Origin of the sequence: Microcoleus sp. T3_A4 (assembly GCF_036700465.1) — a bacterium.
In the GTDB taxonomy this organism is placed as follows: Bacteria; Cyanobacteriota; Cyanobacteriia; order Cyanobacteriales; family Microcoleaceae; genus Microcoleus.
Genome location: NZ_JAUBOY010000028.1, coordinates 1 through 57,671 on the forward strand (window position 1 = coordinate 1; position 57,671 = coordinate 57,671).

The following is a 57,671-nucleotide window of genomic DNA, read 5'->3' on the forward strand; positions in this document are numbered from 1 at the left end:
TTGTTGGCGTCGGAGTTGGTGTCGGCGTCGGCGTACCAATTGTTGGCGTCGGAGTTGGTGTCGGCGTCGGCGTACCAATTGTTGGCGTCGGAGTTGGTGTCGGCGTCGGCGTACCAATTGTTGGCGTCGGAGTTGGTGTCGGCGTCGGCGTACCAATTGTTGGCGTCGGAGTTGGTGTCGGCGTCGGCGTACCAATTGTTGGCGTCGGAGTTGGTGTCGGCGTCGGCGTACCAGTTGTTGGCGTCGGAGTTGGTGTCGGCGTCGGCGTACCAGTTGTTGGCGTCGGAGTCGGTGTCGGCGTCGGCGGCGGTGGCGCTACATCGTTATCCGAGATCGCCACTGTCACCCCTGGCACCACAACTAGATTATACTTAGCGTCAGTGCTACTCACACTGTGAGTGATATTGCCGCTGTGCGCGCCTTCCACAACCGTATCATCAACAGCTTTTACCGTAACGGGTTGAGCGACATTCCAATTATCCGCAGTGAAAGTGATAGGCGCGAGCGCTTCAATCTGATTACCTGTTGTGAGAGTAATAGTAACAGGGGCGTAAGGCTGCGATGTTAATTTGAACTCATAACTGCCATTGGCACCCCCTTCAGTAGCAGTTGTGTTCGTAGGTGTAATGCTGACACCTGCTGTTTCGTTGTCGGTAATCGCTACATTGACATCCGGAATTGTTGTGCCGCTATACTTAGTGTCGGTACTGGTAACAGTGTGAGCGATCGTGCCGCTGTGCGTGCCTTCGGCTTTGCTATCGTCGGTAGCGGTGACTGTGACTGTTTTGGCAGCATTCCAATTCGTGCTGTCAAAGGTAACAGGCGCGATCGCATTTATTTCACTTCCGGCATTAAAGTTAATGGTAACAGGGGCGATCGGCTGAGACGTTAACTCGATCGCATAACTGCCCGCCGCGCCGCCTTCAGTAGCAGTTGTTGCCGTGGGAGTAATAGAAATACCAGCGGTATCATTGTCCTTATTGGTAATGCTAATATCCGCTACATCTTTGTTGCTGTAATTCGCATCTGTACTAACAGTAGCCGCCGTGACTATTTTGTAGTCAATATCGCCGTCAACAATGCTATCGTTAACCCCTGTTACTGTCACTGGCTGCGGTGTATTCCAGTTAGCAGGAGTGAAAGTTAAACTATTAGTCGAAACTGTTCCTTCGGCAATATTGTCACTGATCAAACCGATAGTCACATCAGCAGTCGGCTGAGTATTTAGAACCACAGTAAAGTTAGCCTTGGTGCCATCTTCACCAGTAGTTAATCCCGCCGTCGGATTCACCGTAATTCCCGGAGTTTCATTGTCACTGTTGGTGACGGCGACATCATCAGGATCGAGGTTTTTGTAATTAACATCGGTACTCACAGCAACAGCCGTGACTATTTTGTAAGCTTGAGGGCCATCAGCTACCAAATCGTCAACACCACTCACCGTTATTGTTTGTTCACCGTAGTTAGCGGGAGTAAAAGTTAAGCTATTAGGAGAAACTGTTCCCTCTGCTGGATTGGAACTACTCAAATCGATGGTAACGTCAGCAGTTGGTGCAGCGTTTAATTTGACAGTAAACTCTGCCTTTCCCCCAGCTTCGGTTGTTGATATTGCTTTTGGACTGACAGTGATGCCGGCAGTATCATCATTAGTAATAGTTGTGGTAGCGGTAGCCGTCGCAATAGTCGGTGCGCCACCCGGTGAAACTGAATTTGATAAAGTAATGGCAACAGTTTCATCCGGTTCTATATTGCCATCTCCCAACACATCCAAAGTAATAGTCTTGGATGTTTCTCCCGCAGCAAAACTGATTTTGCCAGTAGCAGCAGTTGCGCCAGAAGTGCCGCCGATATTGTTGTAATCAGTGTCGTTTGTCGCAGTTCCAGTAATGGCATAATCTACGGTACTCCAAAGTTCCGTGCTACCGCTGCGAGTAATAGTAAATGTCGCAGGAGTTTTGCCAGTATTGCCTTCGGTAATGGTAGGATTGTCGGCGACAATTGAGTAAGAACTATTCCTGTCCAATATAGCCACTTTCACTTGACTCGTACCGCCGGGAACACCGCCTGTAATCGCACCAAAATTGAGAACTAACTGTTCGTTACTGTCAACGATATTGTCAGCTTTAATAGTGACACCAATATTTTGGGTGAGAGTAGTAGTGCCTGCTGAGAAAGTAAGGGATGTGGTTGAAAGAGTGTAGTCTGCACCTTGAGTAGCAGTGCTGCTGGTATCGATGACAATGGGTACATTTAAATCACTTAAGGGAGTGCCACCGCTGATAGTAACCGGGACATCAATTATTGTGTCGGTTGTGCCTTCATTGACGTTGTAAGTGTTGCCTATTTTGGGAGGAACGAAGGATACTGTAGTGGGTGTATTCAGCAGCACCGAAATGTTACCTGAACCGTTGTTCGCTACTGCCAAATCGGGGAGAGTGTCAGCATTAAAGTTGCCTGAAATAAGGGAAATTGGACTTGTCCCTGCAGCAAAGTTAATGGGTGAACTAAAACCGCCATTGCCGTTGCCTACTAAAATTGCAGCGCCGCTGGTTCCTGTAACTGCTAAGTCAAGTCTGCCATCTCCGCTAAAGTCTTTCACCACAATGCCGTTAAGCCCTGCCCCTGCGTTAACAGTAGTGGCCGGGCCAAAGCCACCAGTGCCATTTCCCAATAGAATTGACACACTGTTAGAACCGCCGTTAGCTGTGGCTAAGTCGAGGAAATTGTCTCCGTTAAAGTCCCCAGTGGCGATCGAATTTGGAGTTGGTACAGCCCCAACATTAGGAGCTGCACTAAATCCACCCGTACCATTTCCTAACAGAATTGAGACATTATTAGAGAAGCTGTTGCCAACCGCTAAGTCGGGGAAACTGTCAGCGTTAAAGTTGCCTACAACAATGGAACCAGGAATGGCACCAACATTGAAATTAGTGGCAGCCCCAAAGCTGCCAGCACCATTTCCCAACAAAATTGAGACGCTACCAGAAGCACCTTGAGGGTTAGCGTTTACCACTGCTAAATCGAGGAAAGTGTCGGCGTTAAAGTTCGCGACAGCTATTGAAAGGGGAGTATTACCCACATTGAAATCATTACCTACATAGAAGCCACCAGTACCATTTGCTAACAGAATTGAGATATTACTACTATTTACTACTGCTAAGTCGGGGAAATTATCATTGTTAAACAGTCCCGATGTGACGTAACCCGGACTTGAACCTACGGCAAAATTGGTAGCTGTGCCAAAACCCCCTGTGCCATTCCCTAACAAAATTGAAACGTTGTCGTCATTCTGGTTGCTTATTACCAAGTCGGGGAAAGTATCAGCGTTGAAATCTCCTACATTAATACGTCCGGGACCTGACCCTGCGCCAAAATTTGTAGCTGCACCAAAACTATTCAAAACATACTCGTAAGCTGCTAATACTTTGGCTTCAAATACTAGCGGCGTTTCTATTTTCCCGGTTCTGACTTCCAGTTCCCAGTCCCCACCCTTTGCTACACTTCCCGTGAGGTTTTGGGAAGCCGCAACCGACGCCCCGGTTAACTCACTCAAGCGTTTGACAAATGCTTTACCTGTCTTGCCTGCTGCTACACAGCACCCGTACAGCAGGATATTAGGTCGAGTGTCGCCGATTGAGTAGGTTCGTTGCGAAAACCACTGCTGTAGAGAATCCCGATCGCACTCTATATCATCTAAACTAAAGCGAACGTCGCCGAGTTGCAAGCTACCCGGAGCACCGTGAGAAACAATGTGAATGCTGTCAATATTGGTACGAAGAGCTAAAATTTGAGTAATTTGGTCGATCGCATCCCGGTTCCCATCCAAAACGACTACTTCCGTACCCGGTTTTACCCCAGCGACTAAACTTTGATAATTTTCTACTTGAGTGTCGATAAAGGCGATCGCATTTGGTGAAACTTGATTATTTAAATTTGGCATACTGCACCTACTAATAGCTAAAAAAAAGACAATGATTCCCCTGTTTCGCGAATTACATCGGAAACACTTTCTCAAGGTTGTAGTAACAATAACTGTTTTTTGAGAAAATCTATATAAAGTTTTCTTTATAAACCCCTATTTAATTAAAGTTTTGATAAAGTTGGGGAATTTTATTAAAAAATATTGCGGATGAGCGATATCGAGGTGGAGAATATGACACAAAAACCGTTCAATAGCAAGTGTGATTAGACTGAAATATTAAGAGCGGGATTTTTGATACAGATGTGCGATGGGATTCCGCCGTTAGTTTCAACCCCTGGCGGATTTTCGGGCAAGGGTGGGGGCGGGTTTACGAGATAATTGGTTTTAGGCAATTATTTTTGGTAAAACCCGCCCCTAAAACTTATTTCCTACCATCTTTAGGGGCGATTCCCTACGGGATAGCTTCGCTTCACGTACTTACTTTAAAGTCCGATAGAATAAGTGCTTGAACCCACATCTTTCTTAAAGCAATCCGAAATTAACCGCACTAATATTGCTAGCAGAAACACTACTGAGAGAAGCTAAAATCTCCCCTGTTTGGGCAAACCGAATTAAAGTTGAACCGCTATCTTCGGCAATTGCCAATTGCGAGAAACTCAACCCGTTACCCAATACTAACAAGTCTTGACCGACTTCAAAGTCATCAATTGTATCAATACCAGAATTGGTAGAGAGTAAGAATTTATCATTGCCTACATCCCCTACTAAGGTATCCTGGCCCAAATCGCCGCTGAGGAAATCGTTACCCTGACCTCCTAGCAGAATATCATTGCCTTGACCGCCGTAGAGAGTATCGTCGGCTTTTTCACCAATTAGGATATCTTCACCTCGATTGCCAGAAAGGAAGTCACTGCTGACACCACCAGTCAAAGTATCAAAACCTTTTCCGCCATAAAGCGTATCGTCCCCAATTCCACCATCTGTTAAGTCGTTCCCCTGATTGCCATTCATCCAATCATTCCCATCAAGGCTAAACAACAGGTCATTCCCTTTTTTACCGCGCAATATATCATCGCTAGCGCTGCCCATGAGGGTATCATCGCCATCGGTGCTTTCGGTAGTATTTTCCCCATCTTTAACGAATTCAATACCGCTTTCTGGGAATGGTTCATCGGGTGTAGATGGTGTGCTAGACTCATCAGTATCTAAGGTATTGCGGACTGTGGGATTGTTAGCTGTTGCCGACTGAATTTTGGTATTTAGAGATGCACCAGTATTTTCGGAAATCGCCGACTGAATCGTTTTATTTCCGGCTGCGACTTGCAGTAAATCTTGGGCTACTTCTCCTTGTGCGACTTTTTGTATGCGGGCGATTTCTGTCGCGGCATCTGAGGGCGAGGAATTGCTGGAGGCGATCGCACCAATTCGCTGATTTCCCTCGGCAATAATAGAGGCAACATCCGAAGCAATACTAGATACTTGCGGTACTTGCAGTTGGCTTGTCGCCGACTCAATAATGGCCTGCAATTGCGTTGAATTGCTTAAATCGACAGTGCCAGATTTAATTTGATTGGCAACGGCGGAAATTACGCGATCGGCAATCTCATTTTTCGCGGTATTTGAAGCACCGCTAATTAAATCAGTTATCAAAACAATGGTGTTTTGTAGCTGAGCGTGTGCTGCATAAACCGCCAAACCGTTCGGGTCGTTTTGAGTAATTGCCTGTAGCGGATCGTAGCTAGTCAAGTCAATTCCTGACGACACTCCCAGTGCAGATTTTACTTGAATTTGCGCCTGATTAGGGTCAGTACCTTGCTCGATTAACTCGGTCAATAGGGTAGTTAACGGAGTGACGACAGTAGCATCTGGTGTGGCAAATAGGGGCGTTTGCTGTGGCAAATAAGTAGAGGTATTGATGCCATCTATCAGTACAATTTTGCCTTCATCCGGTTCAAGGTCGCCGCTATTATTTTTGTCGAATTGGTCAAGAGAGACATCTAAGTCAAAGCTGCCCTCTGCGTTAGTAATTGAAAACGGTTCGTTTTCATCTTGGATTCCATTAAAGTTGGCATCGAAGAAGACTGTCGCCCCGGCCATGTAACCGTTAATTGCTTTGCCCCTAGTGCTAGAACTCGGCCCTAAACTAAACTTAGCTAACTCAAATGTGGCAAAGCTCTTATCGTAGACTTTTTTGTAATCTAATCCGCAGGGATAAGGTAGGTTGAATTCAGGGGTGATGGTTTTGCGACCGAACGGCGTCCAAACTTTTACTGCTGGAATAGTTTTCTTACAGATTTTCACTGAAATTGACTTAACTTCAGCACCCAAAAAAGCATTGACTTTTCCTGTTACATCAAACAGTTGCGAGGGTTTGCTGATGCGGGAAGTAATTTCCGATGTTCGGATTTTGCCGTCACCGCCTTTTTTGGGCTGAAATTCTCCAATATCTATCAAATCGATGCCGACTTTTCCTTGAATTCCACCTTTGACATAACCGGAGACAATTTTCGCGTCTATCCCAGCACCCACCGCAATACTAGCGTCAAGTGTGAGTTCGTCAACATCTCGTCCTGTGCCGTCAGCATTTTCGCGATCGCTTACATAGAATCCATCCAAAACTTTGCCAGCAGAACCCGCAGCAAAATTCGAGTTTTTCCACTGGTTTAATCCGTAGGTGTCGTACCCAAATCCTAGATGAGCTGAAGCACTAAACTTGCCTTCAAGTAAACCATTGATGGGCCCCCATATCGGAAAATCTTTCCGAAGATTAAAGTTAAATCCCAGTTTGGGCATCTGATAGGTGAATACCGGAACATCCGGTTTACCTATCAGCAATTGAATCGCGGTTTGCGGTTTGGTCAAGAGTGGCACATCAAAGCCATCAATGTCTTGTAAAGCATTTAAAAATTCCTTGACCTTGCCATTTGTTTTGGAGTTAATTTGTTGCTTAGCGGTTTGCTGTACAGCAGTTTTTGCCACTGGGGAAGCATTCTGAAGATTAGCACTTTGAGCGGTAACATCTATATTCCCCAGAGTGTAGGAACCCAAGTCGATTTTATCGGGAGAGTTTGCTATTTGGTTTGCCAAATTAACAACTTTATCAACCTTGGCAACCGCATCTAAAAAGCGAGTATCGATATCGCGACCAGAGATTTTTGCTGCCAGTTCTAGTACGCTAACTTTGCCATCCTTATTTTTATCAAACGGCCCCGCTATCCCTAGTTTAGACAGTAACTTGGTGTCGGCATTCAGCAAGTTGATAACTGGTCGAAATGGTTTAATGACATCGGAAATTTTACCAATCACTGGTTTGGCAAAGTTGTTTACAAATGTCCCCAAATCTAGTTGCATATTGTTAAATGCAACTGCGGGCTTTTGCGGCCCGGTTAATTGACCGTTAGCGTAATTTAGGATCGGCCAATTAACTGCTAAGTCGAAGTTATAGGAGGGGAAGGCAGCATTGCCGTTGATGCTGGTCTTTGCGGTGAGACCGAGATTGGCATTGCTCTTTAAGTTGGCATTGAATAAGTCTTTGAACTGATAGTTACCTTGCAGTTCTGGCAGGGTGAGGCGAGAGCCATCATTGGGCCCACCAAGATTGTCTAAGTCCTTCAGCTTGACTTCGAGGTTGGCATCGACTTTAGTCGGTTTTTTGGGATCGTTGGCGAGGTCTACTTGGAAAAAGCCTAAGTTGCCTTTTGCCTTGAATTGGTCATTTAGGCCGAAGTCAATGTTGGCGGTTAACTTGGTTTTGTCAGTATCTATGTAACAGCCGAAATCTTTACTAACACCAACTCCTAGGGACAAGTTGTAGTTGTATTTTGATTTGGCTTTCCCATCTACATCTAAGCTTAATGCCGGTACTCCTAAGTTTTTAGAGAGATTGATGTCGGGAAACTGATATTGTTTGCCAAGGGTAATTAGCAACGTGTTTTCATCAGGTGTCGAATTCCCAGTTAGAGCGACTGTGAAATCTGGCCCAAGTGCTGTGCGGATGCTACTTTCTAACTGACTGATACTTTGATTTGCCCCATTTTTAACTGCATCGACTAGCTTAGTCTTGAAGTTGCTAATAAAATCTGGGGAAATGTTCTTCAGTGGGCCGACAATGGGTAGGTTAACTGCCTGTAATTGGTTGTCAAGAATTTTCTGAAGTTTATCCAATCCAGCTTCTACGCCGCACCAATTCTTCTGTGTGTCGATCGTACCAGCAGTTGGCGGTGGTGTCGGTGTCGGCGTCGGAGTGCCAGTTGTCGGCGTTGGCGTCGGAGTGACTGGTGTCGGTGTCGGTGTGACGGGTGTCGGTGTCGGTGTCGGAGTGACGGGTGTCGGTGTCGGAGTGACGGGTGTCGGTGTCGGTGTCGGAGTGACGGGTGTCGGTGTCGGAGTGACGGGTGTCGGCGTTGGTGTCGGAGTGACGGGTGTCGGTGTCGGAGTGACGGGTGTCGGTGTCGGAGTGACGGGTGTCGGTGTCGGAGTGACGGGTGTCGGCGTTGGCGGTGCTACATCGTTATCAGTAATCGCCACTGTCACGCCCGGAATCGGGATCGCACTATACTTACTATCAGCACTAGCAGCCGTATGAGAAATACTGCCTGTGTGCGGCCCTTCCACAACCGCATCGTCTGTAGCCGTGACTGTGACTGGTTGCGCCACATTCCAGTTAGTCGTGTCGAAGGTAATCGGTGCGATCGCATTTATTTGATCGCCATTGGCAAAACTAATCGTCACAGGGGCGATCGGCTGCGACATTAATTTGATGCCATAACTGCCATTCGCACCGCCTTCTGTAGCAGTTGTTTCCGTAGGAGTAATAGAAACACCAGCCGTATCATTGTCCTTATTGGTAATGCTAACATCCGCTACATCTCGGTTGCTGTAATTGGCATCGGTACTAACAGCAGCCCCCGTAACAATTTTGTAGTCAATATCGCCGTCAACAATGCTATCGTTAACCCCTGTTACTGTCACTGGCTGCGGTGTATTCCAGTTAGCAGGAGTGAAAGTTAAACTATTAGTCGAAACTGTTCCTTCGGCAATATTGTCACTGATCAAACCGATAGTCACATCAGCAGTCGGCTGAGTATTTAGAACCACAGTAAAGTTAGCCTTTGTGCCATCTTCACCAGTAGTTAATCCCGCCGTCGGATTTACCGTAATTCCCGGAGTTTCATTGTCACTGTTGATGACGGTGATATCATCAGGATCGACGTTATTGTAATTAGGATCGGTGCTGACAGCAGCAGCCGTGACAATTTTGTAAGGTAGAGGGCCATCAGCTACTAAATCGTCAACACCACTCACTGTTATTGGTTGCGGTTGATCGTAGTTAGCAGAAGTGAAAGTTAATCTATTAGTTGAAACAGTTCCTTCTGCAACATTGTCACTGCTCAAATCGATCGCAACATCAGCAGTGGGTTGAGAGTTGAGTTTGACAGTGAAGGTACCAGTGCCACCGACTTCACTTGTAGTTAATGCTGTTGGGTTAATAGTAAAGCCAGCTTTGTCATCATTAGTAATAGTTGTGGTAGCGGTAGCAGTGGTAATTGTCGGTGTTACGCCTGGGCCTGTGGGACTTGAAATGGTGACGGCTATGGTTTCGTCGGGTTCAACTAGGGTGTCGCCTAATACATCGAGAGTAATGCTTTTGGATGTTTCATCGGCGGCAAAATTAATTGTGCCAGTAGCAGCAGTTGCCCCTGAAGTGCCGCCAATATTGTTGTAATCGCTGACGTTTGTAGCTGTTCCTCCTATTGCATAATTGACGCTACTTGCCCCGCCTGTGTTGCCGCTGCGAGTCGCAGTGAAAGTCAGAGGTTTTGTGCCGCTATTACCTTCAGAAATGCTTGCAATATCGGCGGCTACAGCGTAAGAAACACTACCGTTAGCAGCAATAGTTAATGTTGTTTGTTTTGTTGTACCTGCAATGCCTCCGGTGATTGGGCCAAAGTTGAGGATTGCGGTTTCGGCGTTTTCAGGGAGATTGTCGGGTTTTATCGTGACTGCAATATTCTGGGTGAGTGCGGCACCTGTTGCACCTGCGGGGAAAGTAACAGTAGTAGGCGAAAAGGTGTAGTCTGAATTTTGGATGGCTGTGCTGCTGGGGTCGATGACAATTGGTACTGTTAAAGCAGCGTCAGGAGTGCCGCTGATAGTAACGGGAATATTGACTACTGTATCTGCGGTTCCTTCTATTGCGCTGTAAGTTGCAGCCCCAAAATTTACCGCCGGGGATGTATTCAGCAGAATTGAGGTGTTTTGACCGCCAAAGTTCGCCGTAGCTAAATCAGATAAGCCATCTTTGTTAAAATCGCCGACAACAATACCTTGGGGATTGGTTCCCACAATAAAATTAGTGGCAGTCCCAAAGCTGCCATTGCCACTTCCAAACAAGACGGAGACATCGTTCGATGTATTGTTGGCTGTGGCTAAATCGACTTTTCCATCTGCATTGAAGTCACCACTAGCAATAGCAAGGGGTTGTGTTCCAACGCCAAAGTTGTTAGATCCACTAAAGCTTCCTGTGCCATCTCCTAACAGTATTGATACGTTGTTTGAGTCGCCTTCGTTACTCGTTGCTAAGTCAGGATTATTGTCTCCGTTAAAGTCTCCTAAAGCAATGTAATTAGGGCTATTTCCAACGGTAAAGTTAGTGGCGGCGCCGAAACTGCCATCGCCATTCCCTAACAGGATGGATACGCTGTTAGAACCAAAGTTCGCTGTCGCTAAGTCAGACTTGCCATCCTTGTTAAAGTCGCCGACAAGCACAAAATAGGGATTTGACCCCACGCTCAAAGTAGTAGCTGCGCCAAAAGTACCATTACCATTTCCCCGCAAGATGGAGACGGTGCCATCATAGCTTTGATTGGCTGTAGCTACATCTGAATTGCCGTCCCCGTTGAAGTCTCCCACAGCTACGCTATTGGGACTTGACCCCACACCAAAGTAGGTGGCTGCACCAAAAGTGCCATCGCCATTCCCTAACAGGAGAGAAACGTTGTTAGCATAAGAAGAATTGGCCGTAACCAGGTCAGAATTACCGTCGTTGTTAAAGTCGCCTACAGCGACAGAGAAGGTAGTGAGCGCGGTCGGCGGGCTGGTGTTAAGATTAATGGCAGCGCCAAATTTGCCAGTGCCATCTCCCAGTGCGATCGAGACGTTGCGATCAGGTCCTGTGCTGGCAAAGGCTAGGTCAAGGTTGCCGTCTTTGTTAAAATCGCCACTGGCAACTTTACGGAGACTGTAGGTTATGGGAAAATTAGTCGCAGCACCAAAAGTAGACAGAACGTACTCGTAACCCGCTAACACCTCGGCTTCAAATACCAGCGGTGTTTCAATTTTCCCGGTTCTGACTTCCAGTTCCCAGTCGCCGCCCTTTGCTACACTTCCGGTGAGGTTTTGGGAAGCGGCAACTCTTGCCCCCGTTAACTCACTCAAGCGTTTGACAAATGCTTTACCTGTCTCGCCTGCTGCTACGGAACACCCGTATAGGAGGATATTAGGTCGATTTTTGCTCCTTGAGTCGGTTTGTGGCGAAAACCATTGCTGTAGATCCTGCCGATCGCACTCTATATCATCTAAACTAAAGCGAACGTCGCCGAGTTGCAAGCTACCCGGAGCACCGTGAGAAACGATGTGAATGCTGTCAATATTGGTACGAAGAGCTAAAATTTGAGTAATTTGGTCGATCGCATCCCGATTCCCATCCAAAACGATTACTTCCGTACCCGGTTTTACCCCGGCAATCAAACTTTGATAATCTTCAACTTGAGTGTCGATAAAGGCGATCGCGCTTGATGAAACTTGATTATTTAAATTTGGCATAATACACCTACTAATAGCTAAAAAAAGATAAAGATTCCCCTGTTTCGCGACTTGCGTCCGAAACTATTCCTGAAGGTTGTAGTAACAATAACTGTTTTTTGAGAAAATCTATATAAAGTTTTCTTTATAAACCCCTATTTAATTAAATTTTTGATAAAGTTGGGGAATTTTATTAAGTAATATTGCGGAGGAGCTAAGGCGAGGTGGATAGGGTAACACAAAAAGCATTCAATCGCAAGTGTAATGATAATGAAATATTAAGAGGGGGATTTTTGATATATGTGCGATCGGAGCGGCTTTACTGTATTATGGGTTTTAGGCAATTATTGTTGGTAAAACCCGCCGCTACGAGTTATCCGTGACAATCTTTAGGGGCGATTCCCTACGGGATAGCTTCGCTTCACGTACTTACCTCAAACTCCCATCTATCCCCGCTAAAATTTGCTCAGCTTGCCCGCACAAAGCAGCGTGACAGTAACCGTTACTCGCCAACAATCCCCCCCACTGACTCACATCTCCCCGGTTATATTGCAAAGTAGAACCGTCAAAACGAGTAAATTGGCCGCCCGCTTCCGTCAAAATTAATTCCGGTGCCGCTAAATCCCAATCTTTCGGTGCAGACTTTCCCGAAAGCGCAATATAAACATCAGCCTTTTGTTCGACAATTGTCGCAATTTTACAGCCGATACTGCCGACAGCTATTTGATTTTGACAAGGCAGTTTTTGTAACAATTGATTAAAGCGATCGCCCCGGTGACTGCGACTGGTTACTATAGATAAATCTGCCACTATATTTCGCGCCGAAACCTGCAATTTTACCGCAGAACCGTTCCGACTTTCCATAAAAGCGCCCGCCTCGCGGATTGCGTAATAAATCTTTTGCTGTTGGGGCCAAGCCACAACTGCTAATACCGGTCTTCCCTCGAACGCTAAAGCAATGTGAACTGCAAATTCACCTGTCCTGTCAATAAAATCTCGCGTTCCGTCCAACGGGTCAATAATCCAAACCCAACTTTGAGGTAAGGGAACTTGACCGTTTTTTTCTAAATAAGATTTGTAAGTTTCTTCGGTGAGATACCCAAATTCTGCATTCCCTAAAGCCGACTGCAATTCGTCGAGAATGTAAGAATTGACAGCGACATCGGCGGCGGTGACGGGGCCATCTTTTTTTTCTTGGATGTCGAGGTTAGGAGTGTTGGAATCCTGCCGATAATAGGATTGTAGGATATCTGATGCACTCCAGGCGATCGATCGGGCAATTTCGCTGATTTCTTCGAGAGTTTTCATGAATTTCTTGTTTATGAACCGCAGATGAACGCCGATTAACGCAGATTTTTGTAGGGCGGTGTCCCCGTGCCCGCCCCTGGAAACCATACATTAGCAATTACCAATTAATATGAGGATATTTCCATTCATAATAATTAGGAAACACAAAATTAGTAAACGAAACCGAAATACTAACCTCCAATGATTTTACATGATGCCACCAACCGACAGGAATAAAGATAGCTTCTCCCGGTTCCAAAATTACTTCAATAATTTTCGCATCTCTGTAAAGCGGGTATTTGTCATAATCGGGATTTTCGCCGTCCACTTTGCTGAAAACACCGACGTGATTATAAAGCAGAGGTGTTTGTTGCGGAGAAATCAATTTAATTAGTTTGCGACCCGACACTTGAGCTAAAATTAAATTAACTGGGTCATGGTGGAGTGGTGTAATCGTGCCTTTCGGGCCGAACCAAAAGAAAACTCTGCCTTTTGTATCCGTTGGATTTAGGTATTCTGGAAAAATTTCAATGTCGTTGAATAGGGGTTTAAATTCCTCTCTTTCCAGAGTTTGGTTGTTAGCAACCATGTAGTAGTCGTTGCTAGGCCCGCCCTTGACCACCATCTCTACATATTTGCGGAACAAAACAATTTTTTTGTGGTTTTCTATCTTAATTTCGTAATTCGGGTCAGAGTTCCGGTTGGCTTGAATTTGTACCTCTGCATCGCCATATTTTTCTTGCAAATACTCCGGCGTCCACAACTGCAATGCTTTCCAGTTGTGCATGATATTGGTAATAATTACTGGAGTATTTTTGGCGTAGTAATTTTCAAGAAAATACTCTCTGGAAAGGCTGCTTTTACGTTCGATTGTGCCAAATTTGGAAGACAATGCGGCTAATTGATTGCTAATCCTAAGATGCGATTCTAATTTATGCAATAACTGGACGTACTGACTACCTGCTTGAAAATAGGGATGAGATGATATTTCCCTAACTTCTGCGGTGGCTGTTTCTGCATCTATGCCGGTATTTATTAGTGCTTGAATAATTTCTGCGTCGGGTTGATTTAATAATTTGTTAGCCGCCACCCACTGTTTCATATTGTCGGGGATTTCTTGTTTGCTTGGGGTGAGTAGATTGGGCAAGTTTTGTGTCAGCCATTCTAGGTTAACTTGCTGTTGTTCTGTTAGGGTAATCCGCAAAGGGGGAAGGGTGATAGTTAGAGGTTGGGTGTCAGGCATGATTCGGGTATGTTGTTTTGGGAGTGTTTTGTGTGACTTTAACTTGTCTTACTAATATAGCAATTTGGTTAAGGAACCGCGAAGGCGCAAAGGGCGCGAAGGAAGAGAAGAGAGAAGTTCACAAATTTTGTCGAGGTTGCTGTCAGGATTTTAACTTAACAGGTGTTGCTAGTTCAACTTTTCTAGCTGGGAGGGGTTTTCCCCGGATACTTTGGTTAATTTTTAATTAAAATTAACCCTTATTCATCCAGCCGCGGGTTCCGAAGTTTTTGCAGGAATGGGAAGCGATTTTAGCTGCTGCAGTGAGAGTATCTGTAAAGTTGTTATTTTGCAAAATGTAGTGACAGAAAGCGCCGTGAAAGATGTCGCCTGCGCCTAAAGTGTCTGTGGCTTGAATTTGAGGTACTTGTATAGTGCCGTAACTGCCATTGCTGAGGTATAAAATTGATTTTTCGCCGCGCGTGATGGCAATATGGGAAATTCCGGCTGCTGACAGGTAAGCAAAGACTTGTTCGGAATTGTCGCAGTTGGGCGGATGAAAATTCTCGGAACATACAGCCCATTCAACGAAAGGCAATATTTCCTCTAATCCGGGTTTCCAACTGCCGCCGTCGAGGACAATGGGAATGTTTTTCGAGTGGGCAAGTTGAGCAATTTCTTTGCTGGCTGCGATTTGATGTCCGTCAAGCAGTACCATACTAACTGATGTTAAAATATCCTGGTTAATTGTTTGACTGTCAACTTGCGATTTCGTAGCATTGATGGAAATTACCGATCGATCGCCCGTTGCTTCAGTTACAATAATCGAGGAAACTGGCGGCGAGTGTGATCGCCCGGGCTCCAAATCAATTATCCTGACATTATACTCCGCTAAGTCTGCACGAATTAATTGGGCGATCGCATGAGTGCCCAAAACCCCAGCCCATATCGCCGCATTCCCCAAATAGCTAAAAGTGACCGCAGCATTCGCCGCCGGCCCGCCCGCAGCAATGGTACAATCAGAAGCAACAACTTTCTGATTTTCACCCGGAGGCTTCTGGGCCAAATAAACTAAATCTAAAGTCGCCAATCCCAAAAACAATCCCGTTTTCATATCTTCTTAAATGTGTGGCATGGGCGTCCCGCCCGTGCTTTATCTGCGATTAAAAACTTCAAAATATCAAAATGCAAGCAAATCCCAATACAGGAACACTTTACCTCGTAGGAACCCCGATCGGCAACCTCGAAGACATGACCTTTCGCGCCATCCGAATCTTGCAAACAGTAGACTTCATCGCCGCCGAAGATACCCGCCATACAGGCAAACTTTTGCACCATTTTCAAATCAAAACTCCCCAAATCAGCTATCACGAACACAACCAACACCAGCGACTCCCCGAATTAATCGACAAACTGCTATTAGGGAAGAGTATTGCCCTCGTTACCGATGCTGGAATGCCGGGAATTTCTGACCCGGGTTCCGAGTTAGTCAAAGCTTGCGCCGATGCTAATATTAACATTATTCCGATTCCCGGCCCGACCGCCTGCATAGTTGGTATAACTGCATCGGGATTACCCACTGAGAGATTTGTATTTGAAGGTTTCTTACCCGTGAAAGGTCAAGAACGCCAACAAAGTTTAGAAGCTTTGCAAATAGAATCCCGCACTATAATATTATACGAATCTCCCCACCGATTGCGGCAAACTTTACAAGATTTAGCAAATAGTTTGGGAAGCGACAGACAGATTGTGCTGGCGAGGGAATTGACGAAAATGCACGAAGAGTTTTGGCGTGGTAGTATAGAAAGTGCGATCGCACTTTACACCAATCGCGAACCCCAGGGAGAATTTACCCTCGTAATTGCCGGCATCCAAACAGCAGCCCCAATATTTTCCGAAGACGCCATTAAAGCAGAATTGCAAACATTAATTGCACAAGGCATAAGTCGTTCCCAAGCCAGCCGTCAACTAGCGCAACAAACATCCCTCCCCCGTCGCCAAATCTACCAACTCGCCCTCACAATAGGCGACAATGAATCAGTAGAACAACCCGTCGATGACTTGTGAATAACTCTCTTCTCTTCTCCTCTGCGGTCTCTGCGGCCTCTGCGGTTAAATAAAAAAAGCTAGATACTCACACTCAGAATTATATGGTACGCGGAAACTACGATCGACAAAAGCCGTATTTACGAAACCCCCACATTAACAAACCAATCGCCGAAATTTATGCAGACTTAGACGCCTTTACCTGGGAAATATTTGAAGACCAACCCCACCGCTTCGATACCGTCAGTTTCTACGTCTTGCTTCCCCCGCTGTTTTACGAAGGACGTTTCATCAAAGGAATTTATTTCAGCGAAGCAGTCGAACTCATCAACAAACTATTTCCCCAACTTTCCTCAGTATTTTTATCCTTCGCCTATTCCCCCGGAATCTCCTATTCCTGGGCCCCCATAGCTGACGCCTACTCTAGTTTATACAAAAACTCGCAGCGGGATAAATGGTTTCGCGAAACTTATCCAGAGCGCGCTCACAAACCAATCATACCACTGCAAGACACCGACTTCATCAACGAATACTTAATTTCCCCGCGCAACGTCCCCGCCAAAGACATAGACTTGCTAGCCGTCGCCCGAATTTCCGAAGAAAAAAATTTGCCAATCATAGCCAAAGCCTTAAAAGTTTACCGCCAAAAATATCCGCAAAAACCGATTAAATTAACAGTCGTCACCGGCCACGAATTTGATGCTAGCAACCTGAAAACTCTCGACCAGTACGCCTTACAAGAATGGCAACAAGTGGAGGAAATTTTAGGCAATCCCTCCGACTACATTAACTTAGTGCCGAGAGTAGACTACTACAGCGAAATCCCCACATATTATTCGCGAGCCCAAGCATTCGTCCTCGGTTCCCTCCTCGAAGGAAAAAACCGGGGCATTACCGAAGCCATGAGTTGCAATGTACCAGTAATTTGTTTTGAAGAATTCAACCAATACGCCAGAGGAAACTCGCCAGTTTTCCCCAAAGGTGCGGGTCTTTACGCCAAATTTGACCCAGAATCTCTCGCAGATACTATATATACAGTATTGGAAAATCAAACAGAATTCAAACCGCGATATCAGTATTTAAAGCATTGCGGGCGCAAGAACTTTTTCAATACTTGTATAGACAGTTTTCCTTATTATCAGCACAACATTCCCGACTACAAGCCCGGAGATGCGATTAACAATTTGTGGCTGGATTTAGCAGTTCAACAAAATTATCAAGTTAGTTTGAATAGCTTTTTGTACGGAGGTTCTCCCTTGTCTCATATTCGCGGGATAAATGCGATTCAGCACAATCTTAGTCAGTTAACAAAATTTAAATGACAGATAATTCGGAATGATTAAACCACAGAGGACACAGAGGACACAGAGGAGGAGAAGAGAGAGATGAATAATTCTGATGTCAACGGATTTGAGATTAGTCTTCCTAGCGAGGACTTTCGCTAAAAGCCCCGTGGAATTTATTCCCTAGCGACTGGTAGATTGTCGGTTTCAGTTGATACCAATGCCCTATTCCCTATGCCCGACTTTCCAATATGTTCAAAAATCTTACTGGCTAAAACTCTAGCCAAATTTACAGGAACAGCATTGCCGACCATTTTGTATCCATCAGCAATATACTTGTACTTAAAAATAAACTCATCCGGGAAAGTCTGAACTCTCGCACACTCTCGCACAGAAAGCCGACGGTAAGGCTGAGGCGAATTGGGGTCAAAAATGCGTTTGTCTTTGCCAACCAGAATCATTTTACTAGCTTGAGGGTGGAGAGGCGCGTGTCTGCCGCTTGCCTGAATTGTAAAAGAAGGTTCTGACCAACTTCGGACTCGATTCCGCGACATATAAATGCTGGAAAACCCCAAATCCGCACATTCGTGATTTGGGACAGAATCGTGATAATTATCTAATTTAGCCTTAACTGACATAGGAGCGATCGCCTGCAAATCAAAAATCGCATCTTTCAGCGTCAAAACATCGGTTCCAGGTTCGGGAAACTCAAAACCCAAACCCAGAGTTTCCCGATAGCCAACAACAATCACCCTTTGCCTATCTTGCGGAACCCCAAAATTTCTAGCATTCAACAACTTGTACGAAACCCGATAGCCGATGTCCTCAAACTGCGATAATATATAAGTAAAAGCATCCTTGTTTCTGGGAGCTAAGATTCCGCTAACATTCTCAGCTAAAAAAAACAAAGGCTGCTTGTCTCGCACAATTCTGATATACTCCCAGAAAAGTTGACCCCGACTGTCATCAATCCCTCGTTTCGCCCCTGCTTCACTCCAACTTTGACAAGGAGGCCCGCCGATTATCCCAATACAGTTGGGAATTTCATCAGAATTAATTTTTCTGAGATCTCTGCGATCTAAAATGGTTTCAGGATGATTGAAATTATACGTATCCCAAATAGACTTATCATATTCATTCGCCCAAACCGGATTAAACCCAGCTAAGCGGAAACCCAAATCCAACCCGCCACAACCAGAAAACAGAGAAATAATATCCAAAGCCACCTTTTTTCACCCGCAATAAATACACTAAATCAATTATAAACCTCTCTTTTCTTAGATATATCTCTCTTTCTTCTCTCACTCTGCGCCCTCTGCGCCCTCTGCGGTTAATAAAAAAAATCTAATTCACACACAAACAGAATTTATCATCCTCAATGAATGCAGAATCCATCCTCCAATCTTACCAACATTTCGGCGTCCATCTCGGCTTAGAAAGAATTCACCAACTTCTCCAAAAACTAGACAACCCCCACCAACAAATACCCATTATCCACATTGCTGGCACCAATGGCAAAGGTTCCGTTTGCGCTTATCTCTCTTCCGTACTAACCGAAGCAGGCTATCGAGTCGGGCGCTACACATCGCCGCACTTAATCGATTGGACAGAAAGAATTTGCATCAACCAAAAACCGATTTCCCCAACAGAATTGCAACAGTGTCTAGAACGAGTTGTCGCCGCCACCCAAAACAATACCGAAACTCCAACTCAATTTGAAATAATCACCGCAGCAGCTTGGCTGTATTTCGCAGAACAAAAAACAGACATCGCAGTCATAGAAACTGGATTGGGCGGTAGATTAGACGCGACTAACGTTTGCGAAACACCTCTCGCTAGCGTCATCACTTCTATCAGTCTCGAACACTGGCAAATACTCGGCCCCACCGTCGCAGATATTGCTGGGGAAAAAGCGGGAATTCTTAAAGCAAAATGTCCGGCAGTTATCGGAGAATTGCCAGAATCCGCTAGAATAGTAGTAGAAAAACGCATTCAAGAATTAGACTGTCCGGCAACTTGGGTAAAACCAGCAATAGATTTAGGACAAGGATTCGCAGAATATCAGTTTAATCAAAATGCGGATAAAATAAAATATCAATTGCCACTGCTGGGAAAAATTCAACTAATGAATTCAGCAATTGCGATCGCAACTTTGCAAACTCTCCAAAACCAAGGATGGCAAATTTCCCCAACCGCCATCGAAAACGGTATCGCCAAAACCCAATGGCCCGGAAGACTCCAGCAGACAACTTGGAAAAACCACAACCTATTAATTGACGGCGCGCACAACCCCGCCGCAGCGATCGCCCTGCGTGAATATGTCGATAATCTTAAAAGTTCCCAACCGATTAACTGGGTAATCGGCATTCTTGCGACTAAAGACTGCGACGATATTTTGAAAGCATTACTCAAAAAGGGCGATCGACTTTACTTAGTACCCGTACCCGATCAAAACTCATCATCCCCCGCAGAATTAGCCGCCCTAGCTCAAATTATCTGCCCCGAATTAACTCTCTGTCAAGCCTTCCCCGACTTAACAACAGCCTTAGATGCTGCTGTTACAGGTGACAACCTAACAATCCTTTGCGGTTCTCTTTATCTCGTCGGCTATTTTCTGCAACAACAATCCCAAGCTTAAACGAATCACAATTGTGTTTCTTCCTCCGTAAAGATAGGAGGCCACAATTCCGAAACGGGCAATTCCCAACCGGGAAAAAGTTCTGCTACTGTTAAGATATCGCCATTTCCTAAAACAGTCGGTTCACCTGTAGAGCGATAAATAGTTACTGTTTCTTCATCAGGATCTATCAGAATTCCGACGATCGCACCCAATTCTATAAACTTCAAAACCTTGGTTTCTATAAGCTTAATGCGATCGCTCTGAGATTTAATCTCAACCACCAAATCCGGGACAAGTTCTCCAAAATAACGCGGACTTTGGCGCAAGCGGGCGGCCCGCACAAAAGAAACATCCGGTGCTTTGACATTCGTATCCGGCATGATGAAACCGCCTGCGGAGTCAAAGACTCTCCCCAAGCGACGGGGATAAACCCAGTTACCCAGCAAGCGAATCAAAATACTGCTGATTTCACTGGATACGATGTCTGATGGGCCCACAATTGAAAGTCTCCCGTCTTCTAATTCAATTTTGTAATCTAAACCCGCTTCGGAAAAAAGGGTTTGAACTTGGTTTAAATCTTTGAGTGTCATCGCTGGCATAAGAATTTTCTCCTATTCCGATCTGAGCTTTGATTTTAACACGAGTCAAATTTCTGAATATTTGAGGAATTCAGGCTATATTCCTACAAATCATCAATCACGCTGCATTGAGAAAGGCGATCGCACGGGATAAATAAACCCGGTTTCTGGGATGAGCGATCGTTCTTATCAACAAACATTTATCTCTAAAATAGTCGAGATTAACTTATCCAGACTTCTCCTCCGACTCCGCCTTGTGAAGAGGCGGTAATTTCATCATTCGATAATAATTTAAAAGGTTATATAGGGGCTTATATATGGCGGCACAGATTCCCATTATTTAATAATACGTCAACTGACCAAAAAAAGCAAGGGGCGAGAGCAAAAAAAATCCCGCCCCTGCTTAAATTCAAAACTACCTTTGATCCCAAGCCTTAGCCGCATCAGCCACAGCTTGGTCTACCGACTTTTCCTCCAACATTGCCGCCTGCAAATTGTCATAAATCGCCTTTTGCAGCTTCTTAACATCCTTCAAAGGCGGAATCAATAGCTCAGCGGAACTCAACCCAGAAGCACTAACAACCCGAGCTCGATCGGCTGCAGGAGCATCAGCCGGAACGTTCTTAAAATAATCGTCCTTTAAAGCCTCAACCGTAGAAGGCAAAACATTAGCAGCCTTAGCAAAAGCCAACTGATTTTGAGAATTAGTTACGTACAAAGCAAACTTGACAGCATCATCAGGGCGCTTGCTGTCGCGAGGCACAACCAAATTCATCACCGCCACAGTCTTCTTGCCGGTTTCCCCTGTAATTTGAGGCGCAGCAGCCGAAACAGCACCAATACTCGGAGCATTCTCAGCAATCGCCTTCAAAAACTGAGGCCCGGAAGCTAACAAAGTAGTTTCCCCAGCTTGATAAAGCTCGATCGCCCTACGATGTCCCTGCACCAAAACATCCTGCGGCAAAAGTCCGTTCTTGTACAAATCCACCCAATACTGAAAAACAGCTTTGCCCTTAGCAGTATTAAAAGCCGCCTTGCCTTTAGCGTCAACCAAAGGCACACCCATTTGCACGAAAGATTGCAAAACTTCCGCCGAATCTTCCGGCACAAAAGTCACAAAAAAAGCAAACTTACCAGTCTTCTCCTTCACCTGCTTCGCAACCTGTGCCAACTCGGCATAAGTAGCAGGAGGCTTAGCAATTCCCGCCTTCTTCAACAACTCCGTATTGTAAATTGTCACCCCAGTCGTGAGATACCAAGGAATGCCAAAAGTCTTGCCGTCGAGTACACTAGCTTTCCAGATATTTGGGAGATAGAGCTCACGAACTTGCTGCGGAATTCGAGAATCCAAATCCAGCCAAGCATTGCGTCCAGCCAACAGCGAAGCAAAATCGGGATTCAGGTTCACCACATCCGGCGCAGTTTTCGCAGAAACAGCCCCCAAAATCTTGCTTTCCATAGCCGACCAAGGAACGTCCACCCAGCGCACCTTCACCCCCGGATTTTGGGCTTCAAAACCGGCGATCGTCTTGTTGAAATACTCAGTAAACTGAGGTTGAAGCTGCATAGTCCAGAACTCGATTTCCTGCGTATTATTTGCCTGGGAATTCACAGCCGGCTTGCTGCAACTCACCACCGCAGCCAGCAGCAGTCCCACCAGCCCAAAAACAGCAAACAGTTGCCAAGATTTACGTTTCATAGAATAAAATTTGAGAGTTATGGGAACCGTTAGACAAAAAAGCGTGAAGCGAAGCTATCTTCCCGCAGGGGTTCCCGTTCCCCGTAGGGTAGGCTAGGGAATCGCCCGAATCAAGCGCGATGAGTCAGTAACAAAGTTTTGTACCTGGGCACGGCGAGCGAGATAGTCGGTTTTTCTGCAGAATCGGCAGGTTTTCGGTCGATCGAGCTGGAATTTATTGACATTCGCAGCAGAATAGCTATTGTCAAGTAAATTGGATAGCATAAAATCGGAACTAGCGATCGCGCAACACAGACGGAGCTGCGTAGCTACGGCGGGATACCGAGATTACAGCACTCTGGCGGCAGTTGGAAACCAACCCTCCGACACCGGGCGCGCTGAATCAGGCTGGCCAACTACAAAAGAAAAAAATAGCAATTATCGGCGACCCAATCACATGGTTAACTTTTTCAAAGGTCTACTTTCCCAACGCCAGCCAGGAATCGGGCTCGAAATAGCCCCAGACCGCATCAACATCATTCAGCTCGAAAAGAAAGCTCAGGCATTAAAATTAGGCATCCTAGCCTCAATAGAAGTTCCAGAAGACTATATACAAGAAGGACAAATAGTCGATCCGCCGGGAATGGCAGAACTAATACGTACCGTCCTCGCCGAAAACAAAATCAAAGCCAAGCGAGTAGCCACAGCCATTCCTGGCCGTGAAGCCGTCATCCGCCTCATCCCAGTTCCAGCAGAGCTCAACGAAGAAGAACTGCGGGATTACATGAATGCAGAAGCAGGACTGTACTTGCCGTTTCCCAGAGAAGACGCCGACGTAGACTATCAAAAAATAGGCCTATTTGTAGATGACGACGGAGTAGAAAAAGTGCAAGTCGTGTTAGTAGCAACCCGGAGAGAAGTTACCGATACATACATCGAAACCTTCAAAGAAGCCGGACTGATTATAGACGTACTAGAAGTAACCAGTTTTGCCCTAATCCGCACCCTCAAAGACCAATTGCAACAATTTTCCTCCCAAGAAGCCGCAGTTCTCACCGCCATAGAATTTGACAGCACCGAGTTAGCTATAGTAGTGGACGGCATACCTCAGTTCAACCGTACCATCCCGATCGGCACCTACCAAATCCAGACCGCCCTCAACCAAGCCATGAACCTACCGCCAACCAGAGACACCAGCGAACTGCAAGGCATGACCCTGCCCGTCACAGATACCATGGGCGCATCGGGAGACGCCAATCCCGGCACAAATGCGATGATTAAAGTATTGGGAGAACTAGCAGACGAACTGCGTCGCTCAGTAGACTTTTACCTCAACCAGAGCGAAGAACTCGAAGTAGCGCAACTACTGCTAGCAGGGCCGGGAGCTGCGATCGGCAAACTAGACGAATTTTTTATGCAAAGATTAAGCTTGCCCGCATCTCAAGTCGATCCCATCGAAACCCTAGGACTCGAAATCAGCCAAGAAATTACCCCAGAACAGCGAGCAGGTTTAGGAGTCGCCCTAGGTTTAGGACTAAGGGAGGTTATGTGACCTAACAGTTTTAGATGAGAGAAAAACCGATTTGAGAATTTTAGGTAAAAACCCCTGCCAAAAGAAGAAGGCAGAAAGCAGAAGGTAAAATATTGGAGGTAGAAGGTAGAAGGTAAAAGGTAGAATATATCTGAGGTAGAAGCAGCCCCTTCCTTCAGTAGAAGGCAAAAAGTTGTTTCTTTCTTCCCTAAATAAATCCTTCACTTGTACCAGCAATCTTGGGTTCTGTCAAAAATCTAAAATTTCAAATTTAAATCTATAGCAACAGCCAAGACTGTTAGGATCTTCTTAATTGCTGAAACATAAGCGGTAGAGCACTTTTTCCTTCTAACTTCTACCTTCTACCTCGTGCCTTCTTCCTTCTTCCTTCTGCTATAAAATCGAGTGAAGCCATGTACAGCCTAGATATTAATTTTCTCAACGACCGTCCCGACTACAAACCCGTTGCAGCAGCCAAAAGCTCCGCTAAAAAAAGTTCCGGTGGAGCCAAAGACCAACTGCCCATATATGGAGCGCTGCTGTTTGCCTTGGGGCTCAACGCCGCAGTCATGGGGGCCTGGTGGTGGGCGACTAACGAAAATAACAAGTTGGCCGAAGATCAAAAAAACATCGACCAAGAACTGGCAACGTTAAACACTCAAGCCAACACCATCAAAGCCATCAACGCCGAAACCGACCAAGTTACCGCCGAATACAAAGCATTAGCTGGAGTATTCGAGCAAATTAAACCTTGGTCGGCGATGCTGCAAGACCTCAGTGCCCGTACTCCGGCGGGAGTGCAAATTGGCAAAATCGAGCAAATCGATCCGAGTCCCTCCCCCGTTGCAGCAGCACCCCCACCCCCCGCAGCAACTCCCGCTGCCTCCCCAGGGGCAAGTCCGTCTCCAGCAGCCAGCCCCACCCCGGCAGCACCTCCCCCCCCCGTCGTCCCGCAGCAGGCATCAAAAGTACAAATTTCAGGGATAGCCAGTACCTTTGCTCAAGTTAACGACTTTATGCTGCTAGTTCAGCGCTCTCCTTTCTTCCTTAACACCGATACCAAACTGATAGCGGCCACATTAAAAAATAACCCCGCACAATTACAAGTGCGTAACCAAAACGCAGCACCACCAGAACTTCCCAAACTGCGACCAGTGGTGGAATATAAAATTGAAACCACGCTCAGCCCGACGGGGGCCTCCGAGTTGCTCCCCGAGCTCCGCAGCAAGCAAGCAGACGGGCTAGCAATACGGATAGAAACACTTCAAGAAAAAGGAGTGCTAGAACCACAAAAACCAGAGGTGAAAAAACCATGACATCAGCAGAGTTTATTCAGAGCGGAAAAGCAGAAGAAACAGGGGGTCAGGAAATATTCGGCATTAAGCTGACACCCCAAGTCCAAGCAATCGGCATCGCGGTTCTCGGCCTCGTCATTGCCGGCGGCCTCGGCTACCAGTTCGTACTGCCCGAATTCCAAAAAAAGGGCGACTTCGAGCAAAAACTTAGCGAAAGCAAGCAAACGCAAGTGCAATTGCAAACTCAAATTCAAAAAAAGGCAGAAGCAGAAGCAAAGCAAGAAGAAGCAAAACAGCGCCGGGCCAACGTGACGGCAATGTTTGCCAGCGACGCCAGCGCCAACACGCTTTTGCTTGACATGACCCAACTGGTTAATAGAATCAACGCCGGCGTGCAAGGAGATGACCTCAAGGCTAAAATTACCAAGTTTGAGCCGGATATGCCCCCAGCGGCAGCAACCGCCGCGCCGGGAGCTCCAGACCCTGATATTCTGGCCGATACCTCCTTCGGGCCGTCCCTGGCTGGCAAGCTCAGACGCAAAAAATTCAAGGTAGAGTTTGAAGGCACTTTTGCTCAAACCCGCAATTTTATGCGTAACTTGGAATTGATGCAGTCGCTGTTGGTAGTTAGGAATTTGAAATCTGAATTGCTAGCATCAAATCAGCCAATTGAAGTTGACTTTTTGAAAGGGAAAATAGTTCCTGTGGAGCAGCCACCAACTAAAATTAAAACTGCTTTTGACTTGCACGCGCTGCTGCCGTTAAAGCAAGAAGAAAAACCGCCAACTCCGGCTCCGAGTCCTGCTGCTAAGTAGCGGTAGTTGGGCGGATAGATATTAGCTATTGTTCCCAAATGGCTCTTTCACAAGAAGTCAGAAGGCAGAAGTTTGAAATGGGAAGATTGAAGGTAGAAGTCAAAAAAGTATGAAGGTCAGAAAAAGATTTTTTAGATGGCAATCAAAAATTGGCTCTAAAATCTAATTTCTTCTAATACCAGTTTCAAAAAGTAATGGAACTGTATAGCAATCCTTGCAGGAGTCGTAATTTTTTTCCCCTACCCCAACCCTCCCATTTGTAAGAGGGGGAGTAAGAAATCCACAAATGATGCGAGGATTGCTGTAGGATAGCTTCTAACCCTTATGTCATCTGTTATTCCCAATCGAAAATTAAAAATCGAAAAGGGCATAACTTCTTCCTTTAAAAAGGCTCGAAGCGAGAATATTTTAGTCAGTTTAGCAGCTAGCGACAAAAGACTGCGAACAACAAATAACAAAGTGTAGTGGAGGAGAGAACGTGAAACAGCATCTACGGTTAAGTGGAGGACTCTTATGCAGTGTTGCAGGAGTTCTGATCGCCCAAGCGCCCGTCTTGGCATTGCCGACTCAGGTCACAGGAGTGCAAGTAAGTCAAGGTAATAATGGCGTAAATATTGTTCTGGCGACAGAAAAGGGCGATCGCCCGCAAGTTTTCGCCATCAATAACGGCAATACTTACCAAGCCACAATTATCAACACCCAGCTCCGCTTGCCACAAGGCAACAGCTTCCGTCAAGATAACCCCGCTCCGGGAATTTCTTCAGTAGAAATCAGCCAGGTAGAGGCTAACAGCATCCGCGTTGTGGTAGCCGGCACCAACGGAGTTCCCAACGGACAAATTGTGCCGGGACAAGGCCAAAGCATCGTCCTTAGCGTTGCCGGACAGGGTGGTACAGCACAGTCTGCCCAAACTCCACCCCCGCCGCCTCCGGGACTGCCACTGAGCCAAACAGCTCCCTCCCCGGCTCCCCAAGTCCGCACCTCGCAAAACCCAGGCGTGCTGCTGCCAAATCCCGAAGTTACTGTTACCAGGAACGATCGCCCGCCCCTCCCTAGCGAAATACAATCCCAGACAAATCAGGCTGCGCCTTTCCAACCGCGGGCAGTTGCTCCGCCCTTGGGAGATATCGCAGTGTCTAACATCGCCCCCGGCGCGGGAAATATTGAACTGAGTTCGGGAGAACGCATCCCCCGCTTGGTATTGCGGGATGCCCCAGTCCGCGACGTTTTGGCTCTGCTGGCTCGCGCTGCTGGCTTGAACATTGCTTTTACAGGCGGTGCGGCCCCTGGTCAACCGGGCCAGCCCGCAGTGCCTGGTCAGCCGGGAGCCACCGGCTCAGATGAAGGGCCGAAGATTTCTTTGGACATCGAAAATGAGTCGGTGCAAGATGTCTTTAATTACGTGCTGCGGCTCAGCGGGTTGCAAGCTAACCGCCAAGGGCGGACGATTTTTGTAGGGACTAGCTTGCCGATCGACTCGCGCAATATTATCATTCGGACTTTGCGGCTCAATCAAGTTCGGTCTACGGATGCGGCTAACTTTTTGAGCGCTCAAGGGGCGGAAACTCAACTGCCGATTACTCGGGTGACGATTCAAAGCGTGGGCCAGGGAAATGCGGCGCGGGATGTGGAAATTAGGGAACCTGACATTAAGGCGATCGGCGCTAGGGAAGGCACGGGGCCGCTGTTGCTGAGGGGACTGTCGGTGCTGGCGGATTCTCGGCTCAATTCCATCACTTTGGTGGGAGACCCGCGCAAAGTTGACATGGCTGTGGCTTTCTTGACACAGCTAGATTTGCGCCGCCGTCAAGTCGCTGTCAACGTCAAGGTGATCGATATCAACTTGTTGGGAAATAACGACACTAGGAGCAGTTTCTCTTTCGGAATTAATAACAATTTCTTTGTCAATGACAATGGGGCGGCAAGTCTCAATTTTGGCGGCATCAATCCGCCCAATACAACGCAGCTCGATCAGAGCTTGACCGGTAGGCCGATCATCGGCAACCCTTTAGCAGACCTGGAGCCTTTCTACGATGCGAACGGCCGGCGTATCGTGCCGTTTACAGGTCAAGGTCTCGAAGGCCCCGCCAAAGGTGTGTTCCTCCAGCCGACAGCCCCAGTTACTAATGACCCTACGCGAGTTGGAATTACTGATTACGAGCCGGGATCGAGGACAGGCTCAGGAATTGCAGAGTTCGCCCTGTTCCCGGCGTTCCAGTATCCGAGGAGGTTCCTGTCGGCTTTGCGGGCAACTATTCAGAGCCAGAATGCCAAAATCCTGACCGATCCGACTCTGGTGGTTCAAGAAGGAGAAACGGCGAATGTGAATATTACTGATGAAGTGATTACTAACATCACGTCCGACACCGAGACTACCGGAAATACAAGTACCACAACGGTGACGGCAGTCAAAGATAGGGCGGGTTTGCAGTTGGGGGTGGCGATTGATCGAATTGACGACAACGGTTTTGTCTCTCTGCGGGTGAACCCGATTATCAGGACACCCGGCACTACTCAAAACCTTTCGACTGGCCCGAGCACCAATACTATCACTCTGCTGGGCGAGCGTTCGTTGCAATCCGGGCTAATTCGCCTGCGGGACGGTCAGACTTTGATTGTTTCGGGGATTATCCGAGACGAAGAACGGACTACAGCGAACAAGATTCCGATTTTGGGAGATTTGCCGATTATCGGTTCGCTGTTCAGGAGAACCAATAAGACCAACCAGCGGGCGGAGTTGATTGTATTGCTGACTCCGCAGATTTTGGATGATAGCGATCGATCGAACTTTGGCTACCAAAACAACATCAGTCCCGACGCCCGCCAACTGTTGCAGCGCAGTCAGCCCGTCCAGCCGAGACAGTAGGAACGAAGGAAAAATGCCTTGCTGTCAACTTTCCACGCTCTTTCCCCTGAGTCCGACAGTCCGACAGTCCGACAGTCCGACAGGGGTTGAAACCCCTGCCTCAAAGCTAAAGTCCTCTAAAAGAGGACTAAAGAACTGATTAGTCCTCTGCAAGACGACTATAAATCACTCTTTCAGTCGTCTTCAGACGACTTCAGCTATGAGACAGGGACTTCAGCCCCTGGCGGGTTTCGGGAGAATGAAACAGCCCTGGCCCACGGGGAAAAGAAAGGGGAAAGAAAGAAGGAAGAAGGAAAAAACTTTTCCTTTAGCCCTTGACAAATTACATTTTATTCCTTCTATTTCTATTTTTTTGTGATCGGAAATCCACCGAGGCGAGAAATCTTGTCTCCAAGGTGGTATTTTTTTACCTAAATTTTGGGATTAATTACAAAAATTAGCAAGTTCCATATAAATTAAAGGTTCCACCGATCCATAACGGTCGGCAAGACTTTAGAATAATGCAGTGAAAATTAGATGCTGTGGGGTTTTCAGCAGTTAGAAACAAAAATTCCTTCTCTGACCAATTACCCTAGGGTAATTGGTATTCAGCAGGAGTTGTGATTCGGGGAAGCGGACGGGAGCAATCGGGAACCACCCAAACCTCCCAATCCACACCTCAATCCAGTTGATAACTCACAGCTAATAGTTGAACTAACTCTGTTTAACGTAATTTTGCAAATCGAGAAGGACTTCGCAATGAACAAAGGTGAATTGGTTGATGCAGTGGCGGAAAAGGCTAGCGTGACGAAAAAACAGGCAGATGCTGTTTTGAGTGCGGCCCTGGAAGCAATCATGGAAGCTGTCTCCGATGGCGACAAGGTGACGCTGGTCGGTTTTGGCTCGTTTGAGTCGCGGGAACGCAAGGCCCGTGAAGGTCGCAATCCCAAAACTGGTGACAAGATGGAAATCCCGGCAACCAGAGTTCCTGCATTTTCCGCAGGGAAGTTGTTTAAGGACAGAGTTGCACCGCCGAAAAACGCAGAATAGCTGGCGAACTGAGTCTTGATTAGACCTTTACACGGTGGGAATTTAGCTTGGGCAGCCGCACTGGCAGGCTGCCCTGCCTCTGCTATTGTCGATTTTTCTGCGAGTATCAGTCCTTTGGGCCCTCCTGAGTCGGCCTTGAATGCGATTCAAGCTCACTTGAGCAGTCTGACGGCTTACCCAGACCCGGATTATGGAGAGCTCAGGACTGCTTTGGGTGAGGCTTTGAATGTTGACCGGGATTGGATTTTGCCAGGGAATGGTTCGGCGGAATTGTTGACTTGGGCGGCTTGGGATTTGTCGAAGCTGGAGGCGACTTATTTGGTGACTCCGGCTTTTGGCGATTACTCGCGGGCTCTTTCGGCTTTCGGCGCGCAGGTGCTGAAATCTCCTTTGGATCTTAAATCTTGCACCATTGTCAAGAACGGCCAAGATGCCCATTCCACAAGAGATGAATTTTCTTGTGGAACAGGCATGATGCCTGTTCCTAAACAACTAATTGAGAATGGTGCCACATCTGAGTTGGATCTGAAATCGTTGGACGTTGGGGCAGGAAGCCGGTTAGTAACGGATGATTTGTCGGTTTCTAACCGTTCCCTTGTATCCCCTTCTTTTCGTATCCCAGTTCCTCTTGGTCTCGATGCCGCCTCTCGACGAGGTTTGCTACTGAACAACCCGCACAATCCTACGGGTTTGCTGTTTGCTAGGGAGGCGATTTTGCCTTATGTGAAGCAGTTAGGTATGGTGGTGGTGGATGAGGCCTTTATGGACTTTCTACCGCCTTCTGAGCAGGAAACTTTGATCGATGCTGTTGAGGAGTTTCCGAATTTGGTGATTTTACGATCGCTCACTAAATTCTATTCTCTGCCGGGACTGCGGTTGGGCTGCGCGATCGCCCATCCCGATATTCTGCGCCGGTGGCAGTTGCAGCGCGATCCTTGGCCTGTGAATGCTTTGGCTGCTGCTGCTGCTGCTGCTGTGGTGCGAGATACTGTTTTTGAGCGGCAAACCTGGGATTGGCTGCCTGTTGCTCGCCGAGAGCTATTTGAGGGTTTGGCTAATTTACCGGGTTTGCAACCTTTTGCAGGGGCGGCTAATTTCTTGTTGGTTGAGTCGTCGATGTCGGTTTCTTTGATTCAAAAAAGTCTCTTGGAACGACACCGCATTTTGATTCGGGATTGTTTGAGTTTTCCTGAGTTGGGCGATCGGTTTTTTCGGGTAGCTGTGCGCTCCAGGGCGGACAATCTGCGGCTGATTGCTGGACTTACGGATGTTATTCGTTAGTTGACGGTTAACGGTTAACGGTTGACGGTTGACGGTTGACTGTTAACAACCCATAAAAGTTGACAAACCGATTTTATTGATCGTTTGAGCGGACATCCCCAAGAAACCCGGTTTCTATGATATAGCAATCCTTGCAGGAGTCGTAAATTTTTTACCCCACCCCAACCCTCCCCTTATCAAGGGGAGGGAGTAAGAAATTCACAAATGATTTAGGATGGCTAAAAATCTTGGGTTTTGCAGCGAAGTATCTAGGAAGAAACCGGGTTTCTGACCCCGCGCGCAGATCCTCCTAAACTACTAACTAATGACTAAGCTGTCGCGCATTTAAATTGCATATTCAAGGCGGGCGGGACGCCCACCCCACAAAACTTTGATTGTTTTTTGACAGACAATTTAAAAGCAGAACAGCTTACTAACTAATGACTACTGACTACTGACTACTGACTACTGACTACTGACTTCTTTATTTATGCTTGACTATGATTTAGTGATTATTGGTGGAACTCCGGCCGGACGTTATGCTGCTTTGACTGCAACTAATTTCCCGGCCCGCGTTGCTTTGGTGGAACCGCTAAGTAATTCCCAAGATTTGCCGACTGGGGGGAAAGATTCGATCGACCTTGGTTTGAGATACAGCCAAACTTTGAGGGAGGCTGCTCGTTTTGCTCAGCAGATCAGCCGCCAGCAGTTGGGGGTGCGCTGGGAAGTCGCCAATTCCTCCATGCCGATCAAATTGGGGTTTGACGGGGTTCTCAAGTGGGCCGAGGGTGTTGTTTCTAATTTGTCAGAAATTGATTCTCTCGGCCTTTTGGCTGCTCGGGGGGTCGATGTTATTTTTGGCAACGGCGAGTTTGTTGCGAAACCGGATTTGGCTTTTGTTGTCGGCGAGCGAAAATTGCGATCGCTTTGTTATTTGCTAGCTTGTCCAACTCTGCCGGCGATTCCCAATATTGAAGGACTTTCGTCTGCTGGCTTTTTTACTTCGGAAACTGTTGGGGAATTAGCAAAACTTCCCCAGTTGCCTAAAAGTTTGGCTGTAATTGGCGCAGATCCCAGCGGTGTCGAAGTGGCTCAGACTTTTGCTCGGCTGGGGGTTGCTGTCACTTTGGTAGTGAAAAGTTCGCACATTTTGGCTAAAGAAGACCGAGAGGCTGCTGGGTTGGTTCAAGCTGCAATGGAAGCTGAAGGAGTGCGGATTCTGACTGCTACTGAGGTGACTCAAGCGAGGGTGATTGATGGTAAAAAGTGGATTCAAGCTGGGCCAAGGGCGATCGAAGCTGAGGAGATTTTTCTGGCCGCCGGTAGAGGACACAATTTTTCCTCATTAAATCTCGAAGAGGCTAAGGTTAAATTCAGCGATCGGGGCGTGATTTTAAATGAAAAGCTGCAAACAACTAATCATCGCATTTACGCGATCGGCGATGTTGCTGGGGGTTATCCGTTCCCTCACATCGCTAATTACGAAGCTGCCGTTGCTGTGAAAAATGCTTTGTTTTTGCCAATGTTTCAAATAGATTATCGCGGGATTCCTTGGGCGATTTTTTCTGACCCGCAATTGGCGAGGGTTGGCTTGACTGAAGCGCAAGCAAGGCGCCGTTTTGGAGATGATCTAATTGTTTGTAGGGAATATTTCAAGAATGTTGAAAGAGCTCAAATGTCGGGGGATACCACTGGTTTTTGTAAGATTGTCGGGCGTCGCAACGGGGAGATGTTGGGAGCGAGTATTGTCGGGCCGCAAGCTGCTGAGTTGATTCACACGATCGCTTTGGCTGTGCGTCACGGGATGAAGGTTGAGGCGATCGCCCAACTTCCTTATATTTGGTCGAGTTTTTCGGCAATTAACGGTCAAACTGCTGCTGTTTGGGAGTCGCAGCGTTTGGGCAGCAATACTTTTTCGCGCAATTTATGGGAGAATTTGTTTCACTGGCGCAGGTATTGGAACTAAAAAAATCACAGGGGTAATGGGTAATTCGTAATTGTAAGTATGTGAGTGGTCAAATATAATTAACTTGGGCTAGTTCCATAGTCTACTTCTGAACTTCGGCATTTAATGCCTGATTCACTTATTAGAGTGGGGCAGCTTGTTGTGGCATCTGGACAAATAATTCGGCTGGCGATTCCTGGAATCCCAAGTTATCCCAAATCTGACGTCAAAACTCAATTTATTCTGGGGGAGACTTAATCATGCTCCGCCATAATTGTACTAATGACATTAAATTATAACCTAAACTAGACTTGAAATTTAATAGGCGATCGCAGACAAGCAAGCATCGGTGTCAAAAATACTCTGAAGTAGCTGATTAGCCTCTTAAATTCCTCTTCTATCAACTGCTGTTCTTCAATCAGCCTTAGCCTCTTTCATTTTCTACTTAGTTTTAACTCAAGTATCAACAGCTCGCTCTTCCATGAAAACTTCAACTATTTTTTTAAACTCGTGTTTTCATAATTTGAGCCACAAAGTATATTAAGAAAAATGTAATTCACTGAATACCAGAGTAGAGCGAGCGAAAATAGTAGATAGTAACTCTCAGAAGCTTCAGACTTTACAGAAGCAGTAGGAATACGTAGATATGGTTAGCATAAAAAATCTTTTTCTAGGATATCACATTAACGAACAAATATACGCAGGCACTCGAACTCTAGTGTATCGCGGCCTTCGGTGTTCAAATGGGCAACCCGTAGTGATCAAACTGCTGCGAAATGACTTTCCTCGCTTCAACGAGCTGGTTCACTTCCGCAACCAGTACGTCATTGCTAAAAACTTAGAGATCCCCGGCAGTGTCAAGGCATACAGCCTGGAGACTTACCATAACCACTATGCTCTGGTGATGGAAGACTTTGGCGGAATTTCTTTATGTAGCTACCTCGCTAGTCTAGCAGAAGCTAGCCAGGAACCCCTAAAAGGCTTGCCCGTTAGCGAGTTTCTGCCTATTGCGATTCAAATCGCCAACTCCCTCGACGGACTTTATCGCCACCACGTCATCCATAAAGACCTCAAACCTGCCAACATTCTGATTAACCCCACCAGCAAACAAGTCAAGCTGATTGACTTCAGCATCGCTTCCCTACTACCGCGCGAAACCCAAGAAATTCAAAATCCCAACGTGCTCGAAGGCACCTTACCTTACATATCTCCCGAACAAACTGGGCGAATGAACCGAGGTATTGATTACCGCACAGATTTCTACTCGCTGGGAGTCACATTCTACGAATTACTAACAGGAAAGTTACCATTCCAAACAGACGATCCAATGGATTTGGTACACTGCCACCTCGCCAAACAGCCCCTCCCAGCATCAAGTGTAAACCATAGCGTTCCATTGGTGCTGTCTGAGATTGTCGGCAAACTGATGGCAAAGAATGCTGAAGCTCGCTATCAAAGCGCCCTAGGACTCAAGTTTGATTTGGAAACGTGTTTATTCCAGTGGAAAGAAACAGGGAGGCTAACTAACTTTAAAATAGGGGAGCGAGATTTGTGCGATCGCTTCATCATCCCAGAAAAATTATACGGTAGAGAAACCGAAGTATTCTCCCTGCTATCGGCCTTCGAGCGCGTGAGTGCCGGCAGCACCGAAATGATTCTCGTTGCGGGTTTCTCCGGCATTGGTAAAACCGCTGTTGTCAACGAAGTTCACAAACCAATTGTGAGACAGCGTGGCTACTTCATCAAAGGCAAATTCGACCAATTTGCGCGCAGCCAGCCATTCTCAGCTTTTGTACAAGCTTTTCGCGATTTAATGGGACAATTGCTCTCGGAAAGCGATGCTAAAGTTGAGGAGTGGAAGACTCAAATCCTGGCAGCATTGGGCGAGAATGCTCAGGTAATCGTTGAGGTAATTCCCGAACTAGAGCGGATTATTGGCTCGCCACCCCCGGCACCAGAACTCGTCGCCAGTGCTGCCCAAAATCGCTTCAATCGGTTATTCGAGAACTTCATCTCTATCTTTGCCACTAAAGAACATCCCCTCGTTATTTTCTTAGACGACTTGCAATGGGTAGACTCAGCCTCATTGAAGTTAATTCAACTCCTGATGAGCGATCGCTCACGGCGCTATCTCTTTTTAATTGGAGCGTATCGAGATAACGAAGTTTTTCCTGCACACCCTTTGATGGTGACATTAGCCGACATTCAAACAACCGGAGCTACGGTAAACACCATTACTCTAGATCCGCTTGAGCGCTTCCATTTGAATTGTCTGATTGCCGAGACCTTAGCTTGTTCTACAGCGTTGGCTCAGCCTTTGACAGAACTCGTTTATCAGAAAACCAAAGGCAATCCATTTTTTAGCACACAATTCCTCAAATCTTTGCATGAAGATGGGATAATTGAATTTAATTTTGCAGCTCGGTATTGGCAGTGCGATATTGCTAGAGTCCGAACCTTGGCTCTAACGGATGATGTACTAGAATTCATGGCACTTCAGTTGCGAAAGCTGCCAGCCCGGACACAGGAAGTTTTAAAGTTAGCTGCTTGTATTGGCAATCAGTTCGATTTGGCTACATTAGCAATTGTTGATGAAAATTCACCAACAGAAACAGCAACAGCTTTGTGGAAAGCATTGCAAGAAGGGTTGATTTTACCAGTTAGCGATGTTTATAAATTTTATCAAGAATGTGGTAACAGTTTATCAAAATCAATCACTGGAGAAGAATCCGAGCAATCACCAGTTAACAATGACCAATTAGTTAAATACAAATTTTTCCACGATCGCGTCCAACAAGCAGCCTATTCCCTCATTCCTGAAGATCAAAAGCGCTCTACTCACTTAAAAATCGGTCAACTGCTGTTAAAGAATACGCCCGAAGCCGATAGAGAAGAAAGAATGTTTGATATTGTCAACCACTTGAATGTGGGAGTAAATCTAATTACCCACGAGCTAGATAGGGAGCAATTAGCACGGTTAAATCTGGTTGCCGGAAAGAAAGCTAAAGCTGCTACTGCCTATTCTGCTGCGGTTGAATATTTAAATATTGGCACAGAATTACTGGCTGTAAATAGTTGGGAGAATCAATACGAACTAACATTAGCGCTGCATATCGAAGCAGCAGAAGCGGCATATCTAAGCGGTGACTTTGACCGGATGGAGACATTAGCATCACTCGTGGAAAGCTGCGCCAAAACGCTACTGGACAAAGTGAAAGTATATGAAGTACGAATAGAAGCTTATATGGCGCAAAATAAGCTACAGGAAGCCCTGAATACAGGGTTGCCAGTCTTACAGCAGTTGGGGGTAGAGTTTCCCTCCGAGCCAAATTTCTCTGATATTGGACAGGCACTAGGAGAAACCGCGTCAATTTTGAGCGGAAAGGGAACTGAGGACTTAATCGATCTCCCTCTGATGACAGATCCTCAACAACTAGCAACTATAACGATTCTGTCAAGCCTATTTTCTCCTGCCTACGTAGCGCTGCCGCCACTCGCGCCTTTGGTAATTTGCAAACAGGTCAACTTATCTGTCCAATATGGCAATGCTTCTTTGTCTCCCTATGCTTTTGCCATATATAGTTTTCTTCTCTGTGGCATGGGAGATATTGAGCGGGGCTATCAATTAGGCGAACTTGCTTTACGTCTCGTGTCAAAATTAAATGCCACAGAAATTCAAGCGAAGACATCCGCAATGGTGCATTCTGGTATTCAACCTTGGAAAGAACACCTCAGAAACACCTTAGAACCTTTGCTGTCAGATTATTTTTGTGGGCTGGAAACTGGAGAGTTAGAATTTGCTGGCTATGCTATCTATGAATACAGTTATTATTCGTATTTTATTGGCAAGCAACTAACGCAACTCGAACGAGAGATAGCAAGCTACGCAGATGCCGTTAGTAAAATTCACCAGGAAGCAGCACTTTCTTATCTGAAAATTTGTTGGCAAGCCGTTTTGAACTTGATAGGAAGAGCGCAAGACCCATGCCATTTAAAGGGAGAAGCCTACGACGAAGAGACAATGTTGCAACTGTATCATCGAACCAATAACTACCTGGGAATTCATTACTTATACTTGCACAAACTTGTGCTTTGTTATTTGTTTGAAAATTACCCAGAGGCTTTGAAAAATATGGCTCAAATAGAAAGTTATTTGAGCGCAGCTTCAGGGCAGATAACTGTTGCCATCTTCTATTTCTACGATTCTCTAGTGAGGTTGGCGGTGTATTCTGATACTCCAGAGTCTGAGCAACAGGAAGTTCTTGACAGAGTACAAGCTAATCAAGAAAAAATCCAGAAATGGGCGCATCATGCCCCCATGAATCATCTCCATAAATTCTATCTAGTAGAGGCAGAACGGCATCGGGTTTTAAACCAAAAAATAGAAGCGCTTGAGATGTACGACAAGGCGATCGCCCTCGCCAAAGAAAACGAATACCTCAACGAGGAAGCTCTAGCTCACGAACTCGCTGCTAAATTCTATTTAGAATGGGGTAAAGAAAAACTGGCAAAACCTTATTTAATTGATGCTTACTATGCTTACGCTCGTTGGGGAGCAAAAGTAAAGATTGACCATTTAGAACAGCGTTATCCCCAATTGCTTGCTGTGATCCTGCAACAGGAGCGAACTCGGCAGAATCCGACCGAAACAACTCACACATCCAGCAGTGAATCATCCGTATCTAACACGAATAGAACAATTATCGGTAGCACTAGCAGTTGGGGCTTAGTAGATTTGCCGACAGTAATCAAAGCTTCTCAAGCTCTATCGAGCGAAATTAAACTCGATCAATTGCTCACTACCCTCATGCAAGTGGTGGTAAAGAATGCCGGAGCACAAACCGGAGCATTAATTTTGAATGAAGAGGGAAACTGGAGGATAAACGTCCACTGCACCAACCGTCAAGACTGCCTTCTGCAATCAATGCCGGTTGAGGAGAGCGAAGTAATTCCTCTGACCCTGATCAACTACGTCAAACGTACAAAGGAAACCCTGATTTTTGATGATGCTAGCAATCAACCAAGATTTGCATCTGACCCCTACATAATCCACCACCAACCTCAAAGCCTGCTGTGCACTCCGATCAGCGAGCGAGGGAAAATGATGGGGATTTTGTATTTGGAAAATAATTTAGCAACAGGGGCATTCACGAGCGATCGCGTCGCCATCCTCAACATCCTGTGCTCGCAAGCAGCAATTTCCTTACAAAACGCCCGACTGTATCAACAATCCCAGGAATATGCCCAAAAACTAGAGCTTTATCTCAGCGATCTCAAACAGATGCAGTTGCAATTGGTACAGGGTGAGAAAATGTCGGCTCTGGGAAATTTAGTCGCAGGTGTAGCCCACGAAATTAACAATCCCGTAGGCTTTATCGCCGGCAACTTGCAACCTGCTCAAGAATACGTGGGGGATTTATTCAATTTGATTGATTTGTATCAAGAAAAATTTCCCAATCCGGGAGTGGAAATTGAAGCAGAAATTGAGGATATGGACTTAGAGTATTTGCGAGAAGATTTGCCCAAATTGATTGGCTCAATGCAGGAAGGAGTCGAGCGCATCCGCAATATCAGTACGAGTCTGAGAACGTTTTCCAGAGCAGATAGCGATCGACCAGTTGCTTTCAATATTCACGATGGACTTGAAAGCACTCTGCTAATTCTCAAGCACCGTTTAAAAGCCAGCGAGTTCCGCCCTGCCATTGAAGTTGTGAGAGAGTATGGTAACTTACCCCTAGTGAAATGCTTTCCCGGACAGTTAAACCAGGTATTTATGAATGTGCTGGCTAATGCCATTGACGCTCTGGAGGAGTCCAATAAGGGGCGGAGTTTTAGTGAAATTAAAGCCCTACCTAATCAAATTACGGTTCAAACTGCTCTGAGCGAATCCAACAATCAGGTTTTGATACGCATTAAGGATAATGGAGTGGGGATGTCGGCAGAAGTCCAGGAAAACATCTTTAACCACTTATTCACCACCAAGTCTGTAGGTCAAGGAACAGGATTAGGATTGTCGATAGCCCATCAAATTGTTGTGGAAAAACATGGAGGTACATTAGTGGTGAATTCTTCTTTGAACCAGGGTTCGGAGTTTGTGATTTCTATTCCGGCGTGAGCATTTCGTAGTAGGTCTTTAGCGCAATTAGTGCTGCCTCGCAATTACAAGACACGTTATTAGAAGAAACAGGAAACTGGGCACGGGGAACGAGCAACAGGCTAGGGGTTTTCGTGCTAGGAGCTAGCGACTCGGGACTAGGGAAACAAAGAATCTAGACTAATTCCCCCATCCTCCGCCCGCACCTTATTCGTGATTGAGACAGCGGTTTGCAACCGCCTGCTTTACCAACTCTCTTCCCTTTTTTTGTGCCCGGTTTTGAGTTAAGAATTCCCTTGAGATTTTCAGCCTCTACCTTACCGAAATGAAAGCAGCTATTATGCTACTCAGATTGTGGAGTTAAATTTCATAATATAATCAGGTGCGCGCACCCTAGGTTAATAAGGTGCGCGCTTGACGCTGAGATGTACGAAGAGGGTGGGATTTGAACCCACGTTAGAGTTGCTTTTAAAATAGATTTCGAGGCAATTTTAGAAATACTTTTGTCTTGACCGATCGCCCGCTTGATGGGGTGGAGTTAAAGCAAAAAGTGGTATATACCGAAGTGGTTTATATACCACTCATATATACCACTGCCTATAAAACTGCACATTGGGCTAAAGAAGCGGATAGCATCAAAGCCTTGTGGAGTAAGGAATGTACGGAGAGGGTGGGATTTGAACCCACGTTAGAGTTACCCCTAAAGTAGATTTCGAGTCTACCGCATTCAACCGCTCTGCCACCTCTCCAATTGATTTGAGATGTGAGCTAAAAGTATTTTACCGCACAGTGTGCCAGATTGTAAATCTTTATAAAAAAGAAGTTTGATTTTCTTCAGATTCCAGAGTGGTCTTAAATCCCCCTGCTGGAGTCCACTGGAGGGCTCCGTCGCGGCCTGTCCAGAATATCTGGGCTTTGCTTTGGCGCAGTTGGGCTGCGGTTTCTGGGTCTATTTCGTTAGCAGAGGCGATCGCCACTTGTGGCCCCACTGCGCTTAATAACTCAGCCGTCAGGGCTTTTCCTGACCACCACAGCACTTGAGCCGGCTTCAAGGTTCCCGTTGCTGCCAATTTTTTTTGCACTTCCGGTGTCATTTCACCGACGAGCAACCAAGTTCGATTTCCCACCAGGAATTCTACCACCGGAATCTCCGCATTCACGAACTGCAACCGCGTCGAACCCAGATCAACTGTACTGTTAGTTTCTAAAGGAAAGTAAACGCCTTGGCGAGATTGCACAGCCGTCATAAATTCCTGATTGTTGCCACGGTGAATTTGTTTGGGAGCGTTGTTATCATAAAATGTTTTAATTGGCAAGCGTTCTAGTAATTTTCCCCAACCACCGCTCAAACCTAAATGACCGTGAGAGGCGATCGCAAAATTAACAGAATTAACTCCTTGCTGCTGCAAAAAAGGCAACACTGTAAACCTTACGGTATTTTCATCACCGCTATTAATTAGCGCCACTTTTCCCCTATCTTGAATTACTAACACTGGTTCGCCAGATGTCGCCAGCAAAGTAACTTGAAATAAAGAGGATTGAACGTGCCAAGCTGGCAAAACTATGATACTTATTCCCGCCACCAGCGCCAGCGGCAAAATCCAAGCAGATGAAAAACTCGGCAGCGACACAACTCTACTTTCTTCCTTCTTCCTTCTTCCTTCTTCCTTCTTCCTTCTTCCTTCTTCCTTCTTCCTTCTTCCTTCTTCCTTCTTCCTTCTTCTTTCTTCCCCCAATCCAAACCCAGCAAATTAAACTGTAAAGCGCGATTAGCTGAAATACCGATACTTGACCGACAGCTACCGAATTACCGGGTAATTGCGAGAAATATTGGGCGATCGCAATTAACCCCTTTGCCGGATAGTCCAGCAGTTGTGCTAAAACACTGCCAGCGGGCGGAAAAATCAATCCAGCTAAAGCGCTAACCATCCCCCCAATACTCAAAATCCACAGCAAAGGAGCCGCAATAATATTGACTAAAATGCTGTAAGGTGATACCACACTAAAAACGTAAAGTAACAGCGGCAATACCCAAACTGAAGCGGCGATCGGAACCACAAGAATCGAAGCGATCGCGGGTGGCATCCAGTCCAACTTTGCCATCAGTGGCGGCGTGGTCACGATTAACCCCAAAGTCGCCAAAAAACTCAGTTGAAAACCTAAATCCCAAATCCACAAAGGGTTAACCAGCAATAAAATAGTAGCAGCGATTAACAGCAATCCCAGCGGCTTAACTTGGCGGCTCAGCACCAAAGCAAATAGTGTTCCAAATCCCATCAAAGCGGCGCGGCATACTGATGGTTCAAAGCCAGTTAGCCCCACAAGCAAAAATAAAGCACCGACGCCAAAGCTAAATTGTAATTGTTTGGAAAAACGCCTGGTTAAAGCTAGAACTAAAGCCAAAACCATCGAAACTTGAGTGCCGGAAGCTGCGATCGCGTGGGCTAATCCAGCCTGCACAAAATAGTCGCGGATGTTGTAAGGTAAATCTACTGCTTGTTTGCCGAGGGCGATCGCACTGATTAAGGGCCCTTCGGGAACATTTAACTGCGATAGTTGCGATCGCACGATCCGCTGCCGCATCGCTTGAATTTTCGATGGCTGCATCCCGCTGGGCTCCAAGAAAGCAGCCGTTTGGCTGTTAACTCGATTTACATCGGCGATCGCATTTTCTCTCCTCCAGTCGATTTGACGGCCTTTGAGCCCTACAAAAGCCCCTTCTCTGGCTAAATATGCTTGAAAATTAAAAGCCCCTGGATTCGACGGTGGCTGCGGTTTGTACAAGGAGCCCACAACTGCGATCGTATTGTCGGCGTACAAACCCGTTGCTTGCAGCAGAGGCAGTGTAACGTAGAGTTTGCCGGATACTGGGCGGTTGACAACTGCTCCTCCCTCGCCGCCGTTGATTTCGCTAACTAAATCTGTTTCTAGCCAAAATTGCGATCGTCCCGATCGAGTCAATCGAGGCGTACTGACAACTCTACCGCGAACTGTCACTGCCACTTCTTGAGTGTTCCCGCCAGCCGGAATCAGTTTGCTGATGTCATCTATTGCCGGTTGGGGCGATCGAACTGCAAAATAAACACTAGCTAGAAATGCCAGCAAACCCGCAACTGCCCACACCCATTTCGCTCTCGGCAGCATCTCCAACAAACTCAACTCTTCCCTCGCATCTAAGGGTTCTTCCAGAGCATTTTCTTTTTGTCGGCTGCGTCTTTTCTTAGTAATTTTGACAGAAGTTTTAGTAAAATTTCGCAACAATTTCGGCAGGGCGATCGCCACCGCTATTCCCAAAGCAAGTATCGCGTATCTACCCCAAGGAACCGCTGTAGAAATCAATCCCAAAATGTATGCAAGACAGAAGATGACACCCGTTGCTTGATTCATTAATTAATTAGCAATTTAGAGGGGGAATATTTCAGGGAAAACTATGCGGAACTTAGGCACTCCTTACCAAAGAAACCGGGTTTTTCAACCGGGATAAATGGCTAAAAGCCGTGTATTTCGATAAAAAACCTGGTTTTTGGCTACCGATGCGTAAGTTATGGCAAAATTTCTTTCCTTACATTCTTTCCCTTCCCGTTCCCCTTCCTCTTCCTCTTCTAAATAGACAGCCCCAATTTTAAACCGAAAGCCGCGTGCAGCACCATAAGTGCAAGGGCCGTCGTGCCTAAATAAGCGTGAACCGCGCGCAGTGCCAGCTTATTGCCTCCAAAACCAGTCAGCGAAATCAAGCTGCCAACAGCCAGCAAAACCAGCACTGCCGAACCCGTCCAAAAATGCGGACTTTCCATGACTGGCTGGTGCTGCATCACCAGCGACAGCAAGCCGCCTGTATAGCCCAAAGCTAGAAACAGAAACATCCACGGTGCAAGCTTGCGGTGATCCGAGCGACTTTTGAGTGCGACATCTTTATCGGCGGCCAAACGTCCCTGCCATCCCGTATACCCGACAAAACTGCCCATCGCCACAACCACTATTCCCATCATTACAGGGTGTCCCCAATGGGTAATTGGTTCGGGAATTCCCAGACTGCGAAATTGACTGGCGATGGGTTCTAGTAGTTCGCTTAAATTTACCATTTGATGCAGACTCCAAACTGGGCGATAAATATTTTAGGACTAATCATTAAAGTATTATAAAATTAGTTTAGCAAGTGCGAGCGTACACTTCCAAGAGCCGTTTAACCTAAAAGCCAAACATTGGCTAGAAGCCTAGATATACGCAAAACTTAGCCGGCCCAAGCCGGCTGTGAGATGTTTTACAGCAGTGATGCTGCTTCAAGTTAATTATTAGCCTGATAGGCTAAATCTAAGAGCAAAAATAAACGCCATTCGCCCGCACATCACACCCCGTGGGCTGCCTTTTGCCCAATCTTCACAGCCTCATCCTCACTCTGGATGTTAAATTTTACCTGCCTGCTTAAAGTTAATTTCAATTCCTTGACTTTTGAATGCCAAAGTGAGAAATTAACATCGCAGCCGACGAGCCGTCGCACTTCTCAATTTTGCTAATCGCTCTCAAGGGAGAATCAACTGCTGAAAAAAACTAGAGGTTCCAAGTTTGAGACTTCTGGCATAAAGTATGCCGTCTGCCCAGGCTCACTTCGATCGACTGAGCGCTAAACCGTCTGAAGGTACCCTGATAGCACCCTTGTCTGTTGAGCAGCCATCGCTGTGCACCTAAATGAACCCTCTCAACTAACTCGCTGGGGATTCGGTTTTAGCAGACAAGCAGCCACTTTCGTTGTCGCCTTCCTCGGAACCGTGCAATCGCTACACTCACTGGGCCGTCGCTAAAGTAGCTTCCGAAGGTTGGATTTGATACTTTACGAGATTTGCCAGTTCTTGTAACTGATTAATCGCTTCTGCACCTTCTAGTTTCATGAGTTCGCGGTCGTCCCGCATCTCAGTCCAAGTGATACCGTAATCTGACACTAAAAATCGAATCAGATGGTTGTCCGTCAAACTGACCATAAATGAGGCACTGTTCATCTGACCCCCGCAAGTGTAGCAGGATGCCAGATAACCCCGATGCTCTAGCACGATCGCTAAAGCTTGGAGGTTCATTACCAAATCTTGAACGAATTTACGGTGTTGTTCTGCAAGTCTCAGAAACACAGTTCTCCTCCTATCACCACACCGTGTATTTTACATCCCATTTAATAATTTCTTAATAAGTGGGTCTTTAGGTGCTGGTTCAGTATACGTTTAGTATGCTCAAAAAAAATCGGATTAGCGACCTCTTCAGCCTACCTATACTAGATTAACCGAGTTGTGCTCGAAACGAAGTATCAGCAGCGACATTCAGCCAAAACAGGCTCTCGCGGGGGACTCCAGCCGGAAAATTTGCCTGCTGTCAGAGCTGATTCAGCCGTCAGAGACCCCAAAGATACAAATAACTAATGATAGTAATGAAATTAGTTAAGTATAAGAGTTCAATCGCCCTGGGGATACTCCTCCCAAAGCGTCGTCGTCTGCCGCAAGCTCCGAAAATCGCCATTCCCCAAAATCAAGTGATCCAGTAGCGGAATCGACAAAAACTGCGCTCCCGCCAGCAACTGCCGCGTCAAAGCAATATCCTCCGGGCTTGGTTCCACAATCCCGGAGGGGTGATTGTGCGAGATAATCGCCCGCGTCGCCCCCTGGCGGATCACCTCGCGAAAAATATCCCGTGGGTGAGCCAAAGTTTCCGTTGCTGTGCCGATCGTAATTACCTGAGTTCCCAGCAGCCGATTTTTCACATCTAGCAGCACCACAGCAAAACGTTCCTGAGACTGCCACATCAAATCCTGACTCAGGGCATCAGCCGCCGCTTGCGGAGAGTCAACCACAGCCATTTCCGGCGGCCGCGACTGAAATACCCGCTTCCCCAACTCCACCGCAGCCAAAATCGAAGTCGCCTTAGCAGGGCCAATCCCGTGAATCTGCGTCAACTCCTGCACGCTAATGGTGCGTAGCACAGCCAGAGCATCACGTTGGTGCAAACTCAACTGATTTAAAATATACTGTCCGAGCCCGACGGCGGAAAGTTTGCCGGGTCCCTGACCAGTACCCAGGAGAATCGCAATCAATTCCGCAGTCGCCAAACTTTTTGGGCCGCCGGCCATCAACCGTTCCCGTGGCCGTTCACTCGTTGGCAAATCGACAATTCTCAAGCTGTAAGTCATAGCTGCACCCGCACCGCAAGCTCAACAATTAGACAATTTTAGCCGATCGATTTGCGTTCTTCAATTCGTACAATCACCCAAAAAAGCCTCGATCGTTAACCGAGGCTGTTGGCAGATAAAATCTAAGGCAACGTTTCACAAGCGATCGAGTCTCGATCTCGATCGAGCTTAAACGGATCGCCCGGATATGCCTCTAACACTCGCTGCGCTTCGGCTTGAGTCGCAAAGTCAGAACAGTTGCAATCCGAGTTAACGCAACTCGGAAAATCGGCACTTTTAACCTTCTCTTTAGAAGACTCATAAATAACTTTCTTGGTATCTTCCTTTGGCTGCTGTGCATCAAGAGCAATCTCTGCGGTTCGCTCAACAGATTTGGCTGAAGATGGCAATTTGCGATCGGACTCTGGTTTGGCAAGTGCAGGTGTGGCAGTAGAAATGGCAGGTTTCGGTTTTGGTGTCGGCGTTTTCACAGCTTCCGGCTTGGATGTCGGCACTGCCGAAAGCAGTGACGGCTTAGCGGTTTGAGAGGATACTAGCGGATCGCTTGGGGCCGGAAGCGCCACTGAAACTTCCTGAGACGGAGGGGGCGCGGTGACGCCAACAAGCACAAACGAAGCCGCCATCAACCCGCCGTACATCGCGATCGATCGCTTGCGGGTTGGTGCGCCCACCCATTTCGGATTAACAATACCCAGAAAGAAGGCCGGGATAGACAATAGAAAGCTGAAGACGAAAAAATTAAACATAGCGATTTTTAGTAGCAGTAAAAAAGAGAAGTCATCCAGGACGCAGACACCCGGTTTCTTTTACCAAAATCCGAGGTGAAGCACGAAGGATATCTGTTTAAAGAACCTGATTTATTTAATTTCTGTGTGTAAGTCCTGAGAAGTTAACTTCCTTATTTATCCGCAGGCAAACTCACAAATCCCTATGATTTAGGAAGTAAACTAGAACGTTGGAGAGCCAACCCTGGTGCAACCGGGTTTCTTAGTCAGTCCTGGGCACACTAAAAGACCAAAAACCCGGTTTCTGCGTCAATATTTATTCAAAAAGCGACGAGTTGTGGAAAAAACCTGTTTTTTTGCATAAGTCCTGTTAGGGTTTTTCTCCTTACTAAAGCCACGATTTTTCCCTACAGTTTGCGATCGCACTCCGACACCTATAAACCGGGATTTTTAATTGCAGTAAATGAGTAGAACCAAGTATTTTTCTTAAAAAACTAAGTTTCTCGCCCCAACCGGGCGTAAGTCCTGGTAAAATTTCTTGTAATGGTGTCAAAAAAGTGAAATGCATACCCAGCTACCTTCAGCGCAAAGGTGCGCTTACCCTAAATTCTGGCCATTCAGTTGAGGCCAGCAGCCCCGATGAAACTGGTTGTGGCGCCTTAGGTGCTGTAACCCCAAGCAAAACGAATGAAGCTGCCATCAAGCCGCCGTACAAGGCAGTTGATCGCTTGCGAGTTCCCAGTCCCACCCATTGAGGATTTAGCAGACCCAGACAAAAAGCCGGTGTGGAAAACATGAAAGTTAATACAAACAAGCTGGACATCACACACCTCCGACTAGCGAATTGCAGCGATTAATTACTTTTATCTCCAATTAATAGCTCACAAATCCGCTTAAAAAAGTGGTAATTTAGGATTTATAACTTGAGAATTATTGATGTTTATCAAACAATAATAAAATTTTAAAAATCTCTTACTTTAGGTAGTTGTTAAAAAAAAAAGAGCTTTCTAGAGAAGCCAAAAATTTAGCTTAAAATAGACACTAAATTCCTTACTCAAAATATGAAAGTCCGCTTTAATGTAGTGCGCCAAAATCAAAACGAGGCTCCTCGGGTTCACACTTACACCCTAGATGTGGAAGAGAGCAATACCATCCTAGACTGCCTCAACAGTATTAAGTGGGAACAGGACGGCACTTTAGCTTTTCGCAAAAATTGTCGCAATACAATTTGCGGCAGTTGTTCTATGCGAATTAACGGTCGCTCAGCATTAGCTTGCAAAGAAAATGTAGCCAGCGAACTGGCAAGACTGCAAAAAATAGCTGCTTCCAGCTCAGCAGAAATGCCTACTGATTTCATCCCAGAAATCACCGTCGCCCCAATGGGAAATATGCCGGTCATTAAAGATTTGGTTGTTGACATGAGCAGTTTTTGGGACAACCTAGAAGCAGTTGAACCCTATGTCAGCACCGCCTCGCGAGCAATTCCAGAACGCGAATTTCTGCAAACTCCAGAAGAGCGATCGAAACTCGACCAAACCGGCAACTGCATCCTCTGCGGTGCGTGCTATTCTGAGTGCAACGCCCGCGAAGTCAACCCGGAATTTGTCGGCCCCCACGCCCTCGCCAAAGCTTACCGCACGATCACCGACTCCCGCGACAGCGAAACCGAAAATCGGATCGAAAAATACAACGAAGGCACCGCAGGTGTCTGGGGATGCACCCGCTGTTACTACTGCAACTCGGTTTGTCCGATGGAAGTTGCGCCGATGGATCAAATTGGTAAGATTAAACAAGAGATTCTCGATCGCAAAGATGATCAAGCCAGTCGATCGATCCGCCACCGCAAAGTCTTAATCGATCTGGTCAAAGAAGGCGGCTGGATAGATGAGCGCAAGTTTGGGATCGAAGTAGTAGGAAACTACTTCCGCGACGTTAAAGGTTTGCTGAGTCTGGGCCCGTTGGGTTTGAGAATGATCGCTCGCGGCAAGTTCCCGCTGTTTTTTGAACCTTCTGAAGGTACCGAAACCGTGCGAAATCTGATCGAATCGGTTCAAAGTTTAGAAAAGTCGGCAGATTAGCGATCGGCTGTCCTTTTCCTGGTAAATTACAAGTTGTGCGATCGCAAAGCTTCCCAAAATTCATCACTCAAAACACGAAACTCAAAACTTTTAAATGACTGCTAAAACTCCTCCATCCCCAAAACCGACAACCCCAAATACCCCAAAACCAGAACCAGCCTTTGGATGGAATGCCTACGCCGAACAAATCAACGGACGATTTGCGATGGTGGGGTTCGTGGGACTTTTGCTGCTAGAATTCTTCACCCGCCAGGATTTTTTTACCTGGCTGGGCCTGCGTTAAATTAATCAAAATCAATTAAAAATGGAAGCTGAAAATTTATCGATATTTCAGCTTCCATTTAATTCTTAAGAGTTATTTAAAATAAAGTTTATCAAATTAGAAGTACAAAATTATAACATATATAGTTGCATACAAACATATAATTTTCCCAAGTTAATAGTAGTTGCTTGTAGTGCGATCGTCCTTGAATTATAGGGACACGGCATTGCCGTGCCCTGACTCCCAAGTTTCGTTCAAACTAATTTCCAGTTGTTTCACGGACGGTCAAACTGTACTTGCCTCTACCTTTTGGAGGCGGCTCGTAAGCATTGACAATGACGCGATAGCGACCATTCGCAGACAAGGTAACAGAAATCTCTGAATTGGAATTTTGCTGCGTTGCATCATCATTTTCTCCAAGTAGCTCGCCCTGGGAGTTGAAAATAGCGAGATAAGTATCAAACTCGGTACTTTCTACGGTAATAATCACTTTCTGACCCTGAGTGCCTTCAAAGGTATACTCGTCGTACAAACTGCTGTCTGAGGGCAGTACAGAAGACTTAGCAGGGCTGAGTTCTCCGTTTTGCTCTAAAATGATTTTAGATGAACCCGCATCAGGACTCGGCCGAGGTTCTAGAGTAGGGCTCTGAGTTGGCGAACTTTGTGGTGATGGCGACGGGTTGGGACTTGCTTGAGCTAAAACACCCTTTTCAGCAGGCTTCCCATCAGTTAAATTTTGAGGAAATTCTGCTGAAATGAGGGTGGAACTACTGTTAGCAACTCCACCTAAATTTGAAACTGGCGGCGAGACAGTCGGCTTGCCAGAAAAAGTAGCTACCAGAGCAATTGGCGCGATCGCCCACAATCTAACTTGACGCATGAATTACCTCGGTTTGCAACGAAGAAGGAAGGAAGAAGTCAGTAGTCAGTAGTCAGTAGTCAGTAGTCAGTAGTCAGTAGTCAGTAGTCATGAGTTATTTGTTAGGTGCTACCCATGCCCAATGCCCCATACTTCGACTTCGCTCAGCACAAGTGCTCAATGCCCAATGCCCAATGCCCAATGCCCAATTTTCAACGGACTGTTAGAGTATAACGACCCCGGCCCGCAGCATCGTAAGCATTGACAATTACGCGATAGCGACCCGTAGCGGGCAAAGTAACGGTCAGAAACGCATTTTTAGTCGAATCGCTCTCATCGTCATTTTCTGCCACTAATCGGCCGTTAGGGTCAAAGATGGCCACATAGGGATCGAAATCTGTACTTTCGAGGGAAATGGCTACAGACTGACCCGATCGACCTTCAAAAGTATACTCTCGATACAGACTGTTGTCAGACGGCAATACTGGGCCGCCTGCGACTAAAGCGCCTTCTTCTTGCAAAATCGCCCGAGAAGGCGCGGTAGGAGCACTCGCTTTCAGTTCTAACGTATAAGCCCCTGACTGCTTAGCTTGGTAGGAATTTGCAACTAACGTGTAAGTCCCGTCTGCTGGCAGCCTGACTGTAATTCTGGCGTCTTTACTGCCTGCCCCGTCATCGTCTTGGGCGATTTCGCGCTGGTTGGGCCCGAGCAAAATTAAATAAGGGTCAATTTCTTGACTTTTCATTTCTATTGTGATTTGCTGGCCCGCTTTTCCCTCAAACGAGTAGAGATCAAAAAAGCTGTTGTCGGTGGGCAGAACGCTAGACTTCTCGGTGAGGAGGCCGCTAACGGCGGGCCCGTTTAACGCAACTTTTTGAGGTGATTTGTTGCCACCAAAGGGCGATCGGGCTTGAGCCACGCGGGGAGCCCGCCCTTCTCGCACTGCTGTCAGGAAAGCGGGTAATTTGTCTGCGGAAATTGCAAAACCGATACCGATATTACCTCCACCCCGACCGCGAGTAAAAATAGAAGTATTGACGCCGATTAATTCTCCTGAACTATTTAGCAGCGGGCCTCCTGAATTGCCGGGATTGATGGCGGCGTCGGTTTGAATTAAGCCCCGCTGCTGGTCGATGCGGCTGACGATTCCGACTGTAAAAGTACCTTGAAATTGACCGAATGGATTGCCGATCGCAAATGCTTGTTGCCCGACTTTTATCGAACCGGGACGGGCTAAAGGAATTGTGGGCAAATTGTTTTGATTGCGAATCTTAACCACGGCTAAGTCTAGACCTTCTTCCCCGAATCCGACCACATCGGCGACAAGTTTTCTGCCGTCTGACAAAATGATATTGACGGTACCGCCTGCCGAAACAACGTGGGCGTTGGTTAACACCATGCCGTCGGGGCTGATAATTGTGCCACTGCCGTTAGATTTATCTGTATCGACTGTAACAACGGCCGGACTAGCCTTTTCGTAGACTCGAATATTGGTTTGTTCTTCGACAGTTTGGGCGATCGCACCCTGGGAATGCACCGAGTTAAATTCCGTTAAATCTGTTGATTGCCGCACAGGGGATGTCGTAACAACCGCAGTAGCGCTGGTTGCAACCCCAACCGTTAAAATTCCCGATACTGCTAAACTTAGAAGTTTGAAATTCATGGCGATCGATTATTATTTAGCTATCGGTAGCTAGGAATTAGGTTTGGTGGCTAACCGCTAACTACCTTTTCTAATTATTTTAAGACTTGCACCACGGTAGTGACATTCCTCACGCCGGTTCTCCAATTCGGGAATCTGAATCAGCAGCTAAATACTTAAAATTAGCTTGTCGTACCGCAGCATCCTCATTGCCGTAGAAAAAAGACAGCAAAGCAAAGCGCTGGCCGCTAATCACTGGCGTCGCTTCATGCAGCAAAGAACACGAAAAAATAATCGCCGTGCCACAATCGCCTTTATAACCGTGCGGCGCGTACTCTGGAAACCGTAAAAATCCCCCCGTGTACTCTCCCACATTCAAGTTTAGCGTCATCGCAAACCTGCGGTGCAGGGTAGCTTTGCTAGTGTTGTCGCGGTGTGGGCGAAAATAACCGCCGCTGTCAGCATCGTAACAACCTATCAAGTACCGTTCAAACCTGGTAATTGTAAACTGAAAAGCTTTTTCTACTTCCGGCCGCACCCGGCGCAAAATAATCGAATTCAATCGCTGCTGTAACTTCGGGTCTTCAATAAAGAAATCTCGGCGCTTCTTGAAATTCTCGTCGTGAATGCCAAGAGTTTTCCCCTCCACTTGCCTCATAAAGCCGGAAGGACTGCCACCGTGAGTTTTGTACATATCGATTAAACTGCGGCAAGAGGCTTTGTCCAAAACATTAGGAATTACCAACACCGGGGCGTGGCGAGTGGCTGATCGGGCTTCCTCAATTGGGGGCAAACTTTTGAGAAAATCTAATACTTGCTGGGCGTGTTGGTGCGGTTCGCCCATCGGCAAAATATTAATTACCTGAAGGTTTTCGTTGAGTACAAAAGTTTGGGGTGAATAGTGAACTCCGGCAACTCCATTTTCTTCGACCTCTCGGAAAACACCGTACTGCTGACTGACTTTTTTGTCTAAGTCCCAGAAAAATATGAATGACGGAGCAATTGTTGTTGGTCTGTTTTGTTCTTTGTCTGCTGGGTCAACGCTCACTCCAAACCTGGGTACTTGCAAGCTTTGGAATTCTTCTGAAAGCTCTTGAAACCTTTTGAGGATAACTTGGATTTGTTCAAAAGCTGCGCTGGCAAAGAAAAACAGCACGACTCGCCGACCGCCAACAGTAGGGAAATGAAATAAGGGGTTATTTGTAGAAGGAACGGAAAACCAGGGAGCCGGATCTCCTATTTCGAGTAATGGCATCTTGCTGATTTAAGATTTGGGATTTTATATTTAGATTATGATGCGGTCGATTAGTTCCACAGATTCGGTAGGTTAAAAAATGTTTTGAAAAAAAAATTAGCTTTTATATCATTTCCGGTTACACCGGAATGATGTTGACTGTTGACTGTTGACTCAAATTTACTATTCCGATGCTAACGGATTTGATATTAGTTGTGTATCTCTCTGTTTGTCTGGGATTTCACCCTCGCACTTTACAGTCTTTTTAATCACTTTCATATCTGAGAATAAGTAGATGGGCATCAATAAACGCAATTTATTTTTTTGCCTGCGGGCACGAGAAATGTTTAGTTTCACCCATCTACTTAGTGTTTGCCTATTTGTCGAAACTGGGGGAATTATCCGGTTGGTCTTCCGGGTATTCTACAGGTCGATACTCCACGTAATCTGACGGGGGTGCTTCCACGTCGCGGTTGCTGGGGCGAGACCTGGATGATTCCGTAGGACGGGGTTTTTTGGTTCTCGGCGGCGTATCGGAACTGCGGTTTTCCGAAGCTGGGGGGCGACTGCTGCGGCTGCGGGTCGGTCTTTCTTCGGGGGTGTCTGACACGTCCCAGTTGTCAGACTCTTGGGCAGGCGGGGCTTCTGGGCGAGAGGGACGTTTGCGCGAGGATCGATCGGGCGAGTCGGGCCTGGAGGTGTTAATGCTGCCGTTGCGATTCGAGGGGCGGCGGCGGGGTTCGTCGTCGTAGGCTTCCCGAGAGGAACGGTAGTCTTGGCTGCCTCTAATCCGGGGACGCTGCGGATAGTCTTCCTCTGGTTCTAGCTGTTCCATTTCGGCATCGTAGCCGTCGTAACCGTAAGCGTTGCTGACCGGTCGGTCTTCATCTACGTATTGGGCGCGAGTTTTGGCTTGGGCTGTGGTCGCTCCTCGCAGCTTGATGCTTTCTGTTGCAAAAAATATGGCGGTACCGCTGAGCAGAAATTGACCGAATGCCAGAATTGGGTCAAGCCGCCATCCTTGAAATAACAGAATACCGCCGCACAGCAGGCCGACTGCTGCAAAAAAAATATCGTGGTCTCGGGCTAGTTTGGGACGCCACGATCGCAGAAAATACAGTCCTGCCCCTGCTACTGCTAGGATAATCCCTAACAGGCTGCTCCAGTTCAATCCTAAATTGACCATTAGCCTATCTCCTATGTCTTTCCTATGTTAGCGAGTTAGATTTTACATCTATCATTAAGTCTGTCAGCCCGACTGTGCTTTCTGGGGCAGCGTCCGGTCAGGGTTTCAGCTTGGGAAGTGAGTATAATAATGAGTTTAACGGGAAAAAACCTCAGCTTGGCAGTCAACTGAAGGTTTTGCCTTGACAGTTGCTGGCAGCCGAGGTTTCTCGGATCGGGGAAATGCCCGACGTGCAGGCGAAAATTGAGTTTCACGCCGGACTTAAAGACCTGCGGACTTTTTAGGTGCGCTTGATTTTGTCTTTTTGGCTGATGAAGATCAGGGCGATCGTTGCTGGAATCACTACCACTGTCACGCCCACCAGCAGGCTGTACAAAAAGTTCGCGAGAGAAGGAGTCATAGATTCAAAGCCTTTGTTACAACAATTTGATTTTTATTAATTTTATACTTTCGATCGCACCTGTGAAACGGTTAAAATTATGAACAGCAGACTTAACAAAACTTAAAATTTCGAGATAAGACCCATGACTGGTATTACCGTTGCAAGTTGGATTCTGGGCTCTGTCCTAGTCGTGATGACCTTGCTGTTTATTTTTCGGATCGTCCTGACTTGGTATCCCGAGGTGAACCTGAGCAAGTTGCCGTTGAGTCTGATTGCTTGGCCGACGGAACCTTTTTTAGCCGTAACTAGAAAGATTGTACCGCCGATCGGCGGGGTGGACATTACGCCGATTATTTGGGTGGGTATCTGTAGCTTGCTGCGAGAAATGATTCTCGGTCAGCAAGGAATCCTGACAATGATGATGTAAGAGTCAGTTGGCGGGCATCGGGCATCGGGCATCGGGCATCGGGCATGGATTAGTTGCCACCAACTGCCAACTGCCAACTGCCAACTACCAACTGCCAACTGCCAACTGACTAATGACTGTTTTGGTTCAAGAACTGTTCGACAAAATTGGTGTAAACTTCGCCGCTGAGAAACTCGGGGGAATCGAGAATTTTTTGGTGGAAGCTAAGGGTGGTAGGAACGCCCGTGATGGCGCATTCCCGCAATGCCCGTTTCATCCTGCGGATGGCTGTCGGTCGATCGCGCCCCCATACAATTACTTTACCGATTAAAGAATCGTAGTAAGCGGGTATTTCGTAATCGGTGTAAACGTGAGAGTCCATCCGCACGCCGGGGCCACCGGGAGGCAAATAACCGCTGATTATGCCGGGGTGGGGTCGGAAATTGCGATCGGGGTCTTCAGCATTGATGCGACACTCGATCGCGTGGCCGTTGAGAACTACTTGGTTTTGCTTGATTTGCAGTTTTTCTCCTTGGGCGATGCGGATTTGTTCGGCTATCAAGTCGAGGCCTGTAATCATCTCGGTGACGGGATGTTCTACTTGGATGCGGGTGTTCATTTCCATGAAGTAGAACTTGCCCGATTTGTCAAGTAAAAATTCGACAGTACCCGCACCCGTGTAGTTGATGGATTTGGCGGCGGCAATGGCGGCGTGACCCATTTGATCTCGCAGTTTCTGGCTGAGGGCGGGGCTGGGGGCTTCTTCGAGGAGTTTCTGGTGTCGGCGCTGAATCGAACAATCTCTCTCGCCGAGGTGGATGACGTTACCGTAGTTGTCGGCGAGGATTTGGATTTCGATGTGCCGGGGTTTTTCGATGAATTTTTCGAGGTAAAGTCCGGGGTTGCCGAAGGCTGCGTCGGCTTCGCCTTGGGCTGCTGAGAATAGTTTGGGGAGTTCGGATGCTTCTCTAACTAACCTCATCCCCCGGCCTCCACCGCCGGCTGTGGCTTTGATCATCACAGGATAGCCGATGTCGCGGGCGATCGACAAAGCTTCGCGATCGTCTGCCAGCAATCCGTCGCTACCGGGAACAGTGGGGACTTTCACCCGCTGCATGGTTTCTTTGGCGGTAGATTTGTCGCCCATCGCCCGCATGGCTGCCGGAGACGGGCCGATGAAGGTAATTTGATGGTCGGCGCAGATTTCGGCAAATCGGGCGTTTTCGGCGAGGAAGCCGTAACCGGGGTGAATGGCTGCTGCGTTGCGCGTCAGGGCAGCCGCGATGATGTTGGGGATGTTTAAATAGCTTTTGCTGCTGGTGGGGGGGCCGATGCAAACGGCTTCGTCTGCCAACTGGACGTGCAAGGCGTGTTTATCTACGGTGGAGTGTACGGCGACCGTGGCAATCCCCATTTCCTCGCAGGTCCGCAATATGCGGAGAGCTATTTCTCCCCGATTAGCGATTAAAATTTTCGAGAACCCCATCTTCGCTGCTTAATTCACTCAATATTCTGTACAATAATGCCTTTCGGTATGTTCTGGATAATCGTTTTCCAGAAATTGTTCACAAAAATTTATTTTACATTTGGCTGGTAGTGGTGCTATGATTGTAAATCGGCGGTGTCAAAGGGCAAGTCACAAGTTAAATGCCAGGAACCTCAACCTGTGAATCTTTAACTGGTAACGCAAAAATCCCGGAGATTGCTAGAAAGAGCGGATGTGGCGGAATTGGTATACGCGCACGCTTGAGGTGCGTGTGGCAATATGTCCTTGCGAGTTCGAGTCTCGCCATCCGCATTGAATATATAAAACAACTGTTGACAGTTTTTGCTGTCGGCAGTTGTTTTATATTGAGTGGTTTTTCTAGAAAGTCGATCGAGTACCGTAGGGTGCAGATTCATCAGATATCCTCAAGTGCGATCGAACTTCTGACAGATCCGCACCATACAAAATACTGTTTAACTGTCGATCGACAATTGTGTTTGAATTAAAAACATAGATACTTATCGTTTGTCAAGTAGAATGGGGTTAGTTTGGTTCCGAATCCGAGAGTTGGCTGAGGAAAAAGGATGGACGCTAAAGGATGTTGCCGATCGATCCGAGGTTCCGTACAGCACAGTCAGGCACTATGCTCGTTTGGAAGGTCTAGCAACGGTTGATATCACATCAATTCAAAAAATAGCTCGCACCCTCGATGTTTTGATTGAGGAGTTGATGGATGTTGTCAAAGAGTAAACAAATTTATCAGTAAGTCGCGAGAATATGACTGCGAAAATGTAATTAACAAAGAAAGCAGAGGGCGATTACACATCCCCAGAGGGAAGTTGATTTTGGGGACTAGGTAAACTTGTCTGCTGATTGGATGATTTACGATTGAGGTAGCGTTTAGTGAAAAACCAAGCCAACCATCCCAAGCCTCCACCGGATAAACAACTAAGTACAAGGGCAATAATGAAGGGATGCGGCGGTAGCAGAGGATGTTGGGGAGAAGGGAAATCCCAAGGTTTTTCGATTAAGGGGTAGCCTGCTGCTAAGATTCCGGCAAAGCCGACTCCGACACCGATGCCGGTACCGACTGCTTGAATCGTGTTTTGTAAATTGCGATCGCGATCTTTTTCTTCATTCTCCTTATTTTGTAAAGTTTGTTGCAGTTGGCGATCGGACTTGGCTTGTTCTATTTCCACCAAACCCCGCAATGTATTGATAAATTCGCCGATCAAGTCTTTACCCGGCTGGATATAACTGAGGTAGGTTTCTATTTGGTCGAGATAGCGCTTGCAGGTATTTTCGCCAAACTCTCGCCAACTGGGAATATCGCCCGGTTGCCAGAATTTTTGTAAGTAAGTTTGATAGTTGAGCTGATTGGTTTTGATTGTGGTATAATGCGCTTGCAGATTTCGCAGTTGCCGTTGATACTGCATAGATAGTTCTGGCATTGATTCGAGAAGTTTTTGCAGTTCTTCTAAAGGCAAATCTTGCTTGAATTCTTTAATTTTTGCTTCTAGTTCGCTATAAATTTTTCGGGCTTTTTGATAACTTTCTCGCCCTTGTGGGTAGACATATTCTATTTTGTGGCGAGTCAAGAGTGAGCAAAATAAATAGTCATAAACAGGCTTTACATCTGGAGATATCCCTTGATTGTCGATCCAAACTAAAATCCGATAGAGTTTATTGCGTTGATTTGGTTGGCTAATTTCATATTCAAATAGGGGAACTTTGAGCAAGTTACCTTGAGCGACTAATTCAAATGTAAAGTTAGTGTTTTTTAGCAGATTTCTCACTAATTCATCAGCTACGCCTTGACATTCTGTATCAGGTATTTCTGTTTGTCCGTAAAGCCAGAGGGTTTCACCAAGAGTGTTTTCCGAACATTCTAAGAAAAGGCTGCTAGGTTCAAATAAATCGATTTCTGCTGCTACGACATCTCGCTCATCATCGGCGGGAGATAAAGT

37 protein-coding genes and 2 tRNA genes (1 of these 39 running past the window's edge) are annotated in these 57,671 nt (G+C 46.6%); 17 read left to right on the plus strand and 22 right to left on the minus strand.

Translation table 11 applies throughout. From position 1 onward, the window contains the following. The 5 genes from QUA07_RS16825 to QUA07_RS16845 all read right to left on the minus strand — a co-directional run. The coding region (locus QUA07_RS16825; RefSeq protein ID WP_333327010.1) for a DUF4347 domain-containing protein at positions 1–3,940 on the minus strand (3,940 nt) is incomplete at its 3' end. 504 nt (positions 3,941–4,444) lie between these two features. Next, on the minus strand, positions 4,445–11,746 hold the full coding sequence (locus tag QUA07_RS16830; protein WP_333327012.1) for a DUF4347 domain-containing protein: 7,302 nt from the start codon (positions 11,744–11,746) through the stop codon (positions 4,445–4,447). A gap of 408 nt (positions 11,747–12,154) precedes the next feature. Beyond that, on the minus strand, positions 12,155–13,033 hold the full coding sequence (locus QUA07_RS16835; protein ID WP_333327014.1) for an inositol monophosphatase family protein: 879 nt from the start codon (positions 13,031–13,033) through the stop codon (positions 12,155–12,157). A 97-nt stretch (positions 13,034–13,130) separates the two neighbouring features. After that, positions 13,131–14,255, minus strand: a complete 1,125-nt coding sequence (locus QUA07_RS16840) for a cupin-like domain-containing protein (RefSeq protein WP_333327016.1) — start codon at positions 14,253–14,255, stop codon at positions 13,131–13,133. 232 nt (positions 14,256–14,487) lie between these two features. Further along, on the minus strand, positions 14,488–15,348 hold the full coding sequence (locus QUA07_RS16845) for a sugar kinase (protein WP_333327018.1): 861 nt from the start codon (positions 15,346–15,348) through the stop codon (positions 14,488–14,490). A gap of 71 nt (positions 15,349–15,419) precedes the next feature. On the opposite strand from QUA07_RS16845, the gene rsmI reads away from it, so the two are divergent. Then, positions 15,420–16,301 (plus strand): 16S rRNA (cytidine(1402)-2'-O)-methyltransferase, encoded by an 882-nt coding sequence (rsmI, locus tag QUA07_RS16850; RefSeq protein WP_333327020.1) that lies wholly within the window; start codon positions 15,420–15,422, stop codon positions 16,299–16,301. A gap of 83 nt (positions 16,302–16,384) precedes the next feature. Further along, on the plus strand, positions 16,385–17,602 hold the full coding sequence (locus tag QUA07_RS16855; protein WP_333327022.1) for a glycosyltransferase: 1,218 nt from the start codon (positions 16,385–16,387) through the stop codon (positions 17,600–17,602). A 137-nt stretch (positions 17,603–17,739) separates the two neighbouring features. Here the strand turns inward: QUA07_RS16855 and QUA07_RS16860 are convergent, their stop codons facing one another. Continuing rightward, a complete protein-coding gene (locus tag QUA07_RS16860; RefSeq protein ID WP_333327024.1) occupies positions 17,740–18,789 on the minus strand; it encodes a DNA cytosine methyltransferase in 1,050 nt (349 codons plus the stop codon). A gap of 152 nt (positions 18,790–18,941) precedes the next feature. Here QUA07_RS16860 and QUA07_RS16865 point away from each other — a divergent pair, with 152 nt between their 5' ends. Continuing rightward, on the plus strand, positions 18,942–20,201 hold the full coding sequence (locus QUA07_RS16865) for a folylpolyglutamate synthase/dihydrofolate synthase family protein (protein ID WP_333327026.1): 1,260 nt from the start codon (positions 18,942–18,944) through the stop codon (positions 20,199–20,201). Between the two features lie 5 nt (positions 20,202–20,206). Here QUA07_RS16865 and QUA07_RS16870 read toward each other — a convergent pair whose 3' ends face one another. Together QUA07_RS16870 and QUA07_RS16875 are read right to left on the minus strand one after the other, a co-directional pair. Further along, positions 20,207–20,782, minus strand: a complete 576-nt coding sequence (locus QUA07_RS16870; protein WP_333327028.1) for a Uma2 family endonuclease — start codon at positions 20,780–20,782, stop codon at positions 20,207–20,209. 394 nt (positions 20,783–21,176) lie between these two features. Further along, positions 21,177–22,460, minus strand: coding sequence for a sugar ABC transporter substrate-binding protein (locus QUA07_RS16875; RefSeq protein ID WP_333327030.1), 1,284 nt, complete (start codon positions 22,458–22,460; stop codon positions 21,177–21,179). Positions 22,461–22,896: 436 nt separating this feature from the next. Here QUA07_RS16875 and pilM point away from each other — a divergent pair, with 436 nt between their 5' ends. The 8 genes from pilM to QUA07_RS16915 all read left to right on the plus strand — a co-directional run bounded on the left by pilM (position 22,897) and on the right by QUA07_RS16915 (position 39,295). Beyond that, positions 22,897–23,991 (plus strand): type IV pilus assembly protein PilM, encoded by a 1,095-nt coding sequence (pilM, locus tag QUA07_RS16880; RefSeq protein WP_333327141.1) that lies wholly within the window; start codon positions 22,897–22,899, stop codon positions 23,989–23,991. Positions 23,992–24,383: 392 nt separating this feature from the next. Continuing rightward, positions 24,384–25,286, plus strand: coding sequence for a PilN domain-containing protein (locus tag QUA07_RS16885; protein ID WP_333327032.1), 903 nt, complete (start codon positions 24,384–24,386; stop codon positions 25,284–25,286). Beyond that, positions 25,283–26,080, plus strand: a complete 798-nt coding sequence (locus tag QUA07_RS16890; RefSeq protein WP_333327034.1) for a pilus assembly protein PilO — start codon at positions 25,283–25,285, stop codon at positions 26,078–26,080. The genes QUA07_RS16885 and QUA07_RS16890 overlap by 4 nt, the downstream gene beginning before the upstream one ends. Positions 26,081–26,558: 478 nt before the next feature. After that, entirely contained in the window at positions 26,559–28,946 is a 2,388-nt protein-coding gene (locus QUA07_RS16895) for an AMIN domain-containing protein (protein ID WP_333327036.1), read from the plus strand. A 738-nt stretch (positions 28,947–29,684) separates the two neighbouring features. Then, the gene (locus tag QUA07_RS16900; protein ID WP_006634837.1) at positions 29,685–29,975 is read left to right on the plus strand and encodes an HU family DNA-binding protein; all 291 of its coding nucleotides are present in this window, start codon (positions 29,685–29,687) and stop codon (positions 29,973–29,975) included. Between the two features lie 15 nt (positions 29,976–29,990). Then, positions 29,991–31,256 (plus strand): threonine-phosphate decarboxylase, encoded by a 1,266-nt coding sequence (locus QUA07_RS16905; RefSeq protein ID WP_333327038.1) that lies wholly within the window; start codon positions 29,991–29,993, stop codon positions 31,254–31,256. 469 nt (positions 31,257–31,725) lie between these two features. Continuing rightward, complete coding sequence (locus QUA07_RS16910; RefSeq protein WP_333327040.1) at positions 31,726–33,201, plus strand: NAD(P)/FAD-dependent oxidoreductase; 1,476 nt, start codon at positions 31,726–31,728, stop codon at positions 33,199–33,201. 625 nt (positions 33,202–33,826) lie between these two features. Continuing rightward, complete coding sequence (locus QUA07_RS16915; RefSeq protein WP_333327042.1) at positions 33,827–39,295, plus strand: AAA family ATPase; 5,469 nt, start codon at positions 33,827–33,829, stop codon at positions 39,293–39,295. A gap of 641 nt (positions 39,296–39,936) precedes the next feature. On the opposite strand, the gene QUA07_RS16920 is transcribed toward QUA07_RS16915, so the two are convergent. The 5 genes from QUA07_RS16920 to QUA07_RS16940 form a co-directional block, all read right to left on the minus strand. After that, positions 39,937–40,023: transfer RNA gene (locus tag QUA07_RS16920), tRNA-Ser, on the minus strand. 60 nt (positions 40,024–40,083) lie between these two features. Continuing rightward, positions 40,084–41,010, minus strand: coding sequence for a hypothetical protein (locus QUA07_RS16925; protein WP_333327044.1), 927 nt, complete (start codon positions 41,008–41,010; stop codon positions 40,084–40,086). Continuing rightward, positions 40,910–42,661 (minus strand): ComEC/Rec2 family competence protein, encoded by a 1,752-nt coding sequence (locus QUA07_RS16930; protein WP_333327046.1) that lies wholly within the window; start codon positions 42,659–42,661, stop codon positions 40,910–40,912. The genes QUA07_RS16925 and QUA07_RS16930 overlap by 101 nt, the downstream gene beginning before the upstream one ends. 215 nt (positions 42,662–42,876) lie before the next feature. Further along, the gene (locus QUA07_RS16935; RefSeq protein ID WP_333044165.1) at positions 42,877–43,356 is read right to left on the minus strand and encodes a DUF4079 domain-containing protein; all 480 of its coding nucleotides are present in this window, start codon (positions 43,354–43,356) and stop codon (positions 42,877–42,879) included. 699 nt (positions 43,357–44,055) lie between these two features. Next, positions 44,056–44,394, minus strand: a complete 339-nt coding sequence (locus QUA07_RS16940) for a DUF1815 family protein (protein ID WP_015176985.1) — start codon at positions 44,392–44,394, stop codon at positions 44,056–44,058. A 156-nt stretch (positions 44,395–44,550) separates the two neighbouring features. On the opposite strand from QUA07_RS16940, the gene QUA07_RS16945 reads away from it, so the two are divergent. Beyond that, entirely contained in the window at positions 44,551–44,679 is a 129-nt protein-coding gene (locus tag QUA07_RS16945) for a hypothetical protein (protein ID WP_333327048.1), read from the plus strand. 32 nt (positions 44,680–44,711) lie between these two features. On the opposite strand, the gene radC is transcribed toward QUA07_RS16945, so the two are convergent. Both radC and QUA07_RS16955 read right to left on the minus strand, forming a co-directional pair. Beyond that, on the minus strand, positions 44,712–45,443 hold the full coding sequence (radC, locus tag QUA07_RS16950) for a RadC family protein (protein ID WP_333213130.1): 732 nt from the start codon (positions 45,441–45,443) through the stop codon (positions 44,712–44,714). Positions 45,444–45,565: 122 nt separating this feature from the next. Continuing rightward, the gene (locus tag QUA07_RS16955; protein WP_333327050.1) at positions 45,566–46,189 is read right to left on the minus strand and encodes an excalibur calcium-binding domain-containing protein; all 624 of its coding nucleotides are present in this window, start codon (positions 46,187–46,189) and stop codon (positions 45,566–45,568) included. A 1,040-nt stretch (positions 46,190–47,229) separates the two neighbouring features. Between QUA07_RS16955 and QUA07_RS16960 the strand changes: the two genes are divergently transcribed. Further along, on the plus strand, positions 47,230–48,246 hold the full coding sequence (locus tag QUA07_RS16960; protein WP_333327052.1) for a succinate dehydrogenase/fumarate reductase iron-sulfur subunit: 1,017 nt from the start codon (positions 47,230–47,232) through the stop codon (positions 48,244–48,246). A gap of 94 nt (positions 48,247–48,340) precedes the next feature. Then, positions 48,341–48,529, plus strand: a complete 189-nt coding sequence (locus tag QUA07_RS16965; protein WP_333051883.1) for a chlorophyll a/b-binding protein — start codon at positions 48,341–48,343, stop codon at positions 48,527–48,529. A gap of 238 nt (positions 48,530–48,767) precedes the next feature. On the opposite strand, the gene QUA07_RS16970 is transcribed toward QUA07_RS16965, so the two are convergent. The 5 genes from QUA07_RS16970 to psbX form a co-directional block, all read right to left on the minus strand. Then, complete coding sequence (locus QUA07_RS16970) at positions 48,768–49,388, minus strand: pre-peptidase C-terminal domain-containing protein (protein ID WP_333327054.1); 621 nt, start codon at positions 49,386–49,388, stop codon at positions 48,768–48,770. Positions 49,389–49,579: 191 nt separating this feature from the next. Then, positions 49,580–51,031: a trypsin-like peptidase domain-containing protein gene (locus QUA07_RS16975; protein WP_333327056.1), complete on the minus strand. Its 1,452-nt coding sequence runs from the start codon at positions 51,029–51,031 to the stop codon at positions 49,580–49,582. A 109-nt stretch (positions 51,032–51,140) separates the two neighbouring features. Then, on the minus strand, positions 51,141–52,265 hold the full coding sequence (locus tag QUA07_RS16980; RefSeq protein ID WP_333327058.1) for a redoxin domain-containing protein: 1,125 nt from the start codon (positions 52,263–52,265) through the stop codon (positions 51,141–51,143). A 355-nt stretch (positions 52,266–52,620) separates the two neighbouring features. Beyond that, the gene (locus tag QUA07_RS16985; RefSeq protein WP_333327060.1) at positions 52,621–53,430 is read right to left on the minus strand and encodes a Ycf66 family protein; all 810 of its coding nucleotides are present in this window, start codon (positions 53,428–53,430) and stop codon (positions 52,621–52,623) included. Positions 53,431–53,710: 280 nt separating this feature from the next. After that, positions 53,711–53,830, minus strand: coding sequence for a photosystem II reaction center X protein (psbX, locus tag QUA07_RS16990; RefSeq protein WP_333041933.1), 120 nt, complete (start codon positions 53,828–53,830; stop codon positions 53,711–53,713). Between the two features lie 124 nt (positions 53,831–53,954). On the opposite strand from psbX, the gene QUA07_RS16995 reads away from it, so the two are divergent. Continuing rightward, positions 53,955–54,239 carry a YggT family protein gene (locus QUA07_RS16995; protein ID WP_190736140.1) on the plus strand — a complete coding sequence of 95 codons (285 nt, stop codon included), beginning with the start codon at positions 53,955–53,957 and terminating at the stop codon, positions 54,237–54,239. A gap of 109 nt (positions 54,240–54,348) precedes the next feature. Here QUA07_RS16995 and accC read toward each other — a convergent pair whose 3' ends face one another. Next, entirely contained in the window at positions 54,349–55,704 is a 1,356-nt protein-coding gene (gene accC, locus QUA07_RS17000) for an acetyl-CoA carboxylase biotin carboxylase subunit (RefSeq protein ID WP_333327062.1), read from the minus strand. A 228-nt stretch (positions 55,705–55,932) separates the two neighbouring features. On the opposite strand from accC, the gene QUA07_RS17005 reads away from it, so the two are divergent. After that, a tRNA-Leu gene (locus QUA07_RS17005) sits at positions 55,933–56,016 on the plus strand. Positions 56,017–56,241: 225 nt separating this feature from the next. Then, positions 56,242–56,454 (plus strand): helix-turn-helix transcriptional regulator, encoded by a 213-nt coding sequence (locus tag QUA07_RS17010; protein ID WP_333327064.1) that lies wholly within the window; start codon positions 56,242–56,244, stop codon positions 56,452–56,454. A 68-nt stretch (positions 56,455–56,522) separates the two neighbouring features. Here the strand turns inward: QUA07_RS17010 and QUA07_RS17015 are convergent, their stop codons facing one another. Further along, a protein-coding gene (locus QUA07_RS17015; protein WP_333327066.1) for a hypothetical protein crosses the window boundary here: on the minus strand, positions 56,523–57,671 show its 3' portion. It continues 345 nt past the right edge of the window; only the last 1,149 of its 1,494 coding nucleotides appear in the window; its start codon lies off the right edge, out of view — the gene reads right to left on this strand; it ends in the stop codon at positions 56,523–56,525.

Coding starts and splice junctions, on each gene's coding strand:
- QUA07_RS16830 (WP_333327012.1), bottom strand. CDS start 11,746: ATGCCAAATTTAAATAATCAAGTTTCATCAAGCGCGATCGCCTTTATC.
- QUA07_RS16835 (WP_333327014.1), bottom strand. CDS start 13,033: ATGAAAACTCTCGAAGAAATCAGCGAAATTGCCCGATCGATCGCCTGG.
- QUA07_RS16840 (WP_333327016.1), bottom strand. CDS start 14,255: ATGCCTGACACCCAACCTCTAACTATCACCCTTCCCCCTTTGCGGATT.
- QUA07_RS16845 (WP_333327018.1), bottom strand. CDS start 15,348: ATGAAAACGGGATTGTTTTTGGGATTGGCGACTTTAGATTTAGTTTAT.
- rsmI (WP_333327020.1), top strand. CDS start 15,420: ATGCAAGCAAATCCCAATACAGGAACACTTTACCTCGTAGGAACCCCG.
- QUA07_RS16855 (WP_333327022.1), top strand. CDS start 16,385: ATGGTACGCGGAAACTACGATCGACAAAAGCCGTATTTACGAAACCCC.
- QUA07_RS16865 (WP_333327026.1), top strand. CDS start 18,942: ATGAATGCAGAATCCATCCTCCAATCTTACCAACATTTCGGCGTCCAT.
- QUA07_RS16870 (WP_333327028.1), bottom strand. CDS start 20,782: ATGCCAGCGATGACACTCAAAGATTTAAACCAAGTTCAAACCCTTTTT.
- QUA07_RS16875 (WP_333327030.1), bottom strand. CDS start 22,460: ATGAAACGTAAATCTTGGCAACTGTTTGCTGTTTTTGGGCTGGTGGGA.
- pilM (WP_333327141.1), top strand. CDS start 22,897: ATGGTTAACTTTTTCAAAGGTCTACTTTCCCAACGCCAGCCAGGAATC.
- QUA07_RS16885 (WP_333327032.1), top strand. CDS start 24,384: ATGTACAGCCTAGATATTAATTTTCTCAACGACCGTCCCGACTACAAA.
- QUA07_RS16890 (WP_333327034.1), top strand. CDS start 25,283: ATGACATCAGCAGAGTTTATTCAGAGCGGAAAAGCAGAAGAAACAGGG.
- QUA07_RS16900 (WP_006634837.1), top strand. CDS start 29,685: ATGAACAAAGGTGAATTGGTTGATGCAGTGGCGGAAAAGGCTAGCGTG.
- QUA07_RS16910 (WP_333327040.1), top strand. CDS start 31,726: ATGCTTGACTATGATTTAGTGATTATTGGTGGAACTCCGGCCGGACGT.
- QUA07_RS16915 (WP_333327042.1), top strand. CDS start 33,827: ATGGTTAGCATAAAAAATCTTTTTCTAGGATATCACATTAACGAACAA.
- QUA07_RS16930 (WP_333327046.1), bottom strand. CDS start 42,661: ATGAATCAAGCAACGGGTGTCATCTTCTGTCTTGCATACATTTTGGGA.
- QUA07_RS16935 (WP_333044165.1), bottom strand. CDS start 43,356: ATGGTAAATTTAAGCGAACTACTAGAACCCATCGCCAGTCAATTTCGC.
- radC (WP_333213130.1), bottom strand. CDS start 45,443: ATGACTTACAGCTTGAGAATTGTCGATTTGCCAACGAGTGAACGGCCA.
- QUA07_RS16955 (WP_333327050.1), bottom strand. CDS start 46,189: ATGTTTAATTTTTTCGTCTTCAGCTTTCTATTGTCTATCCCGGCCTTC.
- QUA07_RS16960 (WP_333327052.1), top strand. CDS start 47,230: ATGAAAGTCCGCTTTAATGTAGTGCGCCAAAATCAAAACGAGGCTCCT.
- QUA07_RS16965 (WP_333051883.1), top strand. CDS start 48,341: ATGACTGCTAAAACTCCTCCATCCCCAAAACCGACAACCCCAAATACC.
- QUA07_RS16970 (WP_333327054.1), bottom strand. CDS start 49,388: ATGCGTCAAGTTAGATTGTGGGCGATCGCGCCAATTGCTCTGGTAGCT.
- QUA07_RS16975 (WP_333327056.1), bottom strand. CDS start 51,031: ATGAATTTCAAACTTCTAAGTTTAGCAGTATCGGGAATTTTAACGGTT.
- QUA07_RS16980 (WP_333327058.1), bottom strand. CDS start 52,265: ATGCCATTACTCGAAATAGGAGATCCGGCTCCCTGGTTTTCCGTTCCT.
- QUA07_RS16985 (WP_333327060.1), bottom strand. CDS start 53,430: ATGGTCAATTTAGGATTGAACTGGAGCAGCCTGTTAGGGATTATCCTA.
- psbX (WP_333041933.1), bottom strand. CDS start 53,830: ATGACTCCTTCTCTCGCGAACTTTTTGTACAGCCTGCTGGTGGGCGTG.
- QUA07_RS16995 (WP_190736140.1), top strand. CDS start 53,955: ATGACTGGTATTACCGTTGCAAGTTGGATTCTGGGCTCTGTCCTAGTC.
- accC (WP_333327062.1), bottom strand. CDS start 55,704: ATGGGGTTCTCGAAAATTTTAATCGCTAATCGGGGAGAAATAGCTCTC.
- QUA07_RS17010 (WP_333327064.1), top strand. CDS start 56,242: ATGGGGTTAGTTTGGTTCCGAATCCGAGAGTTGGCTGAGGAAAAAGGA.